Below are 40,679 nucleotides of genomic sequence, written 5' to 3' on the forward strand. Positions count from 1 at the left end.
GATGTCACCGCGTGGGTCGTCATAGCGGTTCCGGACGTAAGCGAGTGCCTCTTCACCTGATAGCCGTTGACGGCCCTCTTCGACACGAATCACTTCTTTGGACGTAGTATGTTTGATTGTTTCAAAAGGAAACGCGACGTCTACAGAAACGCCTCCTACCGCGTCAATGAAGTCAATAAATCCTTGAAAATTGAGCGAGACGACGTGATCGATATCGATACCTACCAAATCCTCTACTGTATTCGTCGCTACTCGCATCCCATTGTTCGGGTTCGACTCGTCCATCGATCCGAAATAATGTGCGTGCGTGATCTTATCTTGATCGAGTCCAGTCTTCCCATACGGGATGTTGAAGCCCGTGTAGTCGATATTGACGTACGAGTCACGCGGGATGCTGAGCATCGTCGTCTGCTTATTTTTCTTATTCAAAATGACGACAATCATGACGTCAGAGCGGCCATATGCTCCTTTAGCTTTCATTTTCGGGGATAAGTCAGTTCCGAGCACGAGGAAGCTCTCGGTATCCTCTTTATCGAATCGCGTCGGTTCGAGGGTCGCATCATCCTCAAGTGTCACTTGCGTACCGGACAACATGTTATGTGCTTTATAAAACGCTGTCCCATACATGCTCGAGCCTACGATGACGGCAATCAATACGAGGGCGCTGAACAGCTTATAAAACGCAGACGGGCCTTTGCGACGTCTACGAGCCTGGGTTCTTGAATTCATGATTTTCTCCTTCACGGTCGATTGATATGAGCTTCACCTATTATAGAGGAATCCTCGACTTTTGTCGAAAACGTTTTGATTACAAATCCATTTCCATACAATTTCCCACAGTTGGCCATAAAAAAACCTGGAGACACTTGTCTCCAGGTCGTTAAGCTCGGATGGAAAAGAATCGGTCGGCCGCTTCGCTGCCACGTGCCTGTAACACGTCACTGCATCCTGAAGCCGCTTCGGCGTCGAGAACGATGGTGACGCTTGGATGCGCCTGTAAGATGGAAGCCGGCCACTCGATCGTCGGTACGCTCTCAATCATGTGGTGCACGGCTTCCGCTTTACGATCACCTGTTGCGACGAGTACAATTTCTCGCGCGTTCATGATCGTATCGAGCCCCATCGTGATGGCATGTGTCGGCACTTCTTCAATCGTGTCAAAGAAACGACGGTTCGCTTCCCGCGTCGACTCGGTCAGTTCGGTCACGTGCGTCTTCGCATCGAGCGCGGTACCCGGCTCATTGAAGGCGATATGTCCGTTCTCTCCGATGCCGAGCAATTGAAGATCGACCCCGATCGACCGGACGAGCTGTTCGTATCGTGCCGCTTCCGCTTCCGGATTTTCCGCGTCACCACGAGGCACATGGCTCTCTTTGAACGGGACGTCATTGAACAGGCGCTCTTCCATAAAGTGATGATAACTTTGCGGATGACTCGGTGCGAGTCCGATGTACTCATCTAAATTGACGCTTGTGACATGACTGCAGTCAAGCTTGTCACGTTTGAACATCTGATACATGCCGACCGGCGTGCTCCCCGTCGCCAGCCCGAGCACGAACTCTCGTTTCCCGGCCAATCGTTCAGTGATGAGTGTATAAGCGATCGTTTCTGCATCTGTCGGTGTTTTCGCAACTAGTATGTTCATTCCATATCCTCCTTCGAATAAGCGATACGTCCTTGAAGAATCGTTGTCGTGACCGACAGCGCATCGTCCCAAATGACGAGGTCCGCATCAAAGCCAGCCGCAATCGATCCTTTGTTCGTCAATCCGAATTCACGCGCTTGGTTCGCCGACGTCATCTTCACCGCTTCAGGTAATGTGCATCCTGTGAACGTGACCACGTTTCGGAACGCCGCGTCCATCGTCAAGACGCTACCGGCCAAATTTCCGGCTTCAAGGCGGGCTGCCCCGTCCGCAACGATGACCGGTTGGCCTCCGAGTTCATAGCGGCCGTCCGGAAGCCCCTTCGCCCGCATTGCGTCCGTAATGACGACGAGCCCGTCCGCCCCTTTCATGCGATAGGCGAAGTCGACCATCTCGTGACGGCTGTGAATCCCGTCTGGAATGATTTCGACCATGACGTCCCGCTCCAATAAACAATAGCCGACCGTTCCCGGCTCCCGATGGTGAAGTCCGCGCATCTGATTGTATAAGTGCGTCGCATGTTTGACGTTCGCTTCCTTGTTCTCGGCGAACGTGGCGTTCGTGTGCCCGGTCGACCCGATTGCCCCGGTCTCAAGCATCGCTCGTTCGAGCTCACGTGCCCCTGGACGTTCCGGTGCATACGTGACGAGACGGATGTGACCGCCGGCCTCCTGTTGCCATGTCCGGAACTGCTCCGCGTCGGGGTCGATAATATATTCTGCCGGTTGCGCCCCCGCGTTATCGACGTTGACGAACGGTCCTTCTAGATGGATGCCGACGAGCGACGTGTCTCCCGCCTCGATGACAGTCCGGGCTGATTGTAGCGCCTTCGTGATGGCAGTCGGTGACTGCGTAATCGTCGTCGCAAAGAATGATGTCACTCCTTCAGCAAGCATCGACTTGGCAAGATGACGCAATCGGTCTTCATCCGCATCCATCGTGTCGACGTCATACCCGCCGTGGATATGAACGTCGATCATGCCCGGCGTCACAAGCGCCCCGTCCACATCGAGCTCCGTCTCACCTTCTGCTCTATACTCATTCATCGAACCGACGCTCTCAATCGTCGCTCCGTCGAACCGGATATATCCTCGTTCCCATGTCTTGTCCCCCGAAACGATATGTGCGTTGATAATCACCATGATTGGTCATCCACCTTTCCTCAAGTAGCTTCATCGTCATCATAACAAAAATCAGTATAGTTGTATAGACCAATTTTGTTTTGTAAAAAGGATTGATTCCCTCAATCCTTTGCCCGACTTATTCATGCCTAAAACAACAAAAGTTGACGTCAGTGACGTCAACTTTTGCAGGTTATGAGTTCTCGTTCATGAGCGGTTTCCCCTCATACCGTTTGACGATATGAATGAGACGCATGAACAACAAGACGGCGCCTGCCGCAAGACCTGCGATCAACCCGATCCAGTAACCATCCGGTCCGAAGCCGAACTGTTCGGCGAGTGTATAGCCGAGCGGGAGACCAATCACCCAATAGGCGATAAGCGACAACACGAGCGTCACGTTCACGTCTTTGAAGCCACGCAAAATCCCTTGAATCGGTGCGGCGACCGCATCCGACAGTTGGAAAAAGACCGCGAAGATCATGAAGTGGGCCGCGAGTTCCACGACGGCCGCGTCGTTCGTATAAATCGCGGCAACCCGTTCATTTTGCCAGAACAAAAGACCACCCGAGAAGAGCGAGACGGCCAGACAGAGTACAATCCCGATTTTAGCATAGCGCACCGCATCCTTCAGTCGCCCGGCCCCGAGTTCGTACCCGACGACGATGGTGAGCGCGCTCGATGCCGACAACGGCAACATATAGACGAACGAGGCGAAGTTGATGGCCGCTTGGTGGGCCGCGACGATATTGTCACCATAGGCACTAAGGAGCAATGTCACTGCCGCGAAGATGCTGACTTCGGCAAAAATGGCGAGACCGATCGGCGTGCCGAGCTTGAGCAACTCTTTTTGTCTCGGCCACATAAGACGTTCCACCGAGCGCAGGAAGCGATATTCGAGGAACGGTTTTCCGTTCCGGACGAACGCGAACGCCATAAAGAACAGCAACCAGTAGGTGATCGCCGAGGCAATCCCGGCCCCGACACCGCCGTATGCCGGCACACCAAGTTTTCCAAAGATGAAGATGTAGTTTAACCCGACGTTAATGGGTAACCCTAATAATATAAGCAGCATCGAAATTCGTGTTTTGCCGAGCGAGTCCATGAGTGTGCGCAGCACGTTGAACAAAAACATCGGCAATACTCCGAATCCGAGTGCGAGCAAATACCCTTTGGCAATCCGTTTGCCTTCTTCACTCAGCCCCATGCCGTCGACAGCGCTTGGGACGAGAAAGAAGCCGAGAACGAGCGTCGCGACGCTCAACCCGATCGCTAAGTAAACACCTTGATACAGTGTCCGTTGAATCTGTTGGATGTTGCGTGCCCCGAGCGCCTGCGCGACGATTGGTGCGACAGCGAGCAAAATCCCGCTTAACCCCGTATAGACGGGCATCCATAGACTCGACCCGACGCCGACACCTGCCAAATCGACGGCACCGGCACGGCCTGACATGACCGTGTCAAAAAAGCTGATTAAGTAAAAGGACACTTGTGTCACCAAAATCGGGAAGAAGATGGTGAAGAACAGTTTAATTTTTTCATTAAGTGAATGTGTTTGATACATGGACAACCTCATCTCATTTCAGAAAGGAAAAATTAGAATGAATCAACGGAATGCGGAGAAATTAAAATACGAGCTTTTGGAGACGTGGAACACGTTCAATCATTATATGACCGAGGCGCTCACGTTCCAAAACAGCGAAGACATCCACCAAGCGCGGGTCCATCTTCGGAAACTATTGACGTTCATGCAACTGTACGACACGAAACCTTCCACGTATCGTCAGTTGAAACAGTTGATGGAGGCGCTCGGTGCAGTGCGTGACGGGGACGTTCTTCTCGAAGGGCTCGCTGTCGAGACCGAGCTCGAGCAGGCTTTCGCCGATCACGTCGAAGCGAGCCGCGCCAAAGACCGCACGATTTTAAATACGCGCGTCACGGAGAAGATGACCCCATCGCTCGACCAACAAGTTCGCCGCTTTATCGGCGGACAGTTGTTCCGTGCCTTCAAAAAGCAGGACGCCTCGTCATTTATCGATAAAGCGAGGAGCGACCGCAAACGACGGATCGACGCCCATCACGACGCGACGGAGATGTCCGACCGGCTCGAGACACTCCACAAGGTCAGGCTCGCCGTGAAACGCGAGCGCTATTTGAACGAGTACTTATTGAACTATGAGACGAAAGCCTCAAAAGATCAAATTCAAAAACTGAAGCGGCTCCAGACCGAGCTCGGCGACATGAACGACCGCCATCAACTGTTATTGCGTTGGAGCGATTTCACACCGCCCGCCGCCTTGGCCGACGATTACGAACAAGTCGTGCACGAGCTGCAATTTCGGCTCAACGAATCGGTCGATGCCATCCAGCTTTAGCGGGACGTGTAGCGCTCGACGAGCAGTTCGAGCAGTTTCATCCCGGCAATCGAGTTCCCTTTCGAGTCGAGCGCCGGTCCGAAAATCCCGAAGCCGACATCGCTCAGTCCGAGCTCGTGTTTTCCGGTCGCAAGGATGGCCCCGGACACTCCGCTCTTTCCCGGAAGACCGACACGGACGGCAAATTCCCCCGACGCATCGTACATGCCGCACGTCGTCATGATCGCTTTGACGATTCGGACGACGCGACGCGGGATCAGCTCTTCGCCCGTGACCGGGTCTTCCCCGTTGCCCGACAAAATTCGGCCAATGCGGGCCAAGTCAAAGCAATCGATCTCAATCGCACACTGCTTTGTGTACACGTCGATGATTTCATCGACATCACCCTCGACAATCCCGTGATGGCGCATGAAATAGAGCAAGGCCCGGTTCAAGTCGGTCGTCTCGTATTCTGAGCGGGCGACTTTTTCGTTATACGTGATTTCCTCCACCGGCACGTCGAGCAACGTCGCCAAAAACTGGCGGAACTGATAGATTTTCAGTTCCGCCGTGTCCCCTAAAATCATGCTCGTGACAGCGAGCGCCCCTGCATTGATCATCGGATTGAGCGGCTTTGATGGCACCGTCTCTTCAAGCTTGGCAATCGAATTGAACGCGTCGCCGGTCGGCTCCATCCCGACTTTCGAGAACACGTAATCTTCTCCAAACTCCATCAAGACGTAACAGAGCGTCAACGCCTTCGAGACGCTTTGGATTGTGAACTTATGGTGGACGTCCCCCGCATGAATATATGAACCATCAGGCAAACAAATCGCCACGCCGAGCAAATCATCCTGTACATGCGCGAGCTCAGGAATATAGTCGGCGACTTTCCCTTGTGCTGTGTACGGACGACACTCATCGACCAAATGCGCCAACTGTTGTTCCAATACGTTCATCCAATCACCCCATGTCCGATAGTTTTCAACCGGGTCATCTTATCATATTCGAAGACGGTTAACCATCAAGTGGTCCGTCTTCCTTTTCTGGCTTATACCATTCCTCATCAGCCCAAAGGACCGACGGGCTGTCTTCATCTCCGTCGAGCTTCTCCCCGTACCGATTCATCGATGCGATGAAGGCGATAATGCCGACCACGACGACTGTCGCCGTTATGCCGAACCAAACCATATGGAGCCTCTCCTTCCCAATCGTGACGAATTTGTCTAGAACCATGTGAGACTTATCCTATGTCTACGTCAATATTCTCGGTACCGTTAGGAAGAACACTACATAGAAATGGGTGAATGGATTGAACAAAATTGCAATTATCGGTGGAGGAATTACAGGCATGGCCGCCGCCTATTACGCGAAACAAGCCGGGGCGCACGTCACCATGTACGAAGCGAGCAATCGAATCGGTGGAAAAATCAAGACCGTCTATCAAGACGGCTTCGTCTTAGAATGCGGACCGGACGGATACATGGCCCGAAAACCGACATTGACCGAACTGATCACCGAGCTCGGACTCGACGACCATCTCGTCCGGTCGATGACCGGGACATCGTACATTTATGTCCGCCAACAGCTTCGACAAATGCCGGACGGATCGGTCATGGGCATCCCGACCAAGTTTTGGCCGATGGTCAAGACCGATTTGTTCACGTGGCGCGGTAAACTTCGGGCCGGGATGGACCTCGTGCTGCCACGCGTCTATACGGGGACAGACATCTCGCTCGACAAATTCTTCCGGACCCGGCTCGGATCAGAAGTCGTCGATGCGATGATTGAACCGCTTCTCTCGGGAATCTACAACGGGACGCTCGACGATATGAGCATCGAGTCTACTTTCCCTCAGTTTATCACGATTGAACAAAAAACACGCAGCCTGATTCTCGGTATGAAAGCATTGACACCACCTGTTCAAGCCGGCGTCAAGCCACGTGAAGCCGGGAAGTTTCTATCCCTTCAGCAAGGTCTCGGCGTCCTCATCGAGGCGCTTCGCCCGTCGATTGACCGCCTCTATACAGAGACGAAGGTCGCGTCGGTCCGGCCCCATGAAGTCACCCTCGCCGACGGGACGACCGAGTCGTTCGACGGCATCATTTTGGCCACTTCGCCGAATGCGCTAGGTCCGATCCTCGGTCTCCCGGAAGCAGAAAAATTGTCCGAGTTGAAACGGACGTCTTCCATCACCGTGCTCGCGGCGTTCGATGAAAAAGAGGTCACGTCACTCGACGGGACCGGTTACGTCATCGCCAAAGCGGAAGGGAACGCCTTGACGGCCTGCAGTTGGATGCATAAGAAGTGGCCCCACATGGCACCAAAACATAAGGCGCTCTTACGCGTCTACATCGGATCTGAGTTCGTTCCCGATTTGTTGACGGAATCCGACGAGACCATCGCCGACTTCGCGCTGCGTGAACTGCGGAAGATTGAACACGTCGGTACCCCGATTTTCACAAAAGTCGAACGGCACATCGATACGATGCCGCAATATGAGGTCGGACATAAACAATACGTGCGCGCTTTCGAAGAGCAGCTGTCCACACTCGACGGGATCGAGGCATGCGGCGCCATCTTGCATGGCGTCGGTCTCCCCGACTGCGTCGACTCGGCCAAACAGGCCGTCTCCCGGGTGATGGCGAGACAGGCGGTGTCCGTATGAAACGAGTCGACTACAACGAAAATCCATTCATCGTCATCTGGGAAGTAACACGTGCCTGTGCGCTATCGTGCGTCCATTGCCGAGCCGAGGCCCAGTTCCATCGGTATCCGGGTGAACTCGATACCGAGCAAGGCAAGGCACTCATCCGAGACATCCAGGCGATGGATAATCCGATTCTCGTCTTCACCGGGGGCGACCCGCTCATGCGTGAGGACTTGTTCGAACTGACCGAATATGCCGCCTCGCTCGGCATGCGTGTGTCGATGACCCCGTCGGCGACACCTCGTGTGACCCATGACGCCGTCATACGGGCGAAAGACGCCGGCTTGACGCGCTGGGCGTTCTCACTCGACGGTCCGGACGCCAAATCACACGACTACTTCCGGGGTACGCGTGGCAGTTTCGAACGGACGCTGCGTGGCATCTCTTACTTCCGAGAAGAAGGGATGTCATTCCAAATCAATACGACGGTCACGGAGTATAACGTCGACCAACTCCCGGAAATCGCCAAACTCGTCGGTGAACTCGGCGTCTCGGTATGGACGTTGTTCTTCCTCGTGCCGACCGGTCGCGGGTCACTCCTCCAACCGATCTCGCCAGAACGGCATGAAGATGTACTCCGTTGGGCGTTCGCGTTGCAAGAGCACGTCCCGTTCATCATCTCGACGACCGAAGCCCAGTTTTATCGGCGCATCGCCCGGCAAGAGAATTTGAAGCGAAAACAAGTTGGGTTGCCGCCCATCGGCCATCCGCATGACGACCTCGCCAAGGCGCCCCGCGGCACGAACGACGGGAACGGCTTCGTGTTCATCTCGCATACGGGCGACGTCCAGCCGTCCGGCTTTTTGCCGATCACGTGCGGCAACGTGAAAGAGACACCGCTCGCTGAGATTTATCGGCACCACCCGGTCTTCCAATCGCTGCGTGACCCTGATACACACCACGGGAAATGCGGCTACTGTGAATATCGATACGTCTGCGGAGGATCTCGGGCCCGCGCTTATGCCGTCACCGGCGACTATAAGGCCGAGGAACCGTACTGCGTCTATCAACCCGAACCGATTGCATAAACAAAGAGCGCCGGCGTCAGCCAGCGCTCTTTCGTTATTCAGTGAGTGACCGTCGCGGGACGAAGCGTCAACTCGTCGTTCTCGACGTCGATGACGACCGTCTGGCCGTCCTCGATATCTCCGGCGAGAATGCTACGGGCGAGTTTCGTCTCAATCGTCCGTTGTACGTACCGGTTGATCGGACGGGCCCCGAACTGTGGCTCATACGCCTCGTCAGCAATGAACACCTTCGCGGCATCCGTGATCTCGATTTGAATCGAGCGCGCCGTCAAGCGACTGCCCATGCGTGCGACCGCTTTTTCGACGATTTGGCCGATTTGAGCCCGCGTGAGCGGATGGAACAAAATCGTCTCATCGACCCGGTTCAAAAACTCGGGACGGAAGTGGCGGCGGAGCCGCTCGATGACTTGGCGTTCTTCCGCCTCATCGATGACGCCATCTTTCGCCGCTTCGAGCAAGATGTCGGCCCCGATATTCGACGTCATGATGACGATCGTGTTTTTGAAGTCGACGACACGCCCGTGTGAGTCGGTCAAGCGACCATCGTCGAGCAGTTGCAGCAAGATATTGAACACATCGGCGTGCGCTTTCTCGACCTCGTCGAGCAGGAGAACCGAGTACGGGTTGCGGCGGACCGCTTCCGTCAACTGGCCGCCTTCTTCATAGCCGATATAACCCGGAGGTGCCCCGACGAGACGCGACACGGCGTGTTTCTCCATATACTCGCTCATGTCGAGGCGAACGATATGGTCCTCCGAGTCGAACATCGCTTCGGCGAGCGCTTTCCCGAGCTCGGTCTTCCCGACACCGGTCGGTCCGAGGAACAAGAACGAGCCGATCGGACGGTTCGGATCTTTGATGCCGGCCCGAGCCCGAATGACGGCGTCGCTGACGAGCCGAATCGCATCGTCTTGTCCGAAGACGCGTTGATGGAGCACCGTCTCGAGGTTGAGCAACTTATCTCGTTCTCCTTCGGTCAATTTCGTCACAGGGATGCCCGTCCATTTCGAGACGACCTCGGCGATTTCTTCCTCGGTCACTTCTTCCCGAACGAGTTCACGTGTCACCGAACCAGCAAGCCGCTCTGCTTCTGCAAGCTCGCGTTCGAGTTCCGGGATGCGGCCATATTTGAGCTCGGAGGCCCGGTTCAAATCGTAACGGCTCTCGGCTTCTTGCAGTTCAAGTTTCACTTTTTCTAAATCCCCACGGATATGTTGGACACGATGGGTCGACTCTTTCTCGTTTTCCCAGCGGAGTCGGAGCGCGTCCGACTGTTCGCGGATTGAGGCGAGCTCTTGCTGCAGCGCATCGAGTCGTTTCTTCGAGGCGTCATCGCTCTCTTTCTTCAGGGCCGCCTCTTCGATTTCGAGTTGCATGACGCGGCGCACGAGTTCATCGAGCTCGGCCGGCATCGATTCCATCTCCGTCCGAATCATCGCACACGATTCGTCGACGAGATCGATCGCCTTGTCCGGCATGAACCGGTCGGTGATATAGCGGTTCGATAACACGGCCGCTGCGACGAGCGCGTTGTCGTGAATGCGGACACCGTGGTGAATCTCGAAGCGCTCTTTTAATCCACGCAAGATCGACACCGTGTCTTCGACGTCCGGTTCGTCGACGAGCACTTGTTGGAAGCGGCGCTCGAGCGCTGGATCTTTCTCGATATATTGCCGATATTCATCGAGTGTCGTCGCACCGATACAGTGGAGTTCACCGCGGGCGAGCATCGGTTTGAGCATGTTCCCGGCGTCCATCGCACCTTCGGACTTACCGGCCCCGACGATTGTGTGCAGTTCATCGATGAAGAGGATGATTTTCCCTTCCGCTTCTTTCACTTCGTTCAAGACGGCTTGGAGCCGCTCTTCGAACTCGCCGCGATATTTGGCCCCGGCGACGAGCGAACTCATATCGAGACTGAAAATCGTTTTGTCTTTCAAGCTCTCCGGCACATCGCCGCGGACGATGCGTTGGGCGAGCCCTTCGACGATCGCCGTTTTCCCGACGCCTGGTTCCCCGATCAAGACCGGGTTGTTTTTCGTCTTCCGGCTCAAGATGCGGATGACACGCCGAATCTCGCTATCGCGCCCGATGACGGGATCGATTTTGCCGGTCTTCACTTCTTGGATCAAGTCGCGTCCATATTTCGTCAAGACGTCATACGTCGCTTCCGGTGATTTCGACGTGATCCGTCGATTGCCTCGGACGGCGACGAGTGCCTCACGCAATCTCTCCTCGGTCACACCTTTGCGCTCGAGCATGTTCTGTGCTTGACTCTTATTCATAATGATCCCGAGCAGGATATGCTCGACCGAGACGTATTCATCACTCATCCCTGTCGCTTCACGTTCCGCCGTCGTCAACACGTTCAACAACGAGGCCGAGATCATCGGCGTCGTCGGTGTTTGAAGTTTCGGTGCGTTCTTGAGCGCCATCGCGACCTCGGCCTCGATATCAGCGACACTCAGTTCCATTTTTTGCAGTAAGAGCGGCGCGATGCCGTCCGTTTGTGAGATCATCGACGCCAAGACGTGCCATTCGTTCATCTCGCTATGGTGGTACTGTTTCGCAAGTGCCTGCGAGCTGACGATGCCTTCATGTGCTTTATCGGTAAATCGATTGAAATCCATTCTGCTTCCTCCTTAGGCTCAGCGTTCGAGTTGTTCGTAAACAGATCGGTGGGCGGCGTCTAGCGGCAAATCGACTTCAAGTTGGACGAATAGATCCGATCGGACTTTCGAAGCGGTCATGAATCCACGTCCCGGGATGCGCATCCGTTGACCAGGCCGCGACCCCGGTTTGACTTTCAGCTTGACCCGACCACCATCGAGTGTCGCCACGACGACTTCCGCGCCGTCGAGGAAAGCGAGCGGACGCAACCGTTTGACGGTGATGACGTTCGCCCCTTCGCGCCGGTACGTGTCGTCATCGGTGAAGTGGAGCTCGACGTACACATCGCCTCGATCGCCCGACTGTCCGACTTTACTGCTCTTGCCTTTGAGCCGCAGCTTTTGTCCTTCATGGGCGCCTTGCGGGATTTTGACGTTGACCGTCCCCGTCTGTAGGCGCAGGCTCACTTTGGCATCACTCGTCAACTGACTGAGTGGGACATTGACTCGGACCGTCTCATCGAGGTCTTCTTCGACCGCCTGGTCAAAGAAGCTGCCGAACATATCCTCAAAACCGAATGTGCGCGACGTCGTTCGTGACCCACCGCCGAATTGACGGAACAAGTCCTCGAATTGGGCCGATCCTTCCCCGTACCCATCACCACTGTACCCTCCACCGAACGTCGGCCCTTCCGGACTTCCGTAACGGTCATAGTTCGCTTTTTTGTCAGGATCGCTCAACACATCGAAAGCCTCTTGGATTGCTTTGAACTTGTCTTGGGCACCCGGGTCTTTATTCACGTCCGGATGGTATTGTTTTGCCAACTTTCGATACGCTCGTTTTATGTCTTGGTCGGATGCCTGCTTCGGCACGCCAAGGACGTCATAATAGTTTTTTGCCATCTCGTTTCACCTCACCTATCCCTTTCCCGATTCTGTTAAGTCTATTCTACCGATTTGGTCAAAGAAGGTCAAAGAATTTCCTCGTTACTTGTCATACGAAAAAAAGAAGGCATTCGTTTCATCACGATGCCTTCTTATCGGTTAGAAATATACTTTCGGACTATCCATGCCCTCTTCAAACACGATCGTCACTTCTTGTTCGCCACCGAGCGAGGTGACGTTAATCCGGACGGGTACGTTCCGGTTGTATTCCCAGCGGTTCTCGAGCAGGCCGACGACGTGCTGCGTGAAGCCGACGAGTTCGGCCCGGCTATAGAACTGGATCGGAATATCGATCTCAATCCGTGACAATTCCCCGTTCTGATAAAAACCTTTCCCGATCATCCCGCTGAAATCTGGGAACACATCAGCGATTCGGTCGCTGAAGAGGGAGAATTTTTGAGCGTCATCGCGCACTTCCGTCGTCGCTTTGGCGGACGGGAAGTAATAATACGTCTCGTCGACATCTTTCCAATCACTCGCTGTCACCTCGCCAGCCGTGCCAACGAATGCCGATTTGACATAGTTCCCCGGCGTCGGTGACCCTTGCGACGCTTTCATATACAATGCGACGTTGATATCGAGATCTTTGAAGTCCTCACGCTTGCGCAACTGGGCGACGAGTTCATTCGCCATACGCTCTCCTTCGGCAATGACTTTCTTCTCGTCAAGCTTCTCCGTATACGTCGGACCGAAGTTCGGCGCTTGGAACACGTACTCCCGGTTCAAAATCAAAGCGAACGAAACGCCGCCGAGTTGATAGCCGTTATCCGTCTTCGTCATATAGTTCTGTTCGACGAGCGACGCCAAATAGAGTGGCGACTTTTTATTCTCCTCGACGAACTCGTCTTCGGCCACTTCGGCCGTGCCGTTCGCATACGCCGGGTTGAGCGGTACGAGCCCTTCTGCCGTCTTGTCCTTACGTCCGAGCAGACGCGAGACATCTTCGCTCGTCAACAGCTGTCCTTCTTGATACGCATAGTTTTCCGGTTTGAACGCACCGGTCGAATGACGCATAAGGCCGAGTTCGACTTCTTCAAGTTCGAGCGACGAGCTCACTTGGCGCTGGGCCAAACCTCGGGCTGCCGCCGGTTTAAATGGAATGACCATCTGGTAATATGAATCACGCGCTTGAATCGCTTCTGTGACGCCTTCGGCTGCCGTCTCTTCACCCGTCGGTGTGACTTCCTCTTCCCCCATCGGGATTTTCATCGAGCACCCGCCGAGGAAAACCGTCGCGGCGAGAGCTGGGATAATCAATTGTTTCCATTTCATCTATGTCTGAACTCCTTTGATGATTCGATTCGTTACACTTCGTCCATTATAACAAAATCGTCCGTCGAAAAAAGTGTCGAAGCGGAATCAGTCCCGATTCAAAGAAAAGCACCCCCCGACTCGTGTCGGGGGGCGCCTGCGATCATGCTTTTGTGGATGGACGGTGCCGATGCGTCACGAACAAGAGCCCGTGCACGATTAAAACGAGACCAATGATCGTCCCCCACGTTTCCGTCGAACCTGTCATCGGTAGCGTCGCTTGGTCAGGTGTCACCGGGGTCGTCGGTTCAGGCACATACACAGATTCGTCGCGTTCAGGTTCCGGGATGGCTTGTTTCACATGCACCGTCGCCTCGGCCGTTCGGGACACACGCGCTTCACGATTGACCTCGAACGTGAACGTCGTCCGGTTCGTCAGTACTGCGCCCGCTCGCACATCATAGGATGGTAACAACACTTTCTCCACTTCAAGCACGACTTCCTCACCTGGGATGAGTCCGTTCTCGACTTCAGCGAGAGCCTGCATGCCGTCTCGAAGCGTCTCGGTCGTCTCGCGCTGTTCTTTGGTCGTCAACGCCCCGCTCGTCCATTCATCGATGACATCGACAAAGTACAAGGTGACATTCGACGTGTTTGTGATTGTATACGTATAGCGAATCGCCTCGCCCGGGTGCACCGTCCCTGGGCTCGCCACTTTCGTGACCGTGAAATCAGCTTGGTTCAATAAGACGATCTGTTGACTCTCGGCATCGACGACCCGTCCATAGGAATCGGTCGCACCGACCCGGAACACGTTCCCGATCTCAGGAGCGTTCGTCCGGTCATAGTCGCTCGGGATTGTTAAGTTGACCGTCGCCTCGACGCGTTCACCTGCCGCGAGGCCGTTCTCCCCGATGAGCGCCATCAACTGCTCACGCACGTCGGCATTGAATGCTTCGACCTTGTCAGCATCGATGTCGCCGCTAAAGAACTCATCTTTGATGGAGGTGATCGTGAGCGCCGTCTCGCCTGTGTTCTCGATGACGAACGTATACGGAATCACTCCGCCGACGACGGCTTGATCAATATTTGCCTCTTTACCGACCTCGAGACCAATCGTCTCATTCGGTACGACCGTGACGGTCGCCTCGGCACATTCGGCCGGAATCAATTCATCTGCTCCTTCAACACCGATACAAAACGTATTCGTCACCACCGTCTCATCTGTCACGTCTGGTGCGAACACATCGAACTGGATTGTCGTCGTCCCGACCGGTATCGTCGGAAACGTCCAATCGAAGGCGGGTGGTCCACTCACGGTCGTCGGAGGTACCGAACCTTCCGGACCGAGAACTTCAACCGAGTCCGCGACGACGGTCAACGCTTCCGGGACCGTGTTGGATACGGAAAAATTCTCGACAGGGGTGCCCGTCACATCGATGACGAGGCGATACGTCACTAAATCTCCGCCTAACACACGCTCGATTAGCCCGTCTGCACCGAGCACCAATTGATTGATGGCAACTACTGGGGTAGCGGAGGGTATGGTCACTTCTTCTGTGACAGGTTCTTCTGGCGATGGCTCTGGTTCAACGAGCGGAGGCTCGACCGTTGTTTCAACGTCCGGAACCGTCTCCGTTCCATCATCACCCGGCTCAGTCGACTCGCCCGCAAGTTCCTCAACATGAAATGCATAGACGGCGTCCGGGAACGAATAAGGAACGCCCTCACCATTATATAACGTGACTTGATCGATGGTCGTAACGTCAACGTCGGCCGCATCCACCATGAACCGCCAAATCGTTGACGATTCACGCGCCCCGTAGTACGTCACGTCGTCGTAAATCAGGCTTGCGTCATCGTACGCTTCGATTTCTTCAGGGCTCAAATCAATTTGTGCGTAAATTGGAGTCGGTGTCATCGTCGTGTTCGCGTAAAGGCCATTCGGTGCCCACATGCCAATCAATACGAGGACGAATGTGATGAGTTCAAAGATGCGTCGGTTAGTGTTTCGCATGATGCTCCCCTCCTCTAAGGTGTCTGCCAAACTGTGACGAAAGTTTGCGATGACACGCTCCGGCACGGGAGAGGGATAGAGGATGATTGTGCGCGAGTCGTGGTGTGAGTTCTTGGTGTCAAAAAGTATTTGTAGATACTATTCATTACCCTTCGCACGTTCTCACGAATCCGACGCCATCCTAAAACGGTTGAAAATTAGGTCAATGAAAAAAGGCCTTCCACACGGAAGACCTTTCCTTCAAGATTGTTCTGACAAGAAGGCGAGCAACGCCGCCTCGTCCCACACTTCGATGCCAAGCGATTCGGCTTTCGTCAGTTTCGACCCGGCTTTCTCGCCGGCGACGAGAAGGTCGGTGTTCTTGCTGACGCTTCCCGTGACACTCGCACCGAGCAATTCGAGCTGCTTACCGGCTTCTCCGCGCGTCATCTCATGCAGTTTCCCGGTCAAAACGACTGTCTTCCCGGCGAGCGGCGCATCAGCGTCAGCGACCGGTCGTTTCGTACCTTTGAACGTCAGGTTGACACCTGCCGCGCCGAGGTCACGAACGAGGTCACGAGCTTCCGGCTTCTCAAAGTATAAGCCGATCGATTCAGCCATCTTCGTACCGATACCATCGATTGACGTCAAGTCGTCGATCGATGCCTCCATGACCGCTTCCATCGTCTCGAACCGTTCCGCAATCAACGCGGCCGCTTTTTGTCCGACGAGGCGGATACCGAGCGCGAACAAGACGCGCTCGAGCGAGTTCTGTTTCGACTGCTCAATCGCCGCGAGCAAGTTCGTCACCGACGTTTCGCCCATCCGGTCGAGCTCGAGGAGCGCGTCCCGGTCGAGACGGTACAGGTCGGCCACGTTATGAACGAGCCCAGACGCGTGGAGTTGTGTGATCACTTTCTCGCCGAGCCCATCGATGTTCATCGCCGGGCGTGACACGAAATGAATCAACCCTTCGAGCAGTTGGGCCGGGCATTCCGGATTGACGCAGCGGTGGTCCGCCTCTCCTTCTAAACGCACGAGTTCAGATTCACAAGCTGGACAATGCGTCGGGAAGACGATTTCCGTCTCCTCCCCGGTCCGCTCACTGACGAGCGCCGAGACGACGGCTGGAATCACATCGCCGGCTTTCTTGATGACGACACGGTCCCCGATGTGAAGGTCCTTCTCTACAATGAAGTCCTCGTTATGGAGCGTCGCATACGTCACGGTCGACCCGGCGACCGAGACTGGTGCGAACCGTGCGCGTGGCGTGACTTTTCCGGTCCGCCCGACACTGAAATCGACGTCTTCAATCGTCGTCACGACTTCTTCAGCCGGGAACTTATACGCGACGGCCCAACGCGGACTCTTCGCCGTGAAGCCGAGCTGTTCTTGCTCTTCGTAAGCTGCGACTTTAATAACGATGCCGTCAATCTCATATGGTAGCTCCGACCGCTTCGTCACATACGTTTCGATATAGCCCCATAACTCATCGGCCGTATGACACGTCGTGTATTCTTGGCTGACGGCGATGCCAAGACGGCGCAAATACGCGAGCGACTCGTCATGTGAGGCGACGAGGTCGTCCGTCGAGACGAGCCCGTAGGCGAAGAACGCCAAATTTCGCGACGCCGCGATTTTCGAGTCGAGCTGCCGGAGCGAACCTGCCGCCGCATTGCGCGGGTTGGCGAATAAAGGTTCTCCAAGACGTTCTCGCTCGTCGTTCAAATGTTCGAACGACCGTTTCGGCATATATGCCTCACCGCGCACCTCGAACGTGACGTCCTCGTTCAACCGGAGCGGAATCGAGCGGATCGTCTTCAAGTTTTGCGTGATGTCTTCTCCGGTCGTCCCGTCACCGCGCGTCGCGCCACGGACGAGCCGACCGTCTTCGTATTTCAGTGACACAGCGAGCCCGTCAAACTTGAGCTCGGCGACGAAGAGCGGACTGTAACCGAGATCTTTCTCGATGCGTTCGACCCATTCGACGAGCTCTTCTTTAGAAAACACGTTCCCGAGCGAGAGCATCGGCGTATCATGCGTCACTTTGACGAACGCATCGAGCGGGGCACCGCCGACCCGTTGCGTCGGAGAGTCTGGACTCCGAAGTTCCGGATAGTCCGTCTCGATTTCAATCAATTCGTTCATGAGGCGGTCGTATTCAGAATCCGGGACACTCGGGCGGTCGAGCACATAATATTCATATCCGTATTGGTTTAACTTTTGACGAATCGCTTCAACACGTTCTGCCATCTCCATATGATCACCTCACGCTTTTTCGATTGGGGCAAACTTGGCGAGCAGGCGCTTGATGCCGACTGCAGGGAAAGCGATATCGAGTTCGAGCTGATCGCCTTCGCCACGCGTCTGGACGACCGTGCCTTGACCCCATTTTTTATGATTGGCCTTATCCCCAACGTTCCAACCGATCGATTCGGCGCCGGACGACTGGGCGAGCTTCGGTTTTGGTTTCGAGCTGAAGCCGTTCACCGGAAGTTTCCCCGGCGACTCGACCGGATTCCATGGCATCGCCTTTTTCGCTTTGCCCGAACGCTCCAAGAGCGTCTCTGGCAACTCGTGCAAGAAGCGCGATTCCGGGTTGTTTTGGAAACGACCGTACAACATCCGAGACTGGGCCCGCGTCAAATAGAGACGTTTCTCGGCCCGTGTGATCCCGACGTAGGCGAGGCGACGTTCTTCTTCCATCTCTTCCGGATCGTTCAAGGCACGGCTGTGTGGGAACAACCCTTCTTCCATCCCAATCAAGAAGACGACCGGGAACTCAAGTCCCTTGGCTGAGTGGAGCGTCATGAGTGTGACTTGGTGCAACTCGTCGACTTCTTCGAGCGTGTCGAGGTCCGAGACGAGCGTCAAATCGGTTAGGAAGGCGACGAGTGTCTGCTCGTCACTCTCTTTCTCGAAGTTTTGGGCGACTGAGAGGAACTCTTGCAAGTTCTCGAGGCGGCTCTCGGCTTCAAGCGTCTTCTCGATTTTGAGCATCTCTTCGTAGCCTGACTTCTTCAGCACTTCTTCAATCAATTCGGAAATCGACAAGTAGTCGGCCATTTGACGCAAATCGACCATCAATTGACGGAACTCGGCAAGCTTCGTCGCTGTGCGTGGGGCAATGCCCGACAGTTCGATGTCACGAATCGCTTCCATGAGCGACACACCTTGCATCCCGGCGAAGTCGCCGAGCTTATCGACCGTCGCGGCGCCGATGCCGCGCTTCGGTTCGTTGACAACACGGACGAAGGAGATGTCCTCGTCCGGGTTGGCGATCAAGCGCAAATACGCCAAAATGTCTTTGATTTCTTTTCGTTCATAGAACTTCGTCCCGCCGACCATCTTATACGGGATGTTCGACTTGAGGAGCATCTCTTCAAGTCCACGCGATTGAGCGTTCGTCCGATACAGAACGGCCATTTCGCCGTAATCGACACCCTCTTGACGGAGTTCTTTCATCTGGTTGATGATAAAGAACGCTTCATCTCGATCATCCGAGGCGACGTGAAGGAGCAGTTTCTCCCCTTCGACGTTCTCGGTCCATAGCTTCTTATCTTTTCGGCTCGAGTTGTTTTGAATGACACCGTTCGCCGCTTCCAAAATCCGTTTCGTCGACCGATAGTTTTGTTCGAGCAAGATGACGTGCGCACTCGGGTAATCTTTCTCAAACGTCAAGATATTGGCGATATCGGCCCCGCGCCAGCGATAGATCGACTGGTCCGAGTCACCGACGACACACAAGTTCTCATGCGCTTGCGCGAGCAGTTTAACGAGCGTGTATTGGGCCCGGTTCGTATCTTGATACTCGTCGACATGGATGTATTGGAACTTCTTCTGATAAAACGCGAGCACGTCCGGCGCTTCTTGGAACAGCTGAATCGCCTTCATGATCAAGTCATCAAAGTCGAGCACGTTGTTTTGCTTCAACTTTTTCTCATACGCCGTATAGACGTCCGAGATGACTTTCTCGTATGGGTTGTTACCGACGAGTCCAGCCGCGTCTTGCGGCGTGCGGAGTTCGTTCTTATGGTTCGAGATCATGCCGAGGAGCGTCCGCGGCTCATATTTTTTCGGGTCAAGGTTCAGCTCTTTGAGCACTTGCTTGATTGCCGTCAACTGATCGGACGAGTCGAGAATCGAGAAGTTCCGGTCATAGCGGATACGATCGATGTCGCGGCGCAAAATCCGGACGCACATCGAGTGGAACGTCGAAATCCAAATATCGTCCGCGACACCGCCGACGAGGCGGGCGATCCGGTCTTTCATCTCGCGGGCCGCTTTGTTCGTGAACGTAATCGCGAGAATGTTCCACGGCGCGATTTGTTTCGACGCCATCAAGTAGGCGACGCGATGCGTCAAGACACGTGTTTTCCCAGACCCTGCCCCGGCCATGATGAGGAGCGGCCCGTCCGTATATTTGACCGCCTCCGCTTGCGGAGGGTTCATGCCTTTGACTAGTTCTTCACTCAAGTTATACATAATCGTTTCCTTTCTCCAACCAAACGTTTGTTCTTATTTTATCGAAGTGCTGCGACAGTCGCAAGCGCTCCTTCGAAATTGTCATAAATCACATTACCGACGACGATCGTGTCCGCGTATGCGGCCATCGTCTGAGCTGATTCAAAATCAGTGATGCCGCCCCCATAAAACAAGTGGGCGTCCGGCACCGCCAAACGTACTTCTTTGACGAGCTCGACGGATCCCAGTGTGCCGCTATACTCCACGTAAAGCGAAGGCAAGCGGAACAAGCGATGACCGGCTTCTGCGTAAGCGACCGCCTCTTCGATGGAAAGGTCGGTTTTCGCCTCGGTCACACGGGCCACTTTCGCGTCCGGGTTCAAGACGATATAGCCTTGTCCGGTCACCTGGTCATGAAACAAGTGTCCGTGTCGTTCAAACGCCTTCACTTGATGACCGATGAGCCAGTCGACAGTTCCTGCATTCAGGACGGTCGGAATAAAATAGTGATCGAAGCCTCGAACCACTTGCTCGGGATGGCTCATCTCAAGCGCGAGCGGAATGCCGCACCCTTCGAGTCGGGCATAGAGCGCGAATGTGTTCTCCGCATCGACCCCGTCGGTCCCTCCGATGAGGAAGGCGTCCGTACCGGAGCGGATGAGCGCCGCGAGCGCCGAATCATCGAGCGGTTTATTCGGATCTAGTTTAAACACGTGGCGCCACGATTGAAAATCCATTCGGCTTCCCTCCCCTTCGATACCTTCTCTAGTGTAGCGATTTTTCCCGCCACTTGCATCTGTTGAACAAAAAAAGACTTGCCGAGGCAAGTCTCAAGCACGTCTCGCGTGCGTCTTTCGTTCGCGGGCCGTCATCCACTTGGCGACGAGCAGAGCGAACAGCCCGTACACCGGGATGAACCAGAGCGGATTCGCCAAGAAAAAGCCGAGCACGGGAATATCAAGTAGCGGAGAATCCGGTGAACAGAGCGCCGTTCCGTTCACAACCGCGATGAACGGCAACACCGGGACGGCGAACACGTAACCGAAATTGATCCAAAAAGCTTTCATGTTCTGATCTCCTTACCCTAAGATGATTGATTCTTTCGGATAGTTGTACATCCGTTTCGGCTGTCTCCGCTGCAAAATCAAGATGAAGGCGATGACACCGATGCGTCCAATGAACATTAAAATGGTGAGCACCCACTTGCCGACGTTACTAAATTCGGACGATAGCCCGACCGACAACCCGGTCGTTCCGAACGCCGAGCACGCCTCGAACAAGATACGCGTGAGCGATGCGTCTTCGAAGAACGTCAGCACCATGACCCCGGTCAACAGGACGGCCAGAGACACGGTAATGATGACGAACGCTTTCCAAATGTCCTCAAGCACGATCTCACGTCCGAAGATTTTAATGGACGAGTCCCCGCGAATGAACGCGACGACCCCGAGCACGGCGACGGCGAACGTCGTCGTCCGAATCCCCCCACCGACCGAGGACGGTGACGCCCCGATGAACATCAGAATCGAGAGCAGCAACATGCTGCCTTCCGAGAACAAGTTGACATCGACGGTCGACAACCCCCCGTTTCGCGTCGTCACGGACTGGAACAACGAGTCCGAGAGTGCGAGCCAGAGCGGCAACTCTTTGAACGCGTTATCATACTCAAACAGGAACAAACCGACGGTCCCGATGGCAATCAAGATGAAGAACGTCGATACCGTCAGTTTTGTGAACAGTGAGAACCGGCGTGGGAAATTCTCGCGCTTCCGAATGATTCGGTTCGTCAAATACGTGCGAATCTCGACGAGGACCGGGAACCCGATGGCACCGCCGGTCATGAGCGCGATTTGGGTGAAGATGACGAACGGGTCTTCCCGGAATGGTGCGAGCGAGCTGCCGGTGATGTCGAAGCCGGCGTTCGTCGTCGCACTGATCGAACCGAACAGGCCTTGCAGGAACGCCTCGCTGGCCGTATCGAAGTAATTTAAGTAATGGACCCCAAGCAACACCGCACCGACCGCTTCAATCGCGATAACGGTGATGACAATCTCGGTGATATACTTGACGATTCCAGACATCGACGTCTGGTTTTGGTCACGTAAAATCAGCTGGCGCTCGCGAAAACCGATGCGCTTGCCAAGCAAGATCCACATGATGACGTGAAGACTGATCAACCCGACCCCGCTCACTTGAACGATGAACAAGATGATAAATAATCCGAACGTCGAGAACGTATCGGTCACGACGATCGGGGTCAATCCGGTGACGCTGACACAGCTGACCGCGAAAAAGACGAGATCGGTGAACGTGATCGAGACGCCCGGTTGTCGCGCAATCGGTAAAGCGAGCAAAATGACGGCCAACACGACCGCCGCGCTATAAATCAACACGAGTGTCTGGACCGGTGTCAGCTTCCGAAAGAACAGCTGTAAATTTCGCTTCATAAACTTGTCTTGCATCTCGCCCCTCCTCTCCCATCAAAAACAAGATGACTCTTACGAGTCACCTTCTGATTGTTGTAGACGTTCAAGGGCAAGATCATAGCCGCCTGACCCGTAGTTCAAGCAACGCTTGACGCGGGAAATCGTGGCCGTCGAAGCTCCTGTCGCTTCTTCAATTTTATGGTACGTGCTACCTTCACGAATTTGGCGGGCCACTTCTAGCCGTTGGGCGAGCGCCTGCACTTCGTTCACGGTCGCTAAATCTTCAAATAGTTGATAACAATCTTCGAGTGTATCGAGCTTCAAAATCGCCTCAAACAGCTGATCGAGCTCTCGTCCTCGTAATTTATCGAGTTGCATCCGCAAGCATCCTCTCTCCATCGTACTTCTTTATCATTCTAAAGCACGACCGGCTCGGACTCAACTGTTCATCGTAAAATCGCCGGAAATAGTATTTGTTTCTTCATCACTTCGTAAATTCCGAGCGGTGTGGCCCGCACATATGGCAAGTGCGTCGACGCCAAGAACAAGAGCGTATAGATCGGGTCTTCAAACTTATACCCGCGCGTGAGCAGTTCGGACCGCAACACTTCTTCTTGGACGATCAACTGTTCAATCGGCTCCTTCGACGTCATGCCACAGAGCGGGAGCGGAATTTCCGCGATAATCTCACCACGGTCGACGAGGACGATGCCGCCGCCGAGCTGTTTCATCCGTTCGAACGCCGTCAGCATGTCTTGTTTACATTTCCCTAAGATCAAGTAGTCGCCACTAATCGAATACGAGCTGACGAGCCCGCCAAAGTCGTTGGCAAATCCTTTCAGTACCGTGTTGAGGCGCCACTTTCCTTCTTTATCAAGCAACATGAGGAACGACTCGTCCCCGTCACGCGGCAATTCGTCTTGACCGGTGTCGTGCGAGATTTTGAACAGTTTCATGATGACCGAGTTGACCATGTCGAGCCCGACAGGCATGCTGAACGACAGATCGTTCGGCGTCAGTTCGATGTCGACGTCCGTCGACGGCATGAGCGCGAGCGCCGCATCGACGAGCTCGTTCGGGAACAACGATGCCCCGTCCCGGTAAATCCATTGTCCTTTGGCGATGACGGCGGACGGGCGCGGCTCGTCGATCGCATCAAGAATATTGAGATGGGCGATGCGTCCCGGCGCAATCGAACCGAGGACGTGATCGAGCCCAAAGTGTCGCGCCACGTTCAATGACACGATGCGGTACGCCTCAATCGGCGGCAATCCGGCCTCAATCATGATCTTGATAAGCGCGTCTTGCAGCCCGTCTTGATAAAATCCTGGCGTCGACCCGTCTGTCGTGACCATCACATGATCGAACGCCTCGAGTCCGGCGTCGAGCAGGCCACGGATGAGTCCCGGAAGGTCAGGACGAATCGAAGAATGACGGAGTGTCGTCGTATAGCCGTGTTCGAGCCGGCAGAGCGCTTCTTCGGCCGTCATCGCTTCATGGTCGCTGTGAACACCCATCAGCGCCATCTTCGTCAACGTCTTCGCCGAGGCACCCGGGAAATGCCCTTCGACCGGGAGCCCGCACGTCTCCGCGTCGAGCATCCACTGCAACATCTCGTCATCGCCTTTCAACGTGCGCGGCCATGCCGTCAATTCACCGGCCATGATGACGTCCGGATGATTGAACCAGTCGTGAATCCGCTCGGAATCGACAAGGACACTGTCCCGGTCGAGCTCGGTCTGTGTATCGAGACGCGCCCACCAATATGTGCTCGTCGGAAGCTGTTGGATCGCATCGAGTTGCGCAAACGCTTGCTCCTTATTTTGTAAAAAAAGAAGCATGTTGTCATTCACGAGCGTCGTCGTCCCCCGCTCGCCTGCATACTTCGACAGCGTCGCCGGATTATAAAGTTGGAATGGATGCGCATGTGGCTCGATATAACCAGGCACGATATATTTTCCGGATACGTCCACCGTCTCGACGGCCGCTTTCGGTACATCTGGCCCGACATAGACGATCCGGTCATGCTCGATCCAAATATTTGCTTGTTTCCACTGCTTCACGTACATGTTCAAGTACGTGGCATTCGTCAATACGAGCGAAGGTGGCCTGACTTGGCTCACGACTTCTAGTTGTGACCGAATCATCGCTTTAGACCACGGTGCCCGCGCCGATCGTTTTGTTGGCATCGAACCCAATCCTCCCTTAATCGCCTCGCCATTATTATCAGACAATAATTTTGTAAGCGTTTTCTTTCATCTGTTTCAAGTTTACCTTTTCTATGAAAGGGTCGCAAGTTATGTTGCTAATTGTAACGGAATTCACATGAAATTCACACAAATAAAGACACCTCCCGCAGGAAGTGTCTTCACCAGTCATACATCGTGACCGTTTTCTTCAAGTAATGCTCAAGTTGTGCCAGCGGAACCGGTTTGCTGTAATGGTAACCTTGGATGAGCGAACTGCTATGTTCGAGCACGAACGCGAGCTGCTCGGGACGCTCCACACCTTCCGTGACGATATCGAGACCGAGTGTATGGAACGTTTGATATAACCCTTCGAGCAATGCCCGGTCGAACGTGTTCTCGGGAATCCCTTTGACAAAGTTTTGATCGATTTTAATAATATCGAGTTGAAGCGACTGCAAGAACGAGAGCGACGATGTCCCGACACCAAAGTCATCGAGCGAGATTTTGACGCCGATCGCTTTGAGCGCGTGAATGAACTGCTGAAGCTCATACAGATTCCCGCCGACCTCACTCTCGGTGATTTCGACATGAAGGCGATGAGGGTCAAATCCCGTTTCGGTCAGCACGTGTTCCAATGAAGCTAAAAACGACCCGTCGGCGATTTGGCGTTTCGATACGTTGATCGAAAGGAACAAGTGGTGTCGTTCCACATGATCCTTCATCTCCGTGACCGCCTGTACGAGCACCCAGCGTCCCAAGTCCGAGATAAGGCCGAGCTGCTCGGCGACCGGGATGAACAGGCCAGGGGAAATCTGACCTTTGCCCGGATGATTCCAGCGAATGAGCGCCTCGACTCCCCGTACTGCAAACGGCCGTGGCGATACGATCGGCTGATAATACAGTTCAAACTCATCATGTTCGAGGGCATGGCGCAAATCGCGTTCCATCTCGAGCGTCTGTAAATAATGGCTCCCGTCCTCGATTTCTTGGAACGTCAAGACACGGTTCTTCCCTGACAGTTTCGCCTCGTGAATGACCACGTCGAGCCGCCCCATCATGACCTCATACGTGTGTTGCGGCTCGGCATAGGTGAACACATCGATGCCGATTGTCGCCGCCATCCCTTTCACACCGTTGACATGGGCCCAGTCCTTCAAGTCTTTCGTCAAGTGCCGGGCGACCGGTTGGAGCTGGTCAAGTGTCCAGCCCGGATGGACGAGCATGAACTCATCGGCACCGATGCGAGCGACGAACCCGTCTTCTTTATAGAAGTTGAGCCGTGAGGCGAGATAGATGAGAACAGAATCACCCGTCCGATGTCCGTATTGATCGTTGATCCGGCGGAAGTCATCCAAATCCAATCCGAGCACTCCGATCCGTTCCTGCTTTCCACGCAATGTCGAGAAATAATCTTCTAGCGCGAGCCGGTTCGGAAGAAGCGTCAATGCGTCTCGGAACGCCCGGTCGATCACTTCGGCGCGCGTATCTTCGAGTGCCGCGAGCACCTCGTTCATACTCGTCGCCATCTGTTCGATTTCGTCGTGGCTGTGCGCGTCCCGACTGAGGCGGAGTCGGCTGTCCCGCTCGAGTGTGATGATCTTCAACTCACTCACGATCTCCATCAGCCGCCGAATCACGACCCGGTGAATCGTCCATAACAAAGAGAAGAACAGACCGAACCCGAGGATGACGAGCGCGAGCATGCCGAGCCGCAACATCGTGACCGTATTTTCGTAGTGCGTTTGCGCGACGGTGAACCCGACTTCATAATCGGATTGCTGAAACACCGTGTCGAGTGGGATCACCACATCGGTCCCATCCGTCCCGCTCTTGATGGCCGTCTCTTCTCGACGAACCGGCTGAATCGTCAAGGGTATCTTCGTTTGGGCACTTATATCTGCCATGACCGTCGAATCGACGAACTCGAGCATGATGAGCGTTCCTTGGCGTGGTCCACTACTGTCACTTCGTAGAATCGGATGACTGACATATAACGTCGGGCCAAAATCACTGGCGTATACGCCGTTCTGTGCATCGCTCCGATTGGTCAAGCGAGAGGTAACCGCCCGGATGATCGCTTGTTGGTCGTCTTTCGACAATGACATGGCTGTCGAACGAAACGCCGAGTAGAAAGCTTCCCCCTCGTTGTCCAAATAGACGATAGCGTTGACGCTCAAGTTCTCGAGCGACTGTTCACTGATGTTACTTTGGATATAAGCGGCATTTCGTCGCTGCACGAACGTGTACGTATCATTCCAGACAGCCCAGTCGATGAGTGTGCGCTCGAGTGTGCTCTTCCGATTGGCGAGCGTCTCAGATACGCTCGCGATTTGACTCTCGACTGTTTGACGATCTTGCTCCATGCTTTTCTCGATGAAATATGGTCGTACCCCAAAAAAGATGACACCGACAAACACAATTATATTCACGGCCACCGCAATCATGAGCTTCGTCCGAATGCGCACGTCGACCACCTTCTTCCTTCAATCTACTCCATTATTGTAGAGCAGGAAGTACGGATTCCCTTCTTTTCGCATGAAAAAAAGGACGGGTTGACCCATCCTTTAAAAAATCTGAGCCAACGCCCGCCCTCCGATATCACGTCGGTAAAACGTCTGTGGCAAATCAAGTTGTTCGAGTGCCGTATAGACGGCCGTCTTCGCTTCAAGCAACGTCGGTTTCGTCGACGTGAGGACGAACAATCGCCCTCCGTTACCGATGATGTGGGTCCCGTCCCGGGTCGTCCCCGCATGGAACACGAGCACATCGTCTGGCAAGTCACCGAAGCCTGACAGTACCTGCCCGGTCGTCGCTCGATCAGGATAGCCTTCTGCCGCGACGACGACTCCAATCGTATAGCCTTCTACCCATTCAATCGGATACGGTTTTTGGTCCACGACCGCCTCGATGACGCCGAGGAGAGGAGATGCAAAGTTAGGAAGAATGACCTCGGTCTCGGGATCGCCAAATCGAGCGTTGAACTCGATCACTTTCGGGCCATCCGCCGTCAAGATGAGGCCCGCATACAAGAACCCTTCGAACGGTGTGCCCCGCTCGACCATCGTCCGCGCCAGCGGGAAGAGCACACGTTCGACCGCCTCTTGATACACAGCATCATCTAAGTGGGGCATCGGACTGTAGGCGCCCATGCCGCCCGTATTCGGTCCTGCGTCTCCGTCATAGGCACGCTTATGATCTTGTGACGTGATCATCGGGATAACGTGCTCCCCTGACACGAACGCCATGAGCGAGAACTCTTCTCCATCCAAAAATTCTTCGATGACGACACGTGATTGGTCCCCAAACTTATCGGTATCGAAAATGTCATGGATGGCTGCTCTCGCCTCTTCAAGTGTGAACGCGACGGTCACCCCTTTACCGGCGGCGAGTCCGTCCGCTTTGACGACGAGCGGCGCTTCGAGTTGATCGATCTGTCGGAGCGCTGACTCGGCGTCGGTGAACGTGTCGTACCCTGCGGTCGGGATATTGGCTTCACGCATCACTTCTTTCGCGAACGCTTTACTGCCTTCAAGCAACGCCGCCGCCTTCGTCGGTCCAAAGATTTTTTGTCCATGAGCTTGAAACACATCGACGACACCGGCCATGAGGGCCGACTCTGGACCAACGATCGTCCAGTCAATCGCCTCGCGTTTCGCAAACTCGACAAGGCCAGAGACATCTGTCTCTTCGATTGGTACACACGTCACGTCGCCCATATTAAGATTACCCGGAGCGACGAACACCTCATGTCCGTCTTGTCTCAACTTCCAAGCGAGCGCGTGCTCACGCCCGCCGCGTCCAATGACGAGTACGTTCATCTTATCGCTCCTCTCAATGTTTGAAGTGTCGAACTGACGTGAACACCATCGTGATGCCGTGACGGTTCGCCGCTTCAATCGACTCCTCGTCACGAATTGATCCGCCTGGTTGAATGATGGCCGTGATCCCGGCTGCGGCTGCGGCTTCGACCGTATCGCCCATCGGGAAGAACGCATCGCTACCGAGAGCGGCCCCTTGAGCACGTTCACCCGCTTGTTCGAAAGCGATTTTCGCCGCGCCGACGCGGTTCATCTGTCCCGCACCGATGCCGATCGTCGTCTCATCTTTGGCGACGACGATGGCGTTTGATTTCACGTGCTTAACGACACGCCACGCAAGTTTCAAGTCTTCCCATTCAGACGCCGTCGGACGACGGTCCGTCACAATTTGGCATGACGCATCATCGAGTGTGACGTCGTCCCCATCTTGTACGAGGAGACCGCCCGCGACGGCTGTCAAGCGCATCCCTGTCATCTGGCCCATATCGAGCGTCAATAACCGAAGATTCTTTTTCTCTTTCAATCGGTCAAGTGCTGCCTCGCTAAAGGATGGCGCGATAATGATTTCTAGGAAGATGTTACGGAGGGCCTCTGCCGTTTCCACATCGACTTCACGGTTCAAGGCGACGATGCCCCCAAAAATCGAGACCGGATCGGCCGCATGGGCTCTTGAGAACGCTTGGCTGATCGTCTGTCCGACAGCGACACCGCACGGGTTCATATGTTTGACGACGACCGCTGCCGGCTCCGTCAATTCACTGAGCGCCTCGAGCGCCGCATTCGTATCTTGGATATTGTTATATGAGAGTTCTTTCCCATGGAGCTGCTTCGCGTTCGCGAGCGTCATCCCGTGATAGAGCGGCGTCTTATAAAACGCTGCCTGCTGGTGCGGGTTTTCCCCGTAACGGAGGTCTTGTACTTTCTCATACGTGACCGTGAGCTGTTCCGGGAACGTCTCGCCGATCTGCTGCCCTAAATAGTCGGCAATCAAGGCGTCATACGCCGCCGTGTGACGGAACGCTTTTGTGGCAAGACGTTGACGTGTTTCGAACGTCGTCCCGCCGGCACGAACCGCTTCGGCCACATGACCGTAGTCGGCCGGGTCAACGACGACCGTCACGCTGGCATGGTTTTTCGCGGCCGAACGGAGCATGCTCGGTCCACCGATATCGATATTCTCAATCGCTTCATCATACGTCGCGTTCTCTTTCGCAATCGTTTCTTTGAACGGGTACAAGTTGACGACGACATAGTCGATTGGCTCAATGTCGTGGTCTTTCATCTGTTCGACGTGCGAATCTAAGTCGCGGCGTCCGAGAAGTCCGCCATGTACGAGCGGATGGAGCGTCTTCACGCGACCATCGAGCATCTCTGGGAACGATGTCACTTCCGAGATATTTTTTACGGGAAGACCGGCCGCGATGAGCGCCGCTTCCGTCCCGCCTGTCGAAATGAGTTCGATGCCCGCTTCATGCAACGCCTGCGCGAGCTCGACGATTCCTGTTTTATCTGACACACTCAGTAATGCTCTCACTTGAAAACCTCCTGTTGGATAAACACTTGTTGTAGTACGTGCGGATAGAGCTGATGCTCGACCGCTTGGATGCGTCTTGCCGCTTCCATAGCATCACAGCCTGCGATGGCGACTTCTTTTTGGGCAATCATCGGCCCCGTATCCATCCCGGCATCGACGTAATGGACGGTGACACCGCTCGTCGGCACGTTCGCCGCGAGCGCCTGACCGATGGCGTCTTTTCCAGGGAACGCCGGTAAGAGCGACGGATGGATGTTGATAATATGGTTCGGATATGCTGACAGCAATACGTCCCCAATCAACCGCATATACCCGGCCAAGACGATATAGTCGGCGCCGAGCGTCTGTAACAAGACGAGAATCTCTTGTTCGAATTCCGCTTTTGACGCATATGCCTTCGGTTCGAACGAGAAGCTCGCGATGTTGAACCGATCCGCCCGCTCGAGTACTTTCGCTTCTGGTTTGTCCGTGACGAGCAGGACACATTCCCCTGACAAGTCGCCTCGGTCGATGGCTTGCCAAATCGCTTCGGCGTTGCTACCGGACCCGGAGGCGAAGATGGCAAATTTTTTCACTGGTCGACCCCCATGATGCGGACGCCCGGTTTGGCATCAACTTTCCCGATACGGTGCGACGTCTCTCCAGCGCGTTCGAGTGCGGCTTCGACGGCTTCGACATCTTCAGGCCGGACCGTGATCATGAAGCCGATGCCCATATTGAATACGTTGAACATCTCTTGTTTCGAGACGTGCCCGACTTGCTCGAGCCAGTCGAACACGGGCAGACTCGGCCAATTCGAGGCGTCGAACGTGACACCGAGACCTTCCGGCAGCATGCGTGGCACGTTCTCGTAAAAACCGCCGCCCGTGATATGGGCCATGCCTTGGACACGCCCCGTCGCGATGGCCGCTTTCGCCGCCTCGGAATAGATGCGCGTCGGCAACAAAAGGGCGTTCCCGAGCGTCGTATCGAGCATGGCGATCTCGTCGGTGTAGGCAAGGCCTTGCGACTCGACGATATGGCGGACGAGCGAGAATCCGTTCGAATGGACACCGGATGATGCTAAACCTAGGACGATGTCCCCCGCTTCGATCGTCCGGCCATCGATGAGTGCTTCCTTCTCGACGACACCGACGGCGAATCCAGCGATATCGTACTCGCCGTCCGGATACATACCCGGCATCTCGGCCGTCTCGCCTCCGACGAGGGCACAGCCCGCTTGGACGCAACCTTCGGCGACCCCTGCGACGATGCGCTCGAGTTTGGCCGGTTCTGCCTTGCCGGTCGCGATATAGTCTAAGAAATAAAGCGGTTCGGCCCCGTGGACGAGACAGTCGTTGACACACATCGCCACACAGTCAATTCCAATCGTATCATGTTGGTCGAGCGCGAACGCGAGTTTGAGTTTCGTGCCGACTCCATCCGTTCCGCTGACGAGAATCGGATGTTTCAACTGCATCGAGCCGAGGTCGATCATCGCCCCAAAACTGCCGAGCCCGGTCATCACTTCTGGACGCATCGTCCGTGCAACGTGACGCTTCATGCGTGATACTGCTTCATAGCCTGCTTCTAAATTCACACCCGCTTGTTCATATCTTAAACTCATCGTCAGTCCCCCTCAAGCTTTTGTCTCTGTTACAAGTTCCGCCAGTTCAGTTGGATAAAGTCCGGTGAAGCAAGCGGCACACTGCCCGCGCAAGTTCCCTTCGAACGGCCGGTCGATCGCTTCGACCGTTCCGTCCAATGTGAGGAACGCCAGTGAATCGGCCCCAATCTCTTCTTTAATCTCTTCGATGGATTTGGTGGCCGCAATCAACTCTTCCTTTGATGATGTATCGATGCCGTAATAGCACGGATGCTTGATTGGTGGTGACGTGATGCGAACATGCACCTCGGTCGCCCCGGCTTCACGGAGCAACTTGACGATGCGTCTGCTCGTCGTACCGCGGACGATCGAATCGTCGACCATGATAACCCGTTTTCCGTTCACGACGCCTCGAAGCGCTGACAGCTTCATCTTGACACCGCGCTCCCGTAGTTCTTGCGACGGCTGAATAAACGTCCGGCCGACATAGCGGTTTTTGATGAGTCCCATCTCGTACGGGATTCCGCTCGCCTCAGCGTAACCGATGGCCGCCGAGATGCTCGAGTCCGGGACGCCGGTGACGACGTCCGCTTCGACCGGTGCCTCGTCGAACATCTTCTTCCCCATCGCCTTACGGGCGGTGTGCACGTTGACGCCATCGATGATTGAGTCCGGGCGCGAGAAGTAGATGTATTCCATGGAACACATCGCGCGGACCGATGCCTCGCTGTACCGCTCCGACACGATCCCGTCTTGCGTGATCATCAACAGTTCCCCTGGCTCGACATCGCGTACGTACGTCGCCCCCACGACGTCGAACGCACATGTCTCTGAGGCGAACACGTAGGCTCCGTCCTCGGTCTGGCCGAGCGAGAGCGGGCGCAAGCCGTGAACGTCGACACCGACGTAGAGCGCGTCTTCCGTCAAGAAGAGGAAGGCGAACGCGCCGACGAGACGGGCCAAGCTATCTGCAATCCGCTCTTTCATCGAGTTGCCGCGGCTTCGTTTAATCAAGTGGGCGACGACTTCCGTGTCAGATGTCGTCTGAAAGATGGCACCTCCCGCTTCGAGCATATGTTTCAATTCGTTGGCGTTGACGAGGTTACCGTTATGCGCCATCGCCAAGTCGCCCGTAAGCGACTTGAAGTGGAGCGGTTGGACGTTCTCGAGCGTGTTGCCGCCTGCCGTCGAATAACGGACGTGACCGATGGCGTGATGCCCGGTCAATGCGTCGAGCGACGGTTCATCGAACACTTCAGCGACGAGGCCAAGTCCGCGTTTGGCGTGCAAACGCTCGCCGTCAGCCGTGACGATGCCTGTCCCTTCTTGTCCCCGGTGTTGCAGGCTGTGGAGGCCGTAGTAGGCGAGGTGTGACGCTTCGTGGTGATTAAAAACCCCGAATACCCCGCACTCCTCGTTCATGCCTCGGATGTCATATAACATGGAATAGCTCCTTCCCATACCCGTTCAAGTTCCGTGACGTCCATTTCGATGAGGCGGTCGCTCGCACGGACCGTCAATTGTGGCGTGTCTGTCACCTGTCCGATGCGTGTCGCCTTCGTCAACTTCGCGAACGCATCAGCCTGATGTGGCGCGACTGTGACGAGGAACCGTGACTGTGATTCGCTGAAAAGTGTCGTCACGAGATCTGCGTCGACTGTGACATCTGCGCCGAAGCCCGTGCCGAACACGAGCTCAGGAAGTGCCGCGGCCAGTCCACCTTCCGATACGTCGTGAGCCGCTGTGACAAGACCTTCCCGAATCGCCGTAAGCAATACTTGTTGCTGACGGCTCTCTGTCTCGAGGTCAAGCATCGGCGCCTGTCCGCTCACTTTACCGTCTTGCAGCATTTGGAGCGCACTACCGCCGAATTCTGGTTTCGTCTCCCCGAGTAGGAAGATGATGTCGCCTGCTGCTTTCGCGAACGACGTCGTGATATGTTCCGGCTTGTCGATCAAGCCGACCATGCCGACGACCGGCGTCGGATAAATCGCCGTCCCGTTCGACTCATTGTAAAGCGAGACGTTTCCGCCGATGACCGGTGTATCGAGGGCACGGCACGCTTCGGCCATCCCTTCGACAGCTTGGTCGAGCTGCCAGAAGCCTTCTGGTTTGTCCGGGCTACCGAAGTTCAAGCAGTCGGTGAGGGCGAGTGGTGTGGCACCGCTGGCGACGATGTTGCGCGCTGCCTCTGCGACCGCAATCGCACCACCGACACGTGGGTCTAGGTACACGTACTTGGCGTTGCAGTCCGTCGTCATCGCGAGTGCTTTGTCTGTGTCGCGAATGCGGATGACGGCCGCATCACTTCCTGGGGCGACGACGGTCGACGTTTGGACCATATGGTCGTATTGCTCATACACCCAGCGTTTCGAAGCGATTGTCGGCATGGCGAGCACGTCTTTCCATGTCGAGAGGACGTCCGTGACGACCGGTTGGACCGGTGCCATCGCTTGGAACGTCTCATAGTATGCCGGTACTTTTGACGGCTTATGGTAAACCGGTGCGTCTTCTGCGAGCGCGTCGACTGGTACTTCGGCCGCGACTTCCCCGTGATGGAGCAGACGGAGCACTTTGTCTTCGATGACTTCACCGACTTTGATCGCATGAAGTCCCCACTTCGTGACAATCGCTTCGATCTCATCTTCATGTCCTGCCTTGACGACGAGGAGCATCCGCTCTTGTGACTCGGACAACATCATCTCGTAAGGCGTCATGTTAGCCTCGCGTTGTGGGACGAGGTCGAGGTTCATCTCGATGCCCATGCCTGCCTTCGATGCCATCTCGGCCGAAGACGACGTGAGACCGGCTGCTCCCATGTCCTGGATGCCGACGAGGGCCGGGTGCTTGATGACTTCCAAGCACGCCTCAATCAACAGTTTCTCCATGAACGGGTCACCGACTTGGACGGCCGGGCGTTTCTCGTCCGCGTCCTCACCGAGTTCTTCCGAGGCGAACGTCGCTCCGTGAATGCCGTCGCGTCCTGTCGTCGCCCCGACATACATCACTGAGTTGCCGACACCTTCGGCAATCCCTTTTTGAATGTCTTCATGGCGAATGAGCCCGACACACATCGCGTTGACGAGCGGGTTACCCGCATAGGCCGGGTCGAACGCGACTTCCCCACCGACCGTCGGGATACCGACACAGTTGCCGTACCCGGCGATGCCGGAGACGACATGACCGAAGAGATGTTTCACACGTGATTCGTTCAAATCTCCGAAGCGGAGCGAGTTAAGGAGTGCGACCGGTCGCGCGCCCATCGAGAAGATGTCGCGGATAATCCCGCCGACACCTGTCGCCGCACCTTGGTACGGCTCAATCGCCGACGGATGGTTATGGCTCTCAATTTTGAAAGCGACGGCCTGGCCATCGCCGATATCGACGATGCCAGCACCTTCCCCAGGTCCTTGAAGGACATGTTTCCCGGTTGTCGGGAATTTCCGGAGGACAGGCTTCGAGTTTTTGTACGAACAGTGTTCAGACCACATGACCGAGAATAACCCAATCTCGGTGTAGTTCGGCTCACGACCGAGCAGTGAGACGACGAGCGCGTATTCCTCATCGGTCAATCCCATCGTGGCGTAAAGTCGCTCTTCACGGATGTGTGTTGCTGTCGGTTCAGTTGTAAGTAGCATGTCGAGTCCCCCATTTCACCATCGAAGTGAATAATCGTTTGCCGTCTTCCCCGCCGAGCAATACTTCGACCGCTCGCTCCGGGTGCGGCATCATTCCGAGTACGTTGCCTTGTACGTTCGTGATCCCTGCAATATTCGCGACCGATCCATTCGGGTTGTCGGTATATGTGAAGGCGATTTGCCCATTGCTACGAAGCGTCTCAAGCGTCGCCTCGTCACAGTAGTAGTTGCCTTCCCCGTGCGCGATTGGGACTTGGATTGTTTCCCCGAGTGCATAATCGTTCGTGAACATCGTCTCGTTCGTCTCGACTTTCAATTCGACCGTCTTGCACATGAACTTCAAATCACGGTTACGCATCAATACGCCCGGTAGGAGTCCAGCTTCGACGAGCACTTGGAAACCGTTGCAGACGCCGAGTACCGGACGCCCTTCTTCTGCGAACCGTTTGACTTCACTCATAATCGGTGAGAACTGGGCGATGGCGCCGCAGCGCAAGTAATCCCCATATGAGAATCCGCCTGGCAGGAGCACACCGTCGTAACCGTCAAGCGACGTTTCCGTATGGAACACATAGTCCGCTTCTTCGCCGAGGACATCTTTTACAGCGTGATACATGTCGAGGTCACAGTTTGATCCCGGGAAGACGATGACAGCGAATTTCATGCGAGTACCCCCATCTCGATCCGATAGTTCTCGATGACCGTGTTGACGAGCAACTTCTCACACATGTCACGGACCATCGCTTCGGTCGTCTCATCGGCGACTTGAAGCTCGATGACTTTCCCGATGCGTACTGATTCAACGCCTGTAAAGCCGAGATGTTCGAGTCCGCCTTTGACGGCGACGCCTTGTGGATCGAGTACACTTTCACGTAATGTCACGTACACGTTTACTTTTTTCATCAGTTCATTCCCCCTATGCGTGTTAACAACTGGCTATACGTATCTGTCAGAGATCCGAGGTCTCTGCGGAAAACATCTTTATCGAGCTTTTGTTTCGTCTCTTTGTCCCAGAGTCGGCACGTGTCCGGCGAAATCTCATCGGCGAGGATGATCGTACCGTCGACTTTACCAAACTCGAGTTTGAAGTCGATCAAATCGATGCCGTGTTCGTTGAAGAAGTCAAGTAACACATCGTTGACCCACAGCCCAAGTTGTCGCAATGTTTCGACTTCTTTGTGTGTGGCGACTTGCAGTAAACGGATATGGTCCTCTGTTAAGAGTGGATCTCCGAGTGCGTCATCTTTATAGTAGAACTCGACGATTGGTGACAGGAGCGGTGTCCCTTCTTCCCAACCGAGTCGTTTCGCAAGGCTTCCGGCGGCGATGTTGCGAACGACGACCTCAAGCGGAATGATGTCGACACGGCGCACGAGCTGCTCGCGATCCGATAGTCGCTTAATGAAATGCGTCGGAATCTTGTTATCGTGCATGAGTTCGAACAAGCGCGTCGTGATAGCATTGTTTAACACGCCTTTGCCGGCGATTGATTCTTTCTTCTCCCCGTTAAATGCTGTCGCGTCGTCTTTATAATAGACGCGGAGCACACCCTGTTCTTCTGTCTCGAATAACGCTTTTGCCTTACCTTCGTAAATTGCTTCCATCTGTATCGTCCCCCTTAAAAGTGAGAGGGGCATGACGCCCCTCAACGATCACAAACCACAGCGTTCAAAAATGACATCGACACGGCGCACGTGATGGCTCGGGTCGAATAGGTCGTCGAGCTCGTCACTCGTGAAGAGTGCGCCCATCTCGGCGTCTTGTTCAATCAAGGTGCGGAACATCGTCTCTTCTTCCCATGCTTGCATCGCCTTCGGTTGAACGGCATCATACGCGGCTTCGCGCGACCATCCTTTTTCAATCAATGCGAGCAAGATGCGTTGGGAGAAGATAATGCCAAACGTCCGGTCCATGTTCCGGCGCATATTGTCCGGGAAGACCGTCAAGTTCTTCACGATATTGCCAAAGCGGTTCAACATGTAGTTGAGGAGACTCGTCGCATCCGGAAGAATGATCCGTTCTGCTGATGAGTGTGAGATGTCACGTTCATGCCAGAGGGGAACGTTCTCATACGCCGTCACCATATGACCGCGAATGACACGGGCCAGGCCGGTCATGTTCTCTGAACCGATCGGGTTACGTTTATGCGGCATCGCTGACGACCCTTTCTGACCTTTGGCGAAGAATTCTTCGACCTCACGTGTCTCTGTCTTTTGGAGGCCGCGAATCTCTGTCGCCATCTTCTCGATCGATGTGGCGATTAAAGCAAGTGTCGACATGTACTCGGCGTGACGGTCACGTTGTAACGTCTGTGTCGAAATCGGTGCCGCTTGAATCCCTAATTTGTCACATACATACGACTCGATGAACGGATCGATGTTTGCGAACGTGCCGACCGCACCACTCATCTTGCCGAACTCAATCGTCTCACGGGCTGCCATGAACCGCTTCTTGTTGCGCTTCATTTCTTCGTACCAAAGGGCGAGTTTCAATCCGAACGTCGTCGGTTCTGCGTGAACACCGTGTGTACGGCCCATCATGATGTCATACTTATGTGCTTTCGCTTTCTCAGCGAGGATCTCGATGAAGCGGTCGATGTCAGCTTCTAAAATATCGTTTGCTTGCTTAATCAAGTACGATAAGGCCGTATCGACGACGTCTGTCGAAGTCAGTCCGTAATGCACCCACTTCTTCTCTTCTCCAAGCGTCTCTGAGACGGCACGCGTGAAGGCGATGACGTCATGGCGCGTCTCTTGCTCGATCTCCAAGATGCGTTCGACATCAAACGATGCTTTGTCCCACAGGACCGCGACATCTTCTTTTGGAATGACGCCTAGCTCGCTCCACGCCTCACATGCGTAAAGTTCTACTTGAAGCCATGCCTCAAATTTGTTTTGGTCTGTCCAAATCGCCGCCATCTCGGGACGGGTATAACGTGAAATCATAAAACGGTCTCCTTCCAGATTGCCAATTGTTCGATGGTCTGAAGCGCTTCTTCGACGGAATCGGCGAGCACGTTCAAGTGCCCCATCTTCCGACCAGTCTTCGCTGCTTCTTTTCCATACAAATGTAGTTTAACATTCGACGGTAACGTTTGCGGATTCAGCTCATTCATATGTTCGCCTAACAGGTTAACCATCACGACCGGGGTGTGGAGTGTCGTACGACCGAGCTTCATACCAGTGATTGCCCGTACATGTTGCTCGAACTGGGACGTCTCACAGGCGTCAATCGTGTAATGCCCTGAATTGTGGGGACGGGGAGCAAGTTCATTCACATACAAGGAACCATCTTCCATGATGAACAGTTCAACCGCAAGCGTTCCAATCAATCCGATGTGGTCAGCGAGTTGAAGGGCCAAATGCCGAGCCTCTTCCAAAATGTCTTGTTCCACTCGTGCCGGCACTATCGATAAGTGTAAAATATTTTGATGATGAATATTCTCGCTGATCGGGAACGTTGTCGTCGCGTGAGCCCCTCTCGTTACGATGACCGAAATTTCTTTTTTAAAAGGCAGCCAAGCTTCGGCCACGTACTCCGTCTCTTCGAACTGATCCGTAAATGTGCGAACATCTTGCTCCGTCCGCAAGACCGTTTGGCCTTTTCCGTCATATCCGAATCGGCACGTCTTGATGACGAATGGGAGGCCTAACACGTCTCTTGCTCGGGTGACGTCTCGGAGGGAACGAACTGGAACATATGGAGCGACGTGAAGGCCCGCACCTTCAATCATTTGCTTCTCATAGAGCCGATGCTGTGTCGCCTTTAAGACATCCATCCCTTGCGGACACTTGTCAGCGATAGCTTCAATCATCGCTGTGTCGATATTTTCGAATTCGTATGTGATGACGTCTGAACGCTGAGCGAGTTCACGAGCTGCTGTTACGTCGTCAAATGTAGCCACGATGCTTGGCGCGACTTGAGCGGCCGGTGCGTTTGGGTTTGGATCAAGACTTAGCGTTTCGTATCCCATAGCACTCGCGCTGAGTGACATCATCCGACCTAGCTGGCCTCCGCCTAAAATTCCGATTCTCATCAAATCAGCTCCTCTGTCGCTTTGAGTGCCATATCTCGTTTCACTTGGCGGTAAACCTCGAGACGTTCAATCAATTCAGAAGATTGGAGGCTCAAGATTTGCGCCGCGAGAAGACCTGCGTTCGTCGCCCCAGCTCGACCGATGGCGACGGTTGCGACCGGTACACCTGCAGGCATTTGAACAATCGAGAGCAATGAATCAAGTCCGTTTAACGCCTTCGATTGTACTGGTACCCCGATGACGGGTAATGTGGTCTTTGCAGCGACCATACCTGGTAAGTGAGCTGCGCCTCCCGCTCCTGCGATAATGACCTGTATGCCCCTTGCCCGAGCTTCCTCAGCGTAGTCGAACATTAAGTCCGGCGTCCGATGCGCCGAGACAACTTGTTTTTCATATGGAATACTCAACTCTTCAAGGATCTCACAAGCATGGCTCATTGTTTCCCAATCGGAAGAACTACCCATGATCACACCTACTGTTGCCTTCACTTAAATGTCCCCCTTAAAAAAAGAAATCCCTAAACCGAATAACCAGTTTAGGGTATAGACCACGACAAAAAAATGTCGACTATACCCCATAGTCTGATCAGAGTCGGCGATCAGGTAGAAACTTGCGAGCCATTTCCTCGCGATTATATGGAGCACTATTTAATTTGTTCTTAACTCACACGCCTATCGTACCTTGTTCATTCAAAACATGTCAACAAACAGCGAACAATTTAATTGTCTGAATATTTATCGTTCGTCTTTAGGCTCATTAAAACACAAAAAAACCGCCACTCATTCGTGACGGTTTGGCATTATGGTTGGAGAGCAACGCACTCAAATAAAATCGACTGATGGGAATGTACAGGTTCGTCTTTGGTTCCCGTTTGTTCAAAGACAGGCTTCTCAATCCTACGTACCGGGCGATACCCCATTTGAGCAATTCGATTTAAACACTCATCGATTGTCTCGTTTGGCTCGACGTATACTTTGATTTTTTTGGCCATCTGTTCTTCCTCTCTTTCATTTGAATCGCGATATAAATAAAAAAAGCGGCGGCCCTTGAGCGAATGCTCCAGAACCACCGTTTGCCTGGCGACGTCCTATCCTCACAGGGGGAGACCCCCAACTACTTTCGGCGCTGAAGTGCTTAACTTCCGTGTTCGGCATGGGAACGGGTGTGACCACTTCGCCATCGCCACCAGACAAGAGAGATCGTTCTCTCAAAACTGAAGACTCATCAATTCACTCAAACCGTTAGACTAGATCAAAGCCTCGACCGATTAGTATCATTCAGCTCCACACGTCGCCGTGCTTCCACCCATGACCTATCTACCTCATCGTCT

At 54.5% G+C, this 40,679-nt stretch carries 34 protein-coding genes, 2 rRNA genes and 1 riboswitch (1 of these 37 running past the window's edge); of the genes, 3 read left to right on the forward strand and 33 right to left on the reverse strand.

Annotated elements, in window-relative coordinates:
- The 4 genes from KNP75_RS13615 to KNP75_RS13630 form a co-directional block, all read right to left on the reverse strand.
- Positions 1 to 729: the 5' portion of an LCP family protein gene (locus tag KNP75_RS13615; RefSeq protein WP_215190638.1), read on the reverse strand. The gene continues 375 nt to the left of window position 1, outside the view; only the first 729 of its 1,104 coding nucleotides appear in the window; the start codon lies at positions 727 to 729; its stop codon lies beyond the left edge, outside the window.
- Between the two features lie 151 nt (positions 730 to 880).
- Positions 881 to 1,645 carry a glucosamine-6-phosphate deaminase gene (gene nagB / locus KNP75_RS13620; protein ID WP_215190639.1) on the reverse strand — a complete coding sequence of 255 codons (765 nt, stop codon included), beginning with the start codon at positions 1,643 to 1,645 and terminating at the stop codon, positions 881 to 883.
- Entirely contained in the window at positions 1,642 to 2,787 is a 1,146-nt protein-coding gene (gene nagA / locus KNP75_RS13625; protein WP_215190640.1) for an N-acetylglucosamine-6-phosphate deacetylase, read from the reverse strand. Before nagA ends, nagB begins: the two co-directional genes overlap by 4 nt.
- Before the next feature lie 172 nt (positions 2,788 to 2,959).
- Complete coding sequence (locus KNP75_RS13630; protein ID WP_034781269.1) at positions 2,960 to 4,330, reverse strand: MATE family efflux transporter; 1,371 nt, start codon at positions 4,328 to 4,330, stop codon at positions 2,960 to 2,962.
- Between the two features lie 37 nt (positions 4,331 to 4,367).
- On the opposite strand from KNP75_RS13630, the gene KNP75_RS13635 reads away from it, so the two are divergent.
- Positions 4,368 to 5,141 carry a CHAD domain-containing protein gene (locus KNP75_RS13635; RefSeq protein ID WP_215190641.1) on the forward strand — a complete coding sequence of 258 codons (774 nt, stop codon included), beginning with the start codon at positions 4,368 to 4,370 and terminating at the stop codon, positions 5,139 to 5,141.
- On the opposite strand, the gene glsA is transcribed toward KNP75_RS13635, so the two are convergent.
- Both glsA and KNP75_RS13645 read right to left on the reverse strand, forming a co-directional pair.
- On the reverse strand, positions 5,138 to 6,079 hold the full coding sequence (gene glsA, locus KNP75_RS13640; RefSeq protein WP_034781271.1) for a glutaminase A: 942 nt from the start codon (positions 6,077 to 6,079) through the stop codon (positions 5,138 to 5,140). The two genes, KNP75_RS13635 and glsA, sit on opposite strands and share 4 nt — an antisense overlap.
- A gap of 58 nt (positions 6,080 to 6,137) precedes the next feature.
- Positions 6,138 to 6,311 (reverse strand): hypothetical protein, encoded by a 174-nt coding sequence (locus KNP75_RS13645; RefSeq protein ID WP_167491852.1) that lies wholly within the window; start codon positions 6,309 to 6,311, stop codon positions 6,138 to 6,140.
- A gap of 112 nt (positions 6,312 to 6,423) precedes the next feature.
- On the opposite strand from KNP75_RS13645, the gene hemG reads away from it, so the two are divergent.
- On the forward strand, positions 6,424 to 7,788 hold the full coding sequence (gene hemG, locus KNP75_RS13650; protein WP_215190642.1) for a protoporphyrinogen oxidase: 1,365 nt from the start codon (positions 6,424 to 6,426) through the stop codon (positions 7,786 to 7,788).
- A complete protein-coding gene (locus KNP75_RS13655; RefSeq protein WP_215190643.1) occupies positions 7,785 to 8,858 on the forward strand; it encodes a TIGR04053 family radical SAM/SPASM domain-containing protein in 1,074 nt (357 codons plus the stop codon). The genes hemG and KNP75_RS13655 overlap by 4 nt, the downstream gene beginning before the upstream one ends.
- Positions 8,859 to 8,896: 38 nt before the next feature.
- On the opposite strand, the gene clpB is transcribed toward KNP75_RS13655, so the two are convergent.
- The 27 genes from clpB to KNP75_RS13790 all read right to left on the reverse strand — a co-directional run.
- A complete protein-coding gene (gene clpB / locus KNP75_RS13660; RefSeq protein WP_034781279.1) occupies positions 8,897 to 11,488 on the reverse strand; it encodes an ATP-dependent chaperone ClpB in 2,592 nt (863 codons plus the stop codon).
- Between the two features lie 18 nt (positions 11,489 to 11,506).
- Entirely contained in the window at positions 11,507 to 12,370 is an 864-nt protein-coding gene (locus KNP75_RS13665; protein WP_034781282.1) for a DnaJ C-terminal domain-containing protein, read from the reverse strand.
- Between the two features lie 141 nt (positions 12,371 to 12,511).
- On the reverse strand, positions 12,512 to 13,684 hold the full coding sequence (locus KNP75_RS13670; protein ID WP_215190644.1) for a CamS family sex pheromone protein: 1,173 nt from the start codon (positions 13,682 to 13,684) through the stop codon (positions 12,512 to 12,514).
- A 142-nt stretch (positions 13,685 to 13,826) separates the two neighbouring features.
- A complete protein-coding gene (locus tag KNP75_RS13675) occupies positions 13,827 to 15,680 on the reverse strand; it encodes a DUF7507 domain-containing protein (protein ID WP_215190645.1) in 1,854 nt (617 codons plus the stop codon).
- 240 nt (positions 15,681 to 15,920) lie between these two features.
- A complete protein-coding gene (gene ligA / locus KNP75_RS13680; RefSeq protein ID WP_215190646.1) occupies positions 15,921 to 17,918 on the reverse strand; it encodes an NAD-dependent DNA ligase LigA in 1,998 nt (665 codons plus the stop codon).
- 9 nt (positions 17,919 to 17,927) lie between these two features.
- Positions 17,928 to 20,144 (reverse strand): DNA helicase PcrA, encoded by a 2,217-nt coding sequence (gene pcrA / locus KNP75_RS13685; protein WP_034781291.1) that lies wholly within the window; start codon positions 20,142 to 20,144, stop codon positions 17,928 to 17,930.
- 38 nt (positions 20,145 to 20,182) lie between these two features.
- The gene (pcrB, locus tag KNP75_RS13690; RefSeq protein WP_214797637.1) at positions 20,183 to 20,860 is read right to left on the reverse strand and encodes a heptaprenylglyceryl phosphate synthase; all 678 of its coding nucleotides are present in this window, start codon (positions 20,858 to 20,860) and stop codon (positions 20,183 to 20,185) included.
- A gap of 93 nt (positions 20,861 to 20,953) precedes the next feature.
- On the reverse strand, positions 20,954 to 21,190 hold the full coding sequence (locus KNP75_RS13695) for a hypothetical protein (RefSeq protein WP_215190647.1): 237 nt from the start codon (positions 21,188 to 21,190) through the stop codon (positions 20,954 to 20,956).
- A 12-nt stretch (positions 21,191 to 21,202) separates the two neighbouring features.
- On the reverse strand, positions 21,203 to 22,585 hold the full coding sequence (locus KNP75_RS13700) for a TrkH family potassium uptake protein (protein ID WP_052090282.1): 1,383 nt from the start codon (positions 22,583 to 22,585) through the stop codon (positions 21,203 to 21,205).
- A gap of 36 nt (positions 22,586 to 22,621) precedes the next feature.
- The gene (locus tag KNP75_RS13705; protein ID WP_034781303.1) at positions 22,622 to 22,927 is read right to left on the reverse strand and encodes a YerC/YecD family TrpR-related protein; all 306 of its coding nucleotides are present in this window, start codon (positions 22,925 to 22,927) and stop codon (positions 22,622 to 22,624) included.
- Between the two features lie 68 nt (positions 22,928 to 22,995).
- Complete coding sequence (locus KNP75_RS13710; protein WP_214754297.1) at positions 22,996 to 24,738, reverse strand: adenine deaminase C-terminal domain-containing protein; 1,743 nt, start codon at positions 24,736 to 24,738, stop codon at positions 22,996 to 22,998.
- A 179-nt stretch (positions 24,739 to 24,917) separates the two neighbouring features.
- Positions 24,918 to 27,203: a putative bifunctional diguanylate cyclase/phosphodiesterase gene (locus tag KNP75_RS13715; RefSeq protein ID WP_353049037.1), complete on the reverse strand. Its 2,286-nt coding sequence runs from the start codon at positions 27,201 to 27,203 to the stop codon at positions 24,918 to 24,920.
- 99 nt (positions 27,204 to 27,302) lie between these two features.
- On the reverse strand, positions 27,303 to 28,556 hold the full coding sequence (gene purD, locus KNP75_RS13720; RefSeq protein WP_215190649.1) for a phosphoribosylamine--glycine ligase: 1,254 nt from the start codon (positions 28,554 to 28,556) through the stop codon (positions 27,303 to 27,305).
- Between the two features lie 13 nt (positions 28,557 to 28,569).
- Positions 28,570 to 30,090, reverse strand: coding sequence for a bifunctional phosphoribosylaminoimidazolecarboxamide formyltransferase/IMP cyclohydrolase (gene purH / locus KNP75_RS13725; protein WP_215190650.1), 1,521 nt, complete (start codon positions 30,088 to 30,090; stop codon positions 28,570 to 28,572).
- Positions 30,087 to 30,665: a phosphoribosylglycinamide formyltransferase gene (purN, locus tag KNP75_RS13730; RefSeq protein ID WP_215190651.1), complete on the reverse strand. Its 579-nt coding sequence runs from the start codon at positions 30,663 to 30,665 to the stop codon at positions 30,087 to 30,089. Before purN ends, purH begins: the two co-directional genes overlap by 4 nt.
- On the reverse strand, positions 30,662 to 31,696 hold the full coding sequence (purM, locus tag KNP75_RS13735; protein ID WP_034781315.1) for a phosphoribosylformylglycinamidine cyclo-ligase: 1,035 nt from the start codon (positions 31,694 to 31,696) through the stop codon (positions 30,662 to 30,664). The genes purN and purM overlap by 4 nt, the downstream gene beginning before the upstream one ends.
- Positions 31,697 to 31,708: 12 nt before the next feature.
- Entirely contained in the window at positions 31,709 to 33,118 is a 1,410-nt protein-coding gene (gene purF, locus KNP75_RS13740) for an amidophosphoribosyltransferase (protein ID WP_215190652.1), read from the reverse strand.
- Positions 33,094 to 35,313: a phosphoribosylformylglycinamidine synthase subunit PurL gene (gene purL / locus KNP75_RS13745; RefSeq protein WP_215190653.1), complete on the reverse strand. Its 2,220-nt coding sequence runs from the start codon at positions 35,311 to 35,313 to the stop codon at positions 33,094 to 33,096. Before purL ends, purF begins: the two co-directional genes overlap by 25 nt.
- Positions 35,297 to 35,977: a phosphoribosylformylglycinamidine synthase subunit PurQ gene (gene purQ / locus KNP75_RS13750; protein ID WP_215190654.1), complete on the reverse strand. Its 681-nt coding sequence runs from the start codon at positions 35,975 to 35,977 to the stop codon at positions 35,297 to 35,299. Before purQ ends, purL begins: the two co-directional genes overlap by 17 nt.
- Positions 35,974 to 36,216 carry a phosphoribosylformylglycinamidine synthase subunit PurS gene (purS, locus tag KNP75_RS13755; RefSeq protein WP_021065194.1) on the reverse strand — a complete coding sequence of 81 codons (243 nt, stop codon included), beginning with the start codon at positions 36,214 to 36,216 and terminating at the stop codon, positions 35,974 to 35,976. The genes purQ and purS overlap by 4 nt, the downstream gene beginning before the upstream one ends.
- Entirely contained in the window at positions 36,216 to 36,917 is a 702-nt protein-coding gene (gene purC, locus KNP75_RS13760; protein WP_214797640.1) for a phosphoribosylaminoimidazolesuccinocarboxamide synthase, read from the reverse strand. Before purC ends, purS begins: the two co-directional genes overlap by 1 nt.
- Before the next feature lie 48 nt (positions 36,918 to 36,965).
- Complete coding sequence (purB, locus tag KNP75_RS13765; protein WP_128123959.1) at positions 36,966 to 38,258, reverse strand: adenylosuccinate lyase; 1,293 nt, start codon at positions 38,256 to 38,258, stop codon at positions 36,966 to 36,968.
- On the reverse strand, positions 38,255 to 39,349 hold the full coding sequence (gene purK / locus KNP75_RS13770; RefSeq protein WP_215190655.1) for a 5-(carboxyamino)imidazole ribonucleotide synthase: 1,095 nt from the start codon (positions 39,347 to 39,349) through the stop codon (positions 38,255 to 38,257). The genes purB and purK overlap by 4 nt, the downstream gene beginning before the upstream one ends.
- The gene (gene purE / locus KNP75_RS13775; RefSeq protein WP_152567786.1) at positions 39,349 to 39,837 is read right to left on the reverse strand and encodes a 5-(carboxyamino)imidazole ribonucleotide mutase; all 489 of its coding nucleotides are present in this window, start codon (positions 39,835 to 39,837) and stop codon (positions 39,349 to 39,351) included. Before purE ends, purK begins: the two co-directional genes overlap by 1 nt.
- 69 nt (positions 39,838 to 39,906) lie before the next feature.
- A riboswitch (purine riboswitch) is annotated at positions 39,907 to 40,008 on the reverse strand.
- A 140-nt stretch (positions 40,009 to 40,148) separates the two neighbouring features.
- Positions 40,149 to 40,340, reverse strand: coding sequence for an NETI motif-containing protein (locus tag KNP75_RS13780; protein ID WP_215190656.1), 192 nt, complete (start codon positions 40,338 to 40,340; stop codon positions 40,149 to 40,151).
- An 83-nt stretch (positions 40,341 to 40,423) separates the two neighbouring features.
- Positions 40,424 to 40,539 (reverse strand): 5S ribosomal RNA (gene rrf / locus KNP75_RS13785).
- 57 nt (positions 40,540 to 40,596) lie between these two features.
- Positions 40,597 to 40,679, reverse strand: a 23S ribosomal RNA gene (locus KNP75_RS13790); the annotation flags it as partial.

It is taken from the genome of Exiguobacterium sp. s6 (genome assembly GCF_018618155.1).
In the GTDB taxonomy this organism is placed as follows: Bacteria; Bacillota; Bacilli; order Exiguobacteriales; family Exiguobacteriaceae; genus Exiguobacterium; species Exiguobacterium mexicanum_A.

Excerpts from the sequence above, each read along its gene's own strand:
- purL (WP_215190653.1), bottom strand. The coding sequence starts at position 35,313 with ATGCTACTTACAACTGAACCGACAGCAACACACATCCGTGAAGAGCGA.
- glsA (WP_034781271.1), bottom strand. The coding sequence starts at position 6,079 with ATGAACGTATTGGAACAACAGTTGGCGCATTTGGTCGATGAGTGTCGT.
- pcrA (WP_034781291.1), bottom strand. The coding sequence starts at position 20,144 with ATGTATAACTTGAGTGAAGAACTAGTCAAAGGCATGAACCCTCCGCAA.
- KNP75_RS13665 (WP_034781282.1), bottom strand. The coding sequence starts at position 12,370 with ATGGCAAAAAACTATTATGACGTCCTTGGCGTGCCGAAGCAGGCATCC.
- purF (WP_215190652.1), bottom strand. The coding sequence starts at position 33,118 with ATGTTATATGACATCCGAGGCATGAACGAGGAGTGCGGGGTATTCGGG.
- KNP75_RS13710 (WP_214754297.1), bottom strand. The coding sequence starts at position 24,738 with ATGCCAACAAAACGATCGGCGCGGGCACCGTGGTCTAAAGCGATGATT.
- KNP75_RS13675 (WP_215190645.1), bottom strand. The coding sequence starts at position 15,680 with ATGCGAAACACTAACCGACGCATCTTTGAACTCATCACATTCGTCCTC.
- clpB (WP_034781279.1), bottom strand. The coding sequence starts at position 11,488 with ATGGATTTCAATCGATTTACCGATAAAGCACATGAAGGCATCGTCAGC.
- purQ (WP_215190654.1), bottom strand. The coding sequence starts at position 35,977 with ATGAAATTCGCTGTCATCGTCTTCCCGGGATCAAACTGTGACCTCGAC.
- ligA (WP_215190646.1), bottom strand. The coding sequence starts at position 17,918 with ATGGAGATGGCAGAACGTGTTGAAGCGATTCGTCAAAAGTTAAACCAA.
- purS (WP_021065194.1), bottom strand. The coding sequence starts at position 36,216 with ATGAAAAAAGTAAACGTGTACGTGACATTACGTGAAAGTGTACTCGAT.
- KNP75_RS13695 (WP_215190647.1), bottom strand. The coding sequence starts at position 21,190 with ATGAAAGCTTTTTGGATCAATTTCGGTTACGTGTTCGCCGTCCCGGTG.
- KNP75_RS13635 (WP_215190641.1), top strand. The coding sequence starts at position 4,368 with ATGAATCAACGGAATGCGGAGAAATTAAAATACGAGCTTTTGGAGACG.
- KNP75_RS13655 (WP_215190643.1), top strand. The coding sequence starts at position 7,785 with ATGAAACGAGTCGACTACAACGAAAATCCATTCATCGTCATCTGGGAA.
- KNP75_RS13780 (WP_215190656.1), bottom strand. The coding sequence starts at position 40,340 with ATGGCCAAAAAAATCAAAGTATACGTCGAGCCAAACGAGACAATCGAT.
- KNP75_RS13705 (WP_034781303.1), bottom strand. The coding sequence starts at position 22,927 with ATGCAACTCGATAAATTACGAGGACGAGAGCTCGATCAGCTGTTTGAG.
- KNP75_RS13645 (WP_167491852.1), bottom strand. The coding sequence starts at position 6,311 with ATGGTTTGGTTCGGCATAACGGCGACAGTCGTCGTGGTCGGCATTATC.
- KNP75_RS13670 (WP_215190644.1), bottom strand. The coding sequence starts at position 13,684 with ATGAAATGGAAACAATTGATTATCCCAGCTCTCGCCGCGACGGTTTTC.
- nagB (WP_215190639.1), bottom strand. The coding sequence starts at position 1,645 with ATGAACATACTAGTTGCGAAAACACCGACAGATGCAGAAACGATCGCT.
- purC (WP_214797640.1), bottom strand. The coding sequence starts at position 36,917 with ATGGAAGCAATTTACGAAGGTAAGGCAAAAGCGTTATTCGAGACAGAA.
- purD (WP_215190649.1), bottom strand. The coding sequence starts at position 28,556 with ATGAACGTACTCGTCATTGGACGCGGCGGGCGTGAGCACGCGCTCGCT.
- pcrB (WP_214797637.1), bottom strand. The coding sequence starts at position 20,860 with ATGGATTTTCAATCGTGGCGCCACGTGTTTAAACTAGATCCGAATAAA.
- nagA (WP_215190640.1), bottom strand. The coding sequence starts at position 2,787 with ATGGTGATTATCAACGCACATATCGTTTCGGGGGACAAGACATGGGAA.
- KNP75_RS13700 (WP_052090282.1), bottom strand. The coding sequence starts at position 22,585 with ATGCAAGACAAGTTTATGAAGCGAAATTTACAGCTGTTCTTTCGGAAG.
- purB (WP_128123959.1), bottom strand. The coding sequence starts at position 38,258 with ATGATTTCACGTTATACCCGTCCCGAGATGGCGGCGATTTGGACAGAC.
- KNP75_RS13630 (WP_034781269.1), bottom strand. The coding sequence starts at position 4,330 with ATGTATCAAACACATTCACTTAATGAAAAAATTAAACTGTTCTTCACC.
- purK (WP_215190655.1), bottom strand. The coding sequence starts at position 39,349 with ATGAGAATCGGAATTTTAGGCGGAGGCCAGCTAGGTCGGATGATGTCA.
- purM (WP_034781315.1), bottom strand. The coding sequence starts at position 31,696 with ATGAGTTTAAGATATGAACAAGCGGGTGTGAATTTAGAAGCAGGCTAT.